Origin of the sequence: Robinsoniella peoriensis (genome assembly GCF_000797495.1) — a bacterium.
Lineage (GTDB): Bacteria > Bacillota > Clostridia > Lachnospirales > Lachnospiraceae > Robinsoniella > Robinsoniella peoriensis.
Genome location: NZ_JTGN01000015.1, coordinates 1 through 57,671 on the forward strand (window position 1 = coordinate 1; position 57,671 = coordinate 57,671).

The 57,671-nt window shown below is 42.9% G+C and carries 37 protein-coding genes (1 of these 37 running past the window's edge); 10 read left to right on the plus strand and 27 right to left on the minus strand.

The features are described 5' to 3' along the window. The 9 genes from QR40_RS24155 to QR40_RS24195 all read right to left on the minus strand — a co-directional run. Positions 1-215: transposase (locus QR40_RS24155; protein WP_044297122.1), on the minus strand; the 215-nt coding region annotated here is incomplete at its 3' end. A 54-nt stretch (positions 216-269) separates the two neighbouring features. Then, positions 270-1,493 carry an ABC transporter substrate-binding protein gene (locus QR40_RS24160; RefSeq protein WP_052431035.1) on the minus strand — a complete coding sequence of 408 codons (1,224 nt, stop codon included), beginning with the start codon at positions 1,491-1,493 and terminating at the stop codon, positions 270-272. A gap of 12 nt (positions 1,494-1,505) precedes the next feature. Further along, a complete protein-coding gene (locus QR40_RS24165; RefSeq protein ID WP_044297123.1) occupies positions 1,506-3,443 on the minus strand; it encodes a glycoside hydrolase family 127 protein in 1,938 nt (645 codons plus the stop codon). A gap of 325 nt (positions 3,444-3,768) precedes the next feature. After that, the gene (locus tag QR40_RS24170) at positions 3,769-4,812 is read right to left on the minus strand and encodes a LacI family DNA-binding transcriptional regulator (RefSeq protein WP_027295326.1); all 1,044 of its coding nucleotides are present in this window, start codon (positions 4,810-4,812) and stop codon (positions 3,769-3,771) included. A 323-nt stretch (positions 4,813-5,135) separates the two neighbouring features. Beyond that, positions 5,136-7,082, minus strand: a complete 1,947-nt coding sequence (glgB, locus tag QR40_RS24175) for a 1,4-alpha-glucan branching protein GlgB (protein ID WP_081820322.1) — start codon at positions 7,080-7,082, stop codon at positions 5,136-5,138. 4 nt (positions 7,083-7,086) lie between these two features. Next, positions 7,087-8,445 carry an alpha-amylase family glycosyl hydrolase gene (locus QR40_RS24180; protein WP_044297124.1) on the minus strand — a complete coding sequence of 453 codons (1,359 nt, stop codon included), beginning with the start codon at positions 8,443-8,445 and terminating at the stop codon, positions 7,087-7,089. A 15-nt stretch (positions 8,446-8,460) separates the two neighbouring features. Continuing rightward, positions 8,461-9,168: a TetR/AcrR family transcriptional regulator gene (locus QR40_RS24185; RefSeq protein ID WP_242849133.1), complete on the minus strand. Its 708-nt coding sequence runs from the start codon at positions 9,166-9,168 to the stop codon at positions 8,461-8,463. Then, entirely contained in the window at positions 9,149-11,854 is a 2,706-nt protein-coding gene (locus QR40_RS30285; RefSeq protein WP_052431036.1) for a P-loop NTPase family protein, read from the minus strand. Before QR40_RS30285 ends, QR40_RS24185 begins: the two co-directional genes overlap by 20 nt. 955 nt (positions 11,855-12,809) lie before the next feature. Further along, positions 12,810-14,039, minus strand: coding sequence for an AraC family transcriptional regulator (locus tag QR40_RS24195; protein WP_044297126.1), 1,230 nt, complete (start codon positions 14,037-14,039; stop codon positions 12,810-12,812). Positions 14,040-14,239: 200 nt separating this feature from the next. On the opposite strand from QR40_RS24195, the gene uidA reads away from it, so the two are divergent. From uidA to QR40_RS24220, 5 genes are all read left to right on the plus strand, one after another. Further along, on the plus strand, positions 14,240-16,066 hold the full coding sequence (uidA, locus tag QR40_RS24200) for a beta-glucuronidase (RefSeq protein ID WP_152614271.1): 1,827 nt from the start codon (positions 14,240-14,242) through the stop codon (positions 16,064-16,066). 34 nt (positions 16,067-16,100) lie between these two features. Next, positions 16,101-17,501, plus strand: coding sequence for an MFS transporter (locus QR40_RS24205; RefSeq protein ID WP_044297129.1), 1,401 nt, complete (start codon positions 16,101-16,103; stop codon positions 17,499-17,501). Positions 17,502-17,526: 25 nt separating this feature from the next. Then, positions 17,527-18,378: an HAD family hydrolase gene (locus QR40_RS24210; RefSeq protein ID WP_044297207.1), complete on the plus strand. Its 852-nt coding sequence runs from the start codon at positions 17,527-17,529 to the stop codon at positions 18,376-18,378. A 12-nt stretch (positions 18,379-18,390) separates the two neighbouring features. Then, the gene (locus QR40_RS24215) at positions 18,391-20,088 is read left to right on the plus strand and encodes a glycoside hydrolase family 3 protein (RefSeq protein WP_044297130.1); all 1,698 of its coding nucleotides are present in this window, start codon (positions 18,391-18,393) and stop codon (positions 20,086-20,088) included. A gap of 127 nt (positions 20,089-20,215) precedes the next feature. Then, entirely contained in the window at positions 20,216-22,006 is a 1,791-nt protein-coding gene (locus QR40_RS24220; protein WP_044297131.1) for a glycoside hydrolase family 2 protein, read from the plus strand. Between the two features lie 129 nt (positions 22,007-22,135). On the opposite strand, the gene QR40_RS24225 is transcribed toward QR40_RS24220, so the two are convergent. Both QR40_RS24225 and QR40_RS31950 read right to left on the minus strand, forming a co-directional pair. Next, complete coding sequence (locus tag QR40_RS24225) at positions 22,136-22,774, minus strand: copper homeostasis protein CutC (RefSeq protein WP_027295342.1); 639 nt, start codon at positions 22,772-22,774, stop codon at positions 22,136-22,138. Between the two features lie 103 nt (positions 22,775-22,877). Then, positions 22,878-23,051, minus strand: coding sequence for a hypothetical protein (locus QR40_RS31950; RefSeq protein WP_156042980.1), 174 nt, complete (start codon positions 23,049-23,051; stop codon positions 22,878-22,880). Between the two features lie 204 nt (positions 23,052-23,255). Here QR40_RS31950 and QR40_RS24230 point away from each other — a divergent pair, with 204 nt between their 5' ends. Continuing rightward, on the plus strand, positions 23,256-23,654 hold the full coding sequence (locus QR40_RS24230) for a GntR family transcriptional regulator (RefSeq protein WP_027295343.1): 399 nt from the start codon (positions 23,256-23,258) through the stop codon (positions 23,652-23,654). Beyond that, a complete protein-coding gene (locus QR40_RS24235; RefSeq protein ID WP_152614272.1) occupies positions 23,651-25,057 on the plus strand; it encodes a PH domain-containing protein in 1,407 nt (468 codons plus the stop codon). Before QR40_RS24230 ends, QR40_RS24235 begins: the two co-directional genes overlap by 4 nt. A gap of 180 nt (positions 25,058-25,237) precedes the next feature. Here QR40_RS24235 and QR40_RS30290 read toward each other — a convergent pair whose 3' ends face one another. The 3 genes from QR40_RS30290 to QR40_RS24250 all read right to left on the minus strand — a co-directional run bounded on the left by QR40_RS30290 (position 25,238) and on the right by QR40_RS24250 (position 34,306). Next, positions 25,238-29,131, minus strand: coding sequence for an alpha-L-rhamnosidase (locus QR40_RS30290; protein WP_052431037.1), 3,894 nt, complete (start codon positions 29,129-29,131; stop codon positions 25,238-25,240). Between the two features lie 177 nt (positions 29,132-29,308). Next, positions 29,309-32,893, minus strand: coding sequence for a hypothetical protein (locus tag QR40_RS24245; RefSeq protein WP_152614273.1), 3,585 nt, complete (start codon positions 32,891-32,893; stop codon positions 29,309-29,311). Positions 32,894-33,076: 183 nt separating this feature from the next. Then, complete coding sequence (locus QR40_RS24250; protein ID WP_044297134.1) at positions 33,077-34,306, minus strand: ABC transporter substrate-binding protein; 1,230 nt, start codon at positions 34,304-34,306, stop codon at positions 33,077-33,079. Positions 34,307-34,514: 208 nt separating this feature from the next. Between QR40_RS24250 and QR40_RS24255 the strand changes: the two genes are divergently transcribed. The 3 genes from QR40_RS24255 (at position 34,515) to QR40_RS24265 (ending at position 39,270) form a co-directional block, all read left to right on the plus strand. Further along, positions 34,515-36,242: a cache domain-containing sensor histidine kinase gene (locus tag QR40_RS24255; protein ID WP_044297135.1), complete on the plus strand. Its 1,728-nt coding sequence runs from the start codon at positions 34,515-34,517 to the stop codon at positions 36,240-36,242. Positions 36,243-36,361: 119 nt separating this feature from the next. Beyond that, positions 36,362-37,915 (plus strand): response regulator transcription factor, encoded by a 1,554-nt coding sequence (locus QR40_RS24260; protein ID WP_044297136.1) that lies wholly within the window; start codon positions 36,362-36,364, stop codon positions 37,913-37,915. A 68-nt stretch (positions 37,916-37,983) separates the two neighbouring features. Next, positions 37,984-39,270, plus strand: coding sequence for an L-cysteine desulfidase family protein (locus QR40_RS24265; RefSeq protein ID WP_027295345.1), 1,287 nt, complete (start codon positions 37,984-37,986; stop codon positions 39,268-39,270). A gap of 138 nt (positions 39,271-39,408) precedes the next feature. On the opposite strand, the gene QR40_RS24270 is transcribed toward QR40_RS24265, so the two are convergent. The 13 genes from QR40_RS24270 to QR40_RS24330 form a co-directional block, all read right to left on the minus strand. After that, positions 39,409-40,596, minus strand: coding sequence for a DUF4340 domain-containing protein (locus QR40_RS24270; protein ID WP_044297139.1), 1,188 nt, complete (start codon positions 40,594-40,596; stop codon positions 39,409-39,411). Then, the gene (locus QR40_RS24275) at positions 40,596-42,026 is read right to left on the minus strand and encodes a GldG family protein (protein WP_044297140.1); all 1,431 of its coding nucleotides are present in this window, start codon (positions 42,024-42,026) and stop codon (positions 40,596-40,598) included. The genes QR40_RS24270 and QR40_RS24275 overlap by 1 nt, the downstream gene beginning before the upstream one ends. Before the next feature lie 12 nt (positions 42,027-42,038). Next, the gene (locus QR40_RS24280) at positions 42,039-42,902 is read right to left on the minus strand and encodes an ABC transporter permease (RefSeq protein WP_027295348.1); all 864 of its coding nucleotides are present in this window, start codon (positions 42,900-42,902) and stop codon (positions 42,039-42,041) included. Continuing rightward, entirely contained in the window at positions 42,886-43,992 is a 1,107-nt protein-coding gene (locus QR40_RS24285) for an ABC transporter ATP-binding protein (RefSeq protein WP_044297142.1), read from the minus strand. Before QR40_RS24285 ends, QR40_RS24280 begins: the two co-directional genes overlap by 17 nt. Before the next feature lie 229 nt (positions 43,993-44,221). Then, on the minus strand, positions 44,222-44,521 hold the full coding sequence (locus QR40_RS24290; RefSeq protein ID WP_027295350.1) for a hypothetical protein: 300 nt from the start codon (positions 44,519-44,521) through the stop codon (positions 44,222-44,224). Between the two features lie 191 nt (positions 44,522-44,712). Next, entirely contained in the window at positions 44,713-47,001 is a 2,289-nt protein-coding gene (locus QR40_RS24295; RefSeq protein ID WP_027295351.1) for a hydratase, read from the minus strand. A 68-nt stretch (positions 47,002-47,069) separates the two neighbouring features. Further along, positions 47,070-48,158, minus strand: a complete 1,089-nt coding sequence (locus tag QR40_RS24300) for a PucR family transcriptional regulator (protein ID WP_027295352.1) — start codon at positions 48,156-48,158, stop codon at positions 47,070-47,072. A gap of 69 nt (positions 48,159-48,227) precedes the next feature. Then, the gene (locus QR40_RS24305) at positions 48,228-48,686 is read right to left on the minus strand and encodes a hypothetical protein (RefSeq protein ID WP_052377902.1); all 459 of its coding nucleotides are present in this window, start codon (positions 48,684-48,686) and stop codon (positions 48,228-48,230) included. Positions 48,687-48,836: 150 nt separating this feature from the next. Next, positions 48,837-49,103 carry a hypothetical protein gene (locus tag QR40_RS24310; RefSeq protein ID WP_027295353.1) on the minus strand — a complete coding sequence of 89 codons (267 nt, stop codon included), beginning with the start codon at positions 49,101-49,103 and terminating at the stop codon, positions 48,837-48,839. A 112-nt stretch (positions 49,104-49,215) separates the two neighbouring features. Next, entirely contained in the window at positions 49,216-50,946 is a 1,731-nt protein-coding gene (locus tag QR40_RS30295) for a cache domain-containing sensor histidine kinase (protein WP_160295870.1), read from the minus strand. A gap of 50 nt (positions 50,947-50,996) precedes the next feature. Next, positions 50,997-52,538, minus strand: coding sequence for a response regulator transcription factor (locus QR40_RS24320; protein ID WP_081820323.1), 1,542 nt, complete (start codon positions 52,536-52,538; stop codon positions 50,997-50,999). Between the two features lie 158 nt (positions 52,539-52,696). Further along, complete coding sequence (locus QR40_RS30300) at positions 52,697-56,776, minus strand: dockerin type I domain-containing protein (RefSeq protein WP_052431038.1); 4,080 nt, start codon at positions 56,774-56,776, stop codon at positions 52,697-52,699. A 144-nt stretch (positions 56,777-56,920) separates the two neighbouring features. Further along, on the minus strand, positions 56,921-57,671 hold the final stretch of the coding sequence (locus QR40_RS24330; protein ID WP_044297144.1) for a family 43 glycosylhydrolase. Its footprint extends 2,888 nt past the window's final position; only the last 751 of its 3,639 coding nucleotides appear in the window; its start codon lies off the right edge, out of view; the stop codon is at positions 56,921-56,923.

Consider the following 57,671-nt stretch of genomic DNA (forward strand, 5'->3'; position numbering starts at 1 on the left):
TCATAAATTGCTTTTAACAGCAGATATTTAAACATGCGGATAGGTGGAACTGCATTACGTCCGTTATCAAGACAATATTTATCAATTAACTCTTCATAAATAAATCCGAAGTTTACGAGTTCTTTTATCTGTCGGAGAAGATTATTCCTGGGAACCACCAATTCATATATTTTCATGTAGGAACTTAATACTAATTTTTGTTGTTGATCTACCATAAAAACACCGCCTTTATTTGATACATACATTATATCAAAAATAGACGGTAATATCTACTTTTTCAGTGGCCTCCATACGTCCATGTTGCAGGGATCAAATCCAAGATTGTTCCATAAACCAATATTTCCATCTACACTGAGTTTTGCATAAGCAAGGAAATCCTTAGCCAGCTGAACATCGCTGCACTGATTGGTTACACAAGTACCTGTTCCGCCGCCGCCCACAGAGGATGGCATTCCTTCTTCCAGTACCGGAGCAGGAGCAATTGCAATTTTACCCTTTAAGTCTGTCATATAGCTTGTATATCTGGACATCTGCCACATTGGCATAATCGCACAAGCAACTTCACCTGCATTATAATAAGCGTATGCTTCTTCCGTATCCGGATTTCCGCCCGGAATAGTTGTAGCAACACCTGCCGTCTGAAGATCTTTTAAAGTTTCCAGACCTTTTTGTGCTTCCGGAATGTTTACATTTACATTGCCTGCGTCATCAACCCAGTCTTTTTTCTGCTGTGCAATCAAATCATTTAACTGCCATAGTGCACTGGTATCTGCTGATATAATGTATTTACCGGTTGCTTCTTTTAACTTAAGCCCTGCTTCTTTTAAATCAGCATAGGTTTTAATAGTTGTATAATCAATATCTGCGGCTTCTAACATCTCTGTGTTATAGAAAGCAACAGTTGCACCAACGTGGCTTGGAATACCATAATTTTTTCCGTCCTTGCTGTAAAGCTCAATTCTGGAAGCTACAATATCCTCTCTGTATGGGTCAATCGCATCATTTAATGCTTCTAACTGGGGTTCTCCCTTTAAGAAGTTTGCAAATTTGCCAAGTTCGATATCCACGATATCCGGTGCACCTTCCCCGGACTGAAGTGCAATCTGAAGTTTATTATGCATGTCTTCATATGGAAGAACATTTACATTTAAGCTGACCTGGCGGTCCGGATTTGCTTCATTCCATTTTTCAGCCATATCCTGAAAATGATTTCCGTGGAGTTCCACGAAAGTCCACATTTCCAGTTCTGTTGCATCTGCGCTTGCAGCTGTCGTTGCTTTTTCGGAATCTGCCGCTTCTGTTTCAGCCGCTGCCTTATCCGCTGCTTCATCCGTTGCTGCTGTCTCTGCTGCTTCTGTGCCCGCTGCCGTTGTCTCTGCTGTGGTATCTTTTGCTGCTTCTGTAGTTCCTGTACTGCCTCCGCATCCTGCAAGACTTGCAGCCGCCATTGCTGTTGCTAATAACACCCCTAATACTCTACTACGTTTTCTCATCTTTTTTCCTCCTTAGATAAACTCTTTCACCCATACTAACATTTCGCCTGTCTGGCGGTTCCCCCAGTATGGATAGGGTACAAACATTAACGGTAGACTTTCCATTGTGAGATCAGATTCCTTATATAGTTCGTTACTATGCCACCCATCTGTCATCACTTTTTTCCCTGCTGTCCGGATTACGGTAGTTCCTCCTAATAAATTTTCTTCATAACTCTCCTGCAGTTCCTGCTCCGGATCCAAAAATATTGCCGGAAGATTTTTACCATTATCCACTTCTTCCAGGCAATACACAACCGGACCCTTCATGATTGCAACTTTGCCCACATCTTCTTTAACCAGGGGATTGGCACGCAATATTCTGGGAACTAGTGCAAATTTATAAACCAGCGAAGGATTTTTTCCTGAAATCATTACTTTTGCATAGCCTTTCTGAACTTCCGGATAAATTGCCTTTCCATCCAGTATAAGACCATACTCTTTCACGTATTCAGGTATCCGAATAGCCAACTCAAATTCCGCTTCATCTTCATTCTCAATCGTAATTTCTATCTTTCCATCATTGGGAAATGCTGTCTTCTGACTCAGGTGAACCGGGTGTCCTTCTATCTCAACCACTGTCTCACTTGAGATAAACAGGTTGATCCAGATAGAAGATTTATCATAAAAATAAATGTATTCTCCAATGGATGCCAAGGTTCTGGCTATATTTGGCGGACAGCATGCAACGCCAAACCATTTTTGACGAACCGGCTTTACATGCTCCATGGAAGTTCTTGGCATACAATTATCCGGCCATACCTCCAGCGGATTAACATAGAAAAAACTCTGTCCATCCATTGCCACACCGGATAAAAGTGTATTATACAGTGCACGTTCCACCACTTCCATATATTTTGCATCCCTTGTGATCTGTGCCATTCTTCTTCCAAAGAGTGCCAGTCCAATGGAGGCGCATGTTTCTGAGTAATTGCGGTTGTTAGGAAGATCATATCCTGTGGTAAAACGTTCCAGTAACCCGGAACTGCCTATACTTCCCGTGATATACATTTTTTTATAAGAAATGTCATTCCATAAATTCTCACAGACCTGAAGCAGCTCTTTATCCTGATATTCATACGCCACATCCGCCATAGCACAGTACATATACACCGCCCGGACTGCATGCCCCTCTGCTGTATCCTGCTCCCGGACCGGCTTGTGTGACTGGGAATAAAGAGGCAGGTAATTTTCAAATTCCGGGAAAATCCTCTTATAATCCGGTCTTTTTTCTTCCTCCAGGAAATAATTGGGCTCCCTGCCCCTGCGCTCCAGAAATTCTTTCGCCTGTGCAAGATAGGTTCGATTTCCGGTCACTTCATATAACTTCACAAGGCCAATTTCCACTTCCTGATGTCCGGGATAACCATCTTTGTTATTTTCATTAGAAAACACTGTGCAGATCAGGTCAGCAAATTTGCAAATACAGTCTAAAAACTTTCGTTTACCGGTAGCATTGTAATAAGCAACCGCTGCTTCCATCAGATGTCCTGCCGTATATAACTCATGACCTTCTTCCAGGTTACTCCAGCGTTTTTCCGGTTCTTTAATTGTAAAATATGTATTGATATAGCCATCCGGCTGTTGCGCCGCTTCAATCAGATCAATTACTTCATCTGCTGTATTTTCCAGTTCTTTATCTGTGTGAGATGCCAGTGAAAGTGCAACTGCTTCCAACCACTTTGCTACATCGGTATCCTGAAACACCACTCCGTAGAATTCACCGGTCTCTCTTTTTGCTGCAATTTTAAAATTCATTAACCCATGGCTTGTCTGGGCACCCGGTATTTTATCATTCAGAATATTCCACTGATATGGGATAATCGTACTTTTTACCAGGTCTATATATCTATCCCAATAGGAATCCCGTATCTTCGTACGGTTTAGTTGAACTAAGGTTAGTTTTTCCATAAATGCCTCCGTCCGTTTCTTATCGATACCAGCGCTTTGTCCTGCGGGTTTGATTAAACGTTTTATCTGATATCGATACTATACTACAGTTTCCAAAATAATGCAACACCTTTTTTCACAAAAATGACAAAAAAAATATGTACATGCTAAATTACATGTACATATTAACGTCTATATGTGAATATTTTATATATTATATATGCTGATGTGTCTATTAAATATCATTCTCCTTACGATTAATCGTTTTATCTGAAGATAGTTTTGTCTAATAATCCTTTTGTCCTCGGATTGTTTTATCCATTGATTGTTTTATCCATAGATCATTTTATCTACAGATCATTTTATCCACAGACTGTCTTCTCTTCAATTTACACCTGATCTTGTAGGGATAACTCTGGTTTGCATCCAACGTTCCCTCCACCTCGTCCACCACAATTTCTGCTGCCTTTTTACCAATTTCGTGAAGCGGCAGAGCCATTGTTGTAAGTGCCGGTTTGAATGCGGTGCTGAACTGCCTGTCATCGAACCCAATTAATGCAATATCCTTCCCAATCTCCAAACCATGATCATTCGCATAATCATAGACCCCCAATGCCATTACATCACTCATGGCAAAAATAGCCGTGACTTTTTCCTTCATCAGTTGCCCGCACGCCTCATATCCCATACTTCTCAGCCAGTTTCCGGTTACATTCAGCCCAGGGTTAAATAAAAGTTTATTTTCATATAATGCTTTCTGGTGTCCAACCATTCTGCCAAAGGTATGAAGACTGTCCTTGTCACCGGATATGACCCCGATCCGTTCATGACCTCCCCTGATCAGTTCCATGGTTGCTTCATACGCTGCCTGCTCATCATCAAATACAACAGATGGAATCCGCTGGTCACCTGCAAATCCGTATGCCACAACCAATGGACATTTAAGCCCTCCCGGAATACTTTTAATTTCACGGCAGTGGGCGCCGATATAGATGATCCCCTCCACTTGTTTACTCTGCATAATCAGGAATTCCTCTTCCACCTGCTTTTTATAATCCTCATGATGGTAAAAAGCATTGTCATATTTCTTATACAGCCTTAAGTTCCCGAGAAGAAACGTATAATCCTTCTCTTCCAGATATTCATTAATGCCATCCACGATCTCCACACAGTTAAATACCGTCAGATCCTCTGTTATGATTCCAATTGTTCTGGAGTTTCGCTGTTTGAGATTCCGCGCCATCATATTTGGCACATAACCCATTTCTTTTGCCGTCTTTAGAATGCGCTCCTTCGTTTCTTCTCCAACCCGTCCCTTCCCATTCAGAATATTAGAAACCGTAGCAATTGAAACCCCGCATTCTTTTGCCACTTCTTTAATGGTTGCCATAACTTTATATTCCTCCCCTGTGATATATTTTAGGAATAAACTTTTAGTAAAACTTTTAACTAAAACTCCTACTTCTTTTAAGTATAACACTAAATACTCTTTAAATTCAAGTGATAAAACGTTACACCTGAACCAAAGGGATTTACTCTATTGGCAGTTCCTATTGCATGCACAGAAATGTCCCTCTGATTTCATCCGCCAGATAATAAACAGCCTCCAAATCCTGGGATATTAAAAAAATCAGGGGTGAAATCCTTTCGTATGGATTTCACCCCTGATTTTTTAATATACAAGCCTTTTCACCAGGAACCGATTACTTCCCTTTAGAATTTAAACACCGCCACCCCATAGGCCGGCAGTTCATATCCAAAGGAATACGGCATACCGTCACATTCTTTCTTAACCGCCTTAAAGGTCTCGGGCTGAATTTTACCGGTTCCGCCAAACTCCTTGGCATTGCTGTCCAGAATCAGCTTATACTGTTTTCTTCTGGGCACTCCCACCCGGTAATCTTTTCTCTCCACCGGTGTGAAATTAATTACAAACAACAGATTGCTTTTTCCATTTTGTGAGTGCCGGATAAAACTAAAGATACTTCTTTCATTATCATTTGCATTCACCCACTCAAAACCATTCGGGTCATAATCATGGTCATACAGCGCAGGCGTCTTTTTATAGAGATGGAGCAGCGTTTTTACAAAATGCTGCATCTGGGCATGTCTCTCTTCACCCAGCAGGTACCAATCCAGTTCTCTTGCCTCACTCCATTCCTGGAACTGTGCAAATTCCTGACCCATAAACAAAAGCTTCTTACCCGGATGCCCGATCATAAACGAATAAGCTGCTTTCAAATTTGCAAACTTATCATCATACTGTCCCGGCATTTTGCTGATCATAGAGCATTTTAAATGTACCACCTCGTCGTGGGACAGCACCAGCACATATTTCTCAGCATAGGCATAGGTCATGGAAAACGTCATCTTATGATGATTATACTGTCTGAAATAAGGATCCAGCTTCATATATTCCAGGAAGTCATTCATCCATCCCATATTCCATTTCATCGAAAAAGCCAGTCCATCTTCTTCCGCTTTTCCGGTTACTTTCGGCCATGCCGTCGACTCCTCCGCAATCATAAGCGTCCCATGATTACGCCCCAGAACAACTGTATTCAAATGTTTAAAAAACTCAATTGCCTCCAGGTTTTTATTCCCACCGAATTTATTTGGCAGCCACTGACCATTTTCTCTTCCATAGTCCAGATACAAAATCGATGCCACTGCATCCACCCGCAGTCCGTCAACATGATACTGCTCCACCCAGAAAAGTGCATTTGCAATCAGGAAATTTTTAACTTCACTTTTACCAAAATCAAAGACTTTCGTTCCCCAATCCGGATGTTCTCCTTTTTTGGGATCTGCATATTCGTATGTACTGGTTCCGTCAAACTCTGCAAGTCCATGGGCATCCTTTGGAAAATGTGCAGGAACCCAGTCCAGAATGACACCAATTTTATTTTTATGCATGTAATTCACAAAATACATAAAATCTGCAGGCGTTCCATACCGGGAAGTGGGTGCATAATAGCCGGTGACCTGATACCCCCAGGAGCCGTCAAACGGATGCTCTGCAATTCCCATGAGCTCTACATGGGTATATCCCATTTCTTTTATATAATCCACCAGAGCATGGGCAAGCTCCTTATAATTATAAAATCCATCTTCATCTCCGTCATGAAGGGGATGCTTTTTCCAGGATCCCGGATGCACTTCATAAATGGAAACCGGCTGCTCGTCCTGATTCGTCTGTGCACGTTTTGTAATCCAACCCGAGTCTCCCCACTTGAAATTGTTGATTTCCGCAATTCTGGACGCCGTTCCCGGTCTCACTTCCGCCTGATTTCCATATGGATCTGCTTTGTATAATCCCCGTCCATCTTTGGCAGTAATATAATATTTATATAAATTGCCCACATTCGCCTCAGGTATGAAAGCCTCATACACTCCTATGGGGTCTATACGCTTCATAGGATGTGCTTTTTCACTCCACCCGTTAAATTCACCGATTACACTCACATCAGCGGCATTTGGTGCCCAGACGGCGAAATAAACGCCGTCTTTTCCCTCTATTTTCTGTGGATGAGCTCCTAATTTTTTATAAATATCATAATGTGTTCCCTGACCAAACAGATACTGGTCTAAATCGCCAAACAAAAGCCCTTTGTTCTCAGCCTTCTTTGCTGTTCCTTTGGCCTGCTTTTTCTCTGCCATCTTCTCACCCCTGGTTTATTTTTATAATTACGCTTCCACACGCTTTTAATTCTACCGTAATCTTACCGCCATCTGCCGCAACTGCTTCTCCGGTAACAGCATCCATGCAGCTTTTTGCTTCCACCGGCAATGATATAGTCATCACAGCTGCATTCTCATCATTATTAACTGCAACAATAACCGCTTCCTTCTCCCAGATCCTGGCAAAAGCATACTGGCGGTTAGTCAATGCCAGCTCCCTGTATTTTCCGCCTGCAAGCGCCTGGTTCCCTTTACGGATTTCACCAAGCTCTTTTAAATGCCTGATAATTTCAGGATGCTGATTATTCTTCTCACATTCTTCCAGTACCAGATGCGGTCTCAGCGGATCATCATTTCCGCCCTCTTTCTTACCTTCAATTCCCCATTCAGATCCATAATAGATGGAGGGAATTCCCGGCAGCGTATAGAGCAGCGTATATACCAGATTAATGTGTTCCTTATTCGTCAGCTTGCTCATAATGCGGTCCACATCATGATTATCTACAAAAGAATACAGTGTTCTTCCCTTATAGATCCCGCCATTTTCATCGAACTCACGCTTGACCGTATGGGCAATTTCAAAATAATTATGATCATTATGCCCGGAATACAAACCCTTGTGAAGTTCATAATTGGTAGTAGCGTGTAAGACTTCATCATTTGCCCATTTACCGTAATCTCCGTGGATGACTTCACCCATCAGCCAGAAATCTTTTTTCTCAGCTGCCGTAACCCTGCGCATCTCTTTCATAAAGTCAAAATCCAGACAGTCTGCACAGTCCAGACGGATACCGTCAATATCAAATTCCTCAATCCAAAAACGAATTACGTCCAGCAGATAATCCCGCACCGCGCCTTCACACAGATTCAGATTCACCAATTCAAAACAGTTTCTCCATGCTTCATATCCGAAACCGTCATTATATGGCGTATTCCATCCAAAATTAATACCCTTATACCAGTTCCGGTAAGGTGAATTCTCCCTGTTCTGCTTAATATCCTGAAATGCAAAGAATTCCCTTCCCGTATGGTTGAACACCCCGTCGACAATCACCTTGATTCCTTCTCCATGGGCCATCTCCACAAATTTCTTAAAATCTTCGTTGTCACCAAGGCGCCTGTCGACTACTTTATAATCCTTTGTATCATAACCATGTGTGGTAGATTCAAATAACGGCCCTATATAAATTGCAGTACACCCAATTTCTTTTATATGCGCCAACCAGGCAAATAATTCCTCAAATCGGTGGATTATTTCATTTTCTTTGTTTTCTTTTGGTGCCCCTGTCATTCCCAGGGGATACATATGATAAAATACTGCCTCTTCATACCATTTACTCATTTCCGTCAATCTCCTTTACGAATATATTCCATACATAAACTGATGCACCAGGCTTCGCTTGGTGTCGTCACTAACAATGATTTCCATTTCTGTCTGATCACATACCACTAAAATATAATGGCTTAATATTCCAATAAATCCAATGGCAAACTGCCGTTGGCGCCCCCTCATATTTCCCAGCTGCCCTTCCGCCTGCTCAAACACATCCACGATGATGTGGTAAAACTCACTCAGCAGCGGCTGAACCGCCCGATAAGCGTCGTTGTCCTTTGCAGAATAAAACAGCGCCATCATCAGCATGTAGGTCTTCTTATGAGATATTGCATAATCAATAAATGCAGAAGCCAGATGATAAAGGGTCATGGGAAGATCACCTTTATATACAGCCGCCTTTACCAGACGTGCCCGGAATTCCTCAAACTGTGTATTCAGCAAGTTTTCCAGGAGCCCGTATTTACTTCCAAAATAATAATATAACGTAGGTTTCGTAATTCCTGCCTTTTCTACAATCTCCTGTATTCCCACCGCATCATAGCCCTTGTGGTAAAACAACTCCAATGCAGCTTCCATAATCAACTGTTTATTATCCATTGCAATTCTCCTTATGTTATTATTATACCGTTCGGTATATAAAATGTCAACAAAAAGGAGCTTCTCTTCAGAAACTCCTTCCCGCAGGTAATTCATCTGTTTACTTTTAAATTTATCTAAAATCTTTCTCACAAAGCAATACTCTGTCTTCCTCGTCAAACCGTTTGCCTGACAGGCTTGAGAATAATTTTCTCATACCAATACGGTCAACTCGTTTAATCGCCTTGTCTACAATATCCTTGACATCCGCTACCGTGACCGCATGATCCGGCGACTGAATTTCCCCGATCCGGTCATAGAGAAGTCCCACAGCAGGTTCTTCAATATGATAATCCTTGTCATTGGCATAAGTCTTTCCAAAATACACCAGCTCGTCGTTGGTAAATATCGGTATCGTGATATTTACATTAAACTTACAAGCCAGATCCGGATAACGTGCAAGCAGGTCTCTCACATAGCTCTTCTCGTCTTCCAGAATAACTAAGAGGCCGTCTGTCTTAAATTCCATAGCCTTAGCAAGCATCTCAACTGCATTTTCATCCAGGTCCCCGGCTTCCTCAATAATCAGCGTGCCGCCTGCAATCTTCGCTATAGTAGCCGGTATATCCTTTTTATTAAAATCTTCCGCATAGATCTTAGCCACCTTCGCTGAGCTCTGGTGTTTCTCCTGGCTGATTACCTTCGCAAGGTTAATGCCAAGAGTCGTTCTCCCGCTTCCTGCATCTCCTGTTATCACCACATTTCCGACCTTTGAATTACCGGATCCGAAATTACCTTCTCTGATTTTGGAGATAGCATGGGCAAGCTGAGCATCCAGCCCTTTTATCCATGCAAAGAATCCTAGCGTCGTCTTTTGTGACTGTGTAAGCGTCATAGGTACATGTGCATTCAGTTCCGGTGCGGGATGATACATCGGATCTGATGCAACTCTATGTACGCTTTCTTCCACATCAGATAACATCTGATCTTTCTTCGTCATATCGGAATGAAGATGAGCCGTATTTGCCGCCGCCTCAATGGCTGCTGACAGATCAATCGTAGCACCGGGATCATCTGTTTCCGGCATTTCTATCTCATCCGGCATTTGAATTTCATCCGGCATCTGTATCTCATCCGGCATCTGTATTTCATCCGGCATTTCTATCTCTTCCGGCATCTCTACTTCCGGCATCTCTACTTCCGGCAAAACAGGCTCTTGCGCTTCTGCTGCTTCTATATCCTGATATTCAATGCCTTCGTCCGCATCTTCATCATATTCATATTCGACTACATCTTCCGGTTCTTCATCATATTCGTATTCAGCGTCTGCTTCCGCTTCCTCTTCATACTCATATTCTTCTGCATCTTCATCCAGCTCCTCAGAACCTTCTTCTTCCGGATCATATTCCAAATCTGCATCATATTCCGGCAGTTCTTCATCTAACGGTTCTTCATCTAACGGTTCTTCGTCTGCATCCATATCCTCTGCATCCAGTTCCCCGTCAAAATCCTCTTCATCTTCCATGCCGTCATCCAGATCTTCTTCGTCATCTAATTCTTCTGCTGAATCATCTTCCGGTTCTTCATCAAAATATTCTTCCGAATCAATATCATCCAGGTCATCCAAATCCTCCGTATCTTCTTCATCATATGCCTCTTCGTCCCCGGCATCTTCCTCATCCGATACTTCGTCGTCTTCCACACCACTCATAGAAGTAAGTACATCATCGATAGAAATTCCTCTGAATTCCTGATCCTCCGAATAAACAGCTTCCTGTGCTTCCGCTTCCATTTCGGAAACTTCTTCATCAGCGGTATCTCCTATAACGGTAGCAGGATTCACTTCGTCTTCCTCTTTAGGCTTCTTAATTCCTGATAAAATTTCACGCATATTTTTAGCCAGCTCCATTTGCAAATCTGCTGTATTATATGCCGGAAGTACCTGAATTGACTCTGGTTTTCCTTTATTTTCTTCCTGAAGTGCCTCTTTCACAGGTGTATACTGACGAATCATCTCTTCTTCATCCGCATAATTATCTTGTCTGCCATAGTTGTCTGACTCTTGCTTATGCATTGCTACAGACGCTGCAATCTCCCGCTCCGTAGCTGCAATTATATTAGCCGCCAACGCTTCCTCTTGTGTCTCCGGCATCCCTTTCAGAATTTCCTTTTCTAACTTAGGAACTGCTTTTGTCACTGTTTCTTCTTTCGTCTTTATATCAACAATTCCACTGGGATTATCATAGATTGTCTGCTGTTCCGGAGTCAGCGGAACATAATTTCTCTTAAGCTCTAATGCCTTTACCACATATTTACCATTGTGGAACCAAAGCGTAATATCATCACACTCTTCAATACATTTTTCAACAAATCCAGCCTTGTGGTACAACTTTGCAAGTTCATATGCCCACTGTTCCGTGTATTCCTTATGCTTATATTCTTCCAGGATCTCAATCTGTTCCTCCAGAGACGATCCTCTGCCCTTATATAATTTATATTTTAGAACATATTTACTGTTATCGTTTGGTGCTGCATTCACGAATTCGGTATAGAATTCAACAGCTTCGTCAAACTCCCGCATTTTAATTGCAACTTCTGTTAAACGGTAAAGTATACTTCTGACCATTGGAGAACGGCGGTATGCACGCAGTAAGATCTGCTTGCTGTCTTCCAATTGTCCATTTGCTTCATATATTTCGCTAATCATGCATAAGGTACGTACATTTCTGACACGTTTCCACTCAATTGAGTCTGCTATTTTAGCTGCTTCATCATATTCTTCCTGTTCAGCCAGTCTGGTTATTTCTTCCAGCTTCGCATTATATTCAAATTTATCCAAATTTTTCACCTCTTAGTTTGGGTCTGCATAGTATTCTACATAATTGCCTTAAGTGTACCATACCTGATTTTCGTTGTCAAAACCAAAACCATGATTTCATTATATTTTCACAAAAAATAGCCGCTATCATGCGGATAACGGCTATTGGTAACTTTTATCATTATTTAATTGTAATTTATATTTTATGTAATCGGAGGTTCATCTTTTTATTTCCTGCATCTCTATTTGAGATATATTTAAAAATTATTTAAATATATGAAATTATTCACTCAAAGCTTTCGACTATATCTTTCGCAAATATTGATCTCCTATATGTTCGCTTATACAAGTTCTCTAAATATATGAATACCCTTATTATGAATCGATTGATTTATCAGAATAGACATTCTTATAAATAATATCTTATTTATAATCTAAAGTATTGATATATCTTCGTTGATTATATAAACTACTGATATTTTTTAATAACTGTTTCTTCACACAGTTGTTAAAAACCTTTGAACTACTATGTGGTAAATCCTTCAATATGGTGACAATTTATATTCTTTATCCATAAATTCCAACTTCTAATCTCTCCGATTATCTGACGTCTACCCGATTCCTTTGGATCCTTTTATATGTGATAAAGGTCTTTCTCGCAGGAAACAACTGTCATACCACAACCATATTGAACTGACACTATAGAAACTGTGTCCACTGGACTCGACCTCCTCTTCCTTAACATTTCAACAAGTTTTAATATTTAAAACAACTACATGCCTTATTCAAATAATCGTTCCAGGATTTCTCGTCTCCTTTGGATTTATCTATAAGTACATGTTTTGTTGATGAGGTTATAATACCACACGAGACTTTATTTGTCAACACTATTTCCATAATTAATTCTAATAAATTTTTAATATGATATTTATACTTGTTGACACTGTTAATTTTGTATATTATATATAATTTTCTGTTAATTTGAAAAGTCAGTTTTTTGTATAGATTTTCGGTATCCGCTGGGGGTGTATCCTACCTGTTTCTTAAAAAGCTTGGAAAAATAATTAACATCTGAGATTCCTACGTAGTATGCGATATCCTGCACCTGCATGTCTCCGGTATTTAACAGCTTTAATGCGGCATCTATGCGCTGTTTGTTTACATAATCTGTAAGGGTTCCTCCCGTTTCTTTTTTGAACAGGGAGGAGAGGTAACTGGGATTGACATTAAACAGCACTGCAATGTCTTTTAATCCAAGAGGGCTGCTCAGATTCAGATTAATATAATCAATTGCCTTTCTGATAATCGGGCTATGGTTTCTCAGGGACTGATTTCTGACCAGAATGCAGTATTTTCTGATCATCTCCAGATTTATATTTTCAATCTGCTTCGTTGAAATAGCTGATTCTATCTTCAGCGCATACCGGTGTGAGATTTCATCCAGATATATGGGATGGACGTAACTCGTCTCTGATGCTTTCCTCAAGAGGGTATTTAAAACGAAGGAGAGATTTTTTCTGTCTCTGAGCGGATCTTTGTTGCGCTGGGATATCCGGTAACTGGAAAAATTATGGTAGGCAATTACCGCCTCCTCCTGATTTCCCTTTTTTACCGCCTTTAAAAATTCATTTTCCTTATCATACCTCTCTTTTATTACATGGATGGAAAAATACATATCCGGTCCTGGAACAAAGGAATCCATGTTTTGACCCTTCTCCTGGTCTTCCAGAAATTCTATGCGGCAATCCTCTTCCTCCTGGTACAGAAAAGATGCCAGAATATGTAAGGCGGAAATTACCTTAGCATGATCTGCAATCTGAAGGACATTATAAAAGTTTTTAAGCGCTGTCATGGTACTTCCGGACAATTGGTTCTGGGCAATAACCTTTGTATAAAACCCTTCATCCGGATTCTCGGTGAGATATGGCCCAATGATTATATAGGGATAGTCTGACCCCTCAGGCAGCTTCATAAATATATAATAAAGCGAAAAGTTATCCGACAGACAATAGAATACTTTTTCTTCCATATAAACGGTATATCTCCCGAAATAGGCTTCGTAGTCAAAATCCGGATCCAGCATTTTACGAAGAGAGAGATCAATGCTTTCCCAGCCCTGCTCTGCGGGATCAAACAGCTGCGCCGGAACCCCTGCCGCTGCGCGTATCATATTTTTTGTAAACTGCAGTACATCTTTTATGTTCATAAGATTCTCCTTTTTTATAGGGTAAATTCCCGGCAGCCTTTAACCGCTTGTCCCAATATAAGTATCAAATTTATATTTAAACTTATTTTACCTAAAAATTTTACGGATTTCAATAAAAATTATCCTTAGGTAATTTCTGAATTTATGGTAATTTATATGCAAGAACCAGAGCACATTTGCACATGAAGGAGGAAATATATATGAATTCTATGTTATATCCAAAAACAAGCAGAACGCGCAGGATCGTCGATATGAACGGCCTTTGGAAGTTTTGTTTTGATCCTGAATCGGAAGGACTGAAAAACAACTGGAAAAATGGGCTTGATCCCAAACGCACCATGGAGATGCCTGTACCCGCAAGTTTTAATGATTTTTTTACAGACAAAGATTCCAGAGAATACACGGGTGACTTCTGGTATGAAACTTCGGTATTTGTTCCCGGAGAGTGGGAGGGGAAAAATATCGGCCTCCGTTTTGACTGTGCAACCCATCGTGCGGTTGTTTTTGTAAACGGTGAAAAAATCGCAACTCATGAAGGTGGCTTTCTTCCCTTTACCGCCAGAATAAATAAAGTTGTTAAGTGGAACGAACCCAACCGGGTTGTTGTCTGCCTCAATAACGAGTTAAGCTATACAACTCTGCCTGCAGGATCGACAAAGGTTTTCTCAGATGGAACAAAAATGTCGAAGCCTTTTTTTGACTTCTATAACTATGCAGGACTTCAGAGACCAGTACGTCTGGTGGTAACACCCAAAGATGAAATCGTTGATTTTTCTGTAAAACACAGCCTGGAAGGTTCTGACTCCATAACGGAATATAAGGTGACCGCAGACTCTGACAAAGAGATACTGATTCAGGTATATGACGAAAACCGGAAACTAGTTGCAACTGCATCCGGGGATAAAGGTGTCATTCGAATATCCAATGTACGGCTCTGGGAAGTCAGAGATGCTTATCTGTATACTTTCCGTATCTTATTAATGGATCAGGAGATGATTGCCGATGAGTATGAAGAAGAAATCGGTATTCGTACGATAGAGGTGAAGGACACTGATATTCTGGTCAACAGCAAACCTGTTTACTTAAAGGGATTTGGGAAACACGAAGACAGTGAAATCAATGGCAGGGGATTCAATCTCGCTGTAGTCAAAAGAGATTTTGAGCTGATGAAGTGGATTGGCGCCAATTCATTCCGCACCTCGCACTACCCCTATGCGGAAGAAATTATTCAGATGGCTGACCGGGAAGGATTCCTGGTTATTGATGAAGTTGCTGCAGTTGGATTCTTTGAAAGCCTGATGAACTTTATGGAAGCATCCACCGGAAAACAGACAGAGTTTTTTAGCCGGGAAATTGTGCAGACCGAGACAAAAGCAAATCACAAGGCAGCTCTTAGCGAACTTATTGCCCGTGATAAGAACCATGCCTGTGTAATTGCCTGGAGTCTGATGAATGAGCCGGAGACAACCAGCGAATCTGCTGTTCCTTATTTTAAAGAAATCTTCGACTTGGCAAGAGAACTGGATCCACAGAAACGTCCCCGGACTTTTGCAATGGTCATGAACTCTACTCCCAACGCCTGTAAATGCTATTCCTTCCCCGATATTCTTTCACTTAACCGCTATTATGGCTGGTACAACCGGGGCGGTTACGAAATGATGGAGGCAAAGGAAGCTTTCATCCGGGAAATGGACCAATGGCAGGAACTTGGTTTAAACAAACCCTTCCTCTTTACAGAATTCGGTGCGGATACAATGGCGGGAATCCACAAGCTTCCAAGCGTAATGTGGAGTGAAGAATATCAGGAAGAATATCTGCGTATGCAGTTTGAAGTCTTTGATTCTTATGATTTTGTAAAGGGCGAGCAGGTCTGGAATTTTGCGGACTTTCAGACTACAGAAGGCATTATGAGGGTAAACGGAAACAAAAAAGGTATTTTTACAAGAAACCGGCAGCCAAAAGCTGTTGCGTATGTTTTCAAAAAAAGGTGGGAGAGTCTTCCCCTGAACTATAAAAGTATCTTATAAATTATATAACAGAAAGGAAACAGGGGGTTTTGATATGACGCAGAAATTTGGATTAAAAGATAAAATCGGATATATGTTCGGAGATTTTGGAAATGACTTCTTTTTCATATTTGCCAGTAGTTTTCTGATGGTGTTCTACACCAAGGTACTTGGCATTGGCGCCGGAGCAGTTGGTACATTGTTCCTGGTAGCCCGCTTTATAGATGCTTTTACTGATATCAGCATGGGACGTCTCGTAGATATCCTGCTGCCTGCTAAAGACGGGAAATTCCGACCCTGGATACGGAGAATGTGTATTCCTGTAGTAATTGCAGGTACACTGCTGTTTGTTCCATGGATTGCTTCACTTCCCTATGGTGCCCGTCTGGTCTATATCTACATCACTTATATTTTATGGGGAAGCATTTGCTATACCGCCATTAACATCCCATATGGCTCCATGGCATCCGCACTTACTTCTAATCCCCTGGAACGCAGCGCTTTATCTACTTTTAGAAGTGTGGGTGCCGCCCTGGCAAACATTATCGTAAGCGTTGGCGTTCCACTTATTGTTTACCAGTACGATGCATCCGGGAACCAGGTTGTAATACCGCAGCGTTTCTTCATTATTGCCTGTGTATTCGCTGTTGCTGCACTCATTTGCTATATTCTCTGTTATAAACTGACCAATGAACGTGTTGTAATCTCATCTGAGAAAAAGGAAAAGGTTGGTTTTGCAAAGACTGTCACTGCACTGGCTCGTAATAAAAGCCTCCTTGCCATTATTGGTGCCGCTATTGTACTTCTGCTTTCGATGCTGCTTGCACAGAGCATGAACACTTATCTGTTTATGGATTACTTTAAAAATAAATCAGCCATGTCCGTTGCAGGTTTCTTTAACGCTGCCGCCACTTTGGTACTTGCGCCCTTTTCCACAAAAATCATTAAACGTTTTGGGAAAAAAGAAGCTTCTTCCATTGCTGTATTGTTTGCCGCTGTAATGTATTTTATTATGTTCTTTGTCCGTTTTACCAACCCCTGGATCTTCTGTGTCTTCATTGCTCTCGGAAACCTGGGAACCGGATTATTCAATCTGATGATCTGGGCATTTATCACCGATATTATTGATTATCAGGAAGTCCGGTCCGGAAGCCGTGATGACGGAACCGTATACGCTGTATATTCCTTTGCCAGAAAAATAGGGCAGGCGCTTGCCGGCGGACTGGGCGGATGGACACTGGCTGCAATCGGATATCAGTCATCTGTTGGAGGGGAAACTGTAGTTCAAACCACCAGTGTAGTTAATAACATCTATTCCGTGGCAACTCTTGCCCCCGCTGTATGCTATCTCATTGTGGGACTGATTCTGCTGTTCTGGTATCCGTTAACAAAAAAGAAAGTGCTGGAAAACAGCCGTATCCTGGAGGAACGCAGATCTCAAAATACAAATGCCTGATATTACAGGCAGACAAGGAGCTACCATGGTTTATACAGAAATGAACAGTGGATTTCAAAAAAGAAAGGACTATCTGGTATGTGTGGATTCTGACGGATGCGCTATGGACACTATGGATATCAAGCATACCGCATGTTTTGGTCCCTGTATGATAGCCGAGTGGAATCTCACCCCTTTTAGAGCAGAACTGCTCAGGCGCTGGAATCAGATTAACCTCTATACCGTGACAAGAGGCATTAACCGTTTTAAGGGGCTTAGCAAAATGCTTCAGGAGGTAAACACCTCTTATTCCCGGGTTGAAAATATAGATGCTCTTGTCCGGTGGGTGGAGGAAGCCAGTGAACTGTCCAACCGTTCACTGGCAAATGCAATAAATGAGAATAACAGCCCGATTCTAAAAAAAGCATATGCCTGGTCACACGCTGTGAATCAGGCAATCGCCAAACTGCCCCGGGAGCAGATAAAACCTTTTGCAGGTGTTAACCGGGCTCTGGCAGCTGCCCATCCGTGGGCAGATATCGCCGTTGTCTCTTCTGCAAACCGAAAAGCCGTTGAGGATGAATGGTCCAGATACAATTTGATTGAACATACTGACCTGGTTCTGGCACAGGATGCCGGCACAAAAACACACTGCATTAAAGAGCTATGCCAAAAAGGCTATTCACCGGAAAACATCATTATGATTGGCGATGCCCCCGGTGACGCTGACGCTGCACTGGATAACGGAGTTCTTTATTTTCCCATTCTGGTGCGGCAGGAGCAAAAATCCTGGGAAACATTCCTTCATACAGCCCTTCCGAAATTTCTGGACGGCACCTATCAGGGAAAATACCAGCAGTCACTTTTAAAAGCTTTCTACGATAATCTATCTGAATAATAGGAGGAGCAAATGGTAAACTTAAAAGAAAAGCCTTATTATCTATCCGAAGAGGACATCCGCTGGGTAGAAGAAACAATACAAAATATGACGGATGAAGAAAAAACCGGACAACTTTTTGTAAATATGGTTACTGACCGTGATCCGTCAGCATTAAAAGAAGTTCTAAACCGCTATCATGTAGGTGCAATCCGGTATCACAATGCTTCAAAAGAAGAAATCTATGAGCAGAATAAAGTCCTCCAGGAAAACACAAAGATTCCACTCCTGATTGCCTCCAACTGCGAGGCCGGCGGTAACGGGGGTGTTGATGGAGGTACCTCCATTGCAAACGGTGCTGCCGTTGCAGCTGCCGATGATGAAGAACTTGCCTATGAGGTGGCAAAGATTGGCGCCCTGGAGAGCACAGCTATTGGCTGCAACTGGAATTTTGCGCCCATTGTGGATCTTCTCTATAACTGGAGGAATACCATTGTACAGCTTCGAGCATTTAACAACAGCCCTGATGACACCATCCGGTATGCCAGAGCGTTCCACAAAGGTACCAGAACACAGAATATCGCTACCTGCTGTAAGCATTTTCCAGGCGATGGTACGGAGGAAAATGACCAGCATCTGTTAATGGGCATTAACAATATGACCTGTGAAGAATGGGATGAGACTTATGGAAAAGTCTATAAAACATTGATAGATGATGGCGTTATGACCATAATGGCAGGACATATTGCCCTCCCTGCCTACAGCAAAAAACTGTGTCCCTCCATGCAAGATAAAGATATTCTCCCGGCAACACTGGCTCCTGAACTAATTAACGGACTGTTAAAAGATAAATTAGGATTTAACGGGCTTGTGGTAACCGATGCCTCACACATGATCGGCATGTATGCAGCAATGCCCCGCCGGGAACAGGTACCGGGAGCAATTGCCGCAGGCTGTGATATGTATCTGTTCTTCAACGATATGGAAGAAGACTTTGGCTACATGCTGGAGGGTTACCGCAAAGGCATTATTACCGAAGACCGGATGAACGACGCACTCCACCGCATTTTAGGTATTAAGGCCGCACTGGGACTGCACAAACGTCAGGCCTGCGGTTCTCTGGTACCTCCACGGGATGAACTTTCTGTTGTAGGAAGCGAAGAACACCACAGGGCCGCGGTACTGGCGGCGGACAAATTTATTACTCTGGTAAAGGATACCGGGCATTATCTCCCCGTAACCCCTGACAAATACAAGCGGATAAAGCTGGTATTTATATCAGGTGAAGGTACGGTAATTGCCGGGAAATTAACTGCTGATAACAGCGATGAGATTAAGAAGAATCTGATCCGGATATTAGAATCCAAAGGTTTTGAGGCAGACGGGGAAACACCTCCCCAAAAGGGTAAAATGGAAGATTTCAAGAGTAAATATGATGCCTGCCTGGTTGTGATGAATGTGGTTGGTTTTGCACAGTATAATACCATGCGCATTAAATGGGCTAATCCCTGCGACCAGCCCTGGTATGTCTCGGAAATACCTACGGTCTTTTTATCCCTTGGCTTTACCAATCACCTGATTGACGTTCCTATGGCAAAAACATATATCAATTCCTATCTCAACTCAGATGAAGCCATAAATGCAGCAATAGAAAAAATGATGGGAATATCAGAATTCAAAGGACGTTACAACGAAAATGTATTTTGTGAAAGATGGGATACACGGATCTGAGTCCGGAGGAGGTCTGAAAAAAAGTGAATATATCTCCTTTCTTTCCAAAATTTTAAAAAGATGTCTGCACATACTTTTTTGTGCTATAATCTAACATATCAATTTACTAAATAAAGGGGATGTTTTCATGAATCTGATAGATGCAGTTTCTTCTCTGCAGCTTTTTAAACGAAAAGAAACACCAAAAAAACTAACTACCGTTTGGGGCGAACAGCTTGACCCGGAGCACGTATTAGAGGAATATCCACGTCCACAGCTTAAGAGGAATGCCTGGATTAATTTGAATGGCTATTGGAATTACCGGATTACGAAAGAAAAGAAATATCCCGGCAACATAAAGGATCAGATTCTGGTGCCTTTTTCCCCGGAAGCAAGCCTTTCCCAGGTAAACCATATGCTTTTGCCTGATGAATATCTGTGGTATGAAAAAAGTTTTGATTTGGAGGACTTTCCCTCCCGGTATCCGGATAAACGGCTTATACTCCATTTTGGTGCAGTGGACCAGACCTGTGCTGTCTGGTGCAATAAAAAATTTGTATGCAGCCATCGGGGTGGCTATCTGCCATTTTCAGCAGAACTCACACCCTATCTGCGCCAGGGTGTAAATACAATTACGGTAAGAGTACAGGATGAAACGGATACTTCCTTTCAAAGCCGAGGAAAGCAGACCTTACGTCCGGGCGGTATGTTCTATACTCCGCAGAGCGGAATCTGGCAGACGGTGTGGATGGAATGGGTGCCCGAAAATTATATAACAGAGTTAAGCATTACGCCGCTGTTTGATGAATCTTCCGCTATCGTGGAAATTACAATGAAGGAGGACTCTTCCTGCGAAAAGAAAATTGAAGTGTACGCAGATGGCAGAGAAGTGTACTCCGGGCAAACAAAGTCAGGCATACTTTCTATTCCCATCCGTGATCTTCGTCCATGGTCACCGGAGTCACCTTTCCTATACGATCTTACAATTACAGCCGGAAATGACAGCATATGCAGTTACTTCGCAATGCGCAAATTTTCTGCCCGTACGGATTCTAAGGGAATTCCCAGACTCTGCCTGAACAATCAGCCTTATTTTCAAAACGGGGTCCTGGATCAGGGCTACTGGCCCGACGGCTTGTACACGCCCCCTTCTGACGATGCCATGATCTTCGACATACAGTCTATGAGGGATCTGGGATTTAATATGATCCGCAAGCATATTAAAATAGAACCCCTGCGCTGGTACTACCACTGTGACCGTCTGGGAATGATTGTCTGGCAGGACATCGTAAATGGAGGCGGACGCTCTTATCTCACTTTTTTGTGCTACCTGCCCACACTTCTTCCTTTTGTAACCGCACATTTTAAAGACAGCCATTATAAACTGTTTTCGCGCTGTGATGCAAAAGGAAAGAAACTCTGGCTGCGGGAATGCAAATCCACAGTCCGGCATCTCTATAACTGCCCCTGTATTGGTCTGTGGACTGCTTTTAACGAAGGATGGGGACAATTTGATGCCGTAAAGGTCACAAATCTTATTCACTCTCTGGACAATACCCGTCCGGTAGATCATGCAAGCGGCTGGTATGACCAGCACTGTGGTGATATCAAAAGCGTTCACAACTACTTCCGCCCCATCAAGGCAGCGCTTGACAGCAGGCCTTTTGTATTATCTGAGTATGGCGGTTATATCTGCCATATACCGGAACATTCCTATTCAAAGCAGGTATTTGGTTATTTAAAATGCAAGGACACCCATGAGTTTACCCGTAAGTTTTATGACGTCATGAAGGAAATCAAAGAAGCCAATAAAGAAGGACTCTGCGCCGCAGTTTATACACAGGTCTCAGATGTAGAAGAAGAGGCCAACGGATTGTTCACCTACGACCGCAAGGTATGTAAAGTGACCGATACCCCCCATGTCCAGAAGCAGCGGTAATGATATATCCTGCACCAATAGTCGTCTATTATAATTACTTATATAAAGAATCCTGTACAGCAAAAAAGCGGTAGTTTCACTGATAACAGTCAAACCACCGCTTTTTCATATATTTTTCATGCCTGTTTCTTATATAATATCTACTATCTTTGTTCCATGAATTTCTTTAAATCCCAGCTTCTGATGCAGTTCTTCTACATTTGCGCTGGTAACTCCGCCGCCCGGCATGATAATAATTCTTTCCCCTGCATAATCCAGCAGTCTTTTTAAGTTATCCACATTGTCCCCGATTTTGGTGCCGCCTTTTCCACCATGGGTCAGAATCCTGTCCACATGATGTGCGCAAAGCCAGTCAATGGCTTTTGGCTGAAGATCATAAGGAATCTGGTCAAATGCCATATGGAAGGTCACCAGAAGGCCTTCTGCTTCAGCCAGCAATACTTCCAGCATTTCCTCATCCAGCCAGCAGTCTTCTGTCAGCGCACCAATAACAATACCTGCTGCCCCGGCTTCTTTTGCAATTTCTATATCCCTTAACATCATCTTTAATTCTATGTCATTATAGTGAAAATTTCCTTTTCTGGGTCTGATGATACACATAACAGGAATATTTTTTTCTTTTCCCAGATTTATCGCCGCCTCCATTACACCCAGGCTTACGGTGGTCCCCCCCTCTGCCAGATTATCACAGAGTTCTATGCGGTTACCTCCATTTTTAATTGCATTTGGTATATCCGTGTAATTTTCCACACATACTTCTTTTATCATTTTATCCAATTGTATTACAGGCTTGTACAGCAATTCATATCGCTTAAATTTACAATAGCGTGTCTGAAAGCGTGTTTAAAAGTCTGCATAACATCCTTTCCATTTAATTTTTATGCGCACGCTCACTGATCATCTCCAGCGCTCCTGCATCCAGCGTAATTTCATCTAAATCATTTATATTATCCAGCACATCATCCAGCATATAGGAGAATGCCTCTGCACCTTCAAGTTCTACGTTTTCATCGTCGTCATCATCTTTTCTTGCAAAAAATCCCATGCTAAATTCCTCCTGATTATTGATATTTTATTACTATTTTAAACTGAATTGTAACACAGGCATTTCCTAAATTCAATGTAAAACCTGTGAACTTTTTATTATCTTACACAAATACTTGATTCTATTTGTATTATATATTATAATACAAATAATACATAATCGTATATAGAAACCGTATGAGTAAAATAACAAAGGAGGGTTCACATGCTTATAACATTAGACTTTTCCAGCTCTGTCCCCATCTATGTCCAGCTGCGCAATCAAATCGTAATGGGTATCGGGAAAGGACACCTTAAAATTGGTGAATCCCTTCCCACTGTCCGCCAGCTTGCACAGGATGCGGGGGTCAACACTATGACGGTAAATAAAACGTATCAGATATTAAAACAGGAAGGCTATATTGAAATTGACCGCAGGCACGGTGCCAAGGTGTCATCCTGCCTGGATATGAATCAGGAATTTGAAGAAAAACTGACTTATGAACTGGAGCTGCTAAGCGCCCAGGCTGCATTAAAAGGCTATGGTAAAGCAGAATTTATGGATATTTGCAGCCGGATGTTTGATGAAATGCATGTGACTGCATGTGAAGGGAGCGCACTATGATGATGACAATTATTATATTATTTTGCAGTATTACAATTCTGGCTGCCTGCCATTTCACCTATAAGTCTGCTGCAAAATATAACGGGAATCTGCTGCTGGGTGTAACACTGCCTGCATACGAAGCGCAGTCCGTTGAAGTTATGGCGATTGTATCCGCTTTTAAAAAAGCACTGAATCTTCATTCCTTGATCGGAGCATTACTTCATATTCCCATTTTTATTATATTATGGTTCTCCTACATGTCAGTATTTTTGATTCTGTATATACTGTGGTGTGTTTATTACATGGGCGGCTGTATGTATCTCTATAAAAAGTACTTTTTACAGCTTTATAATATGAAAAAGGAAAAGAATTGGTTTAGCGGTGAAAAACTTCATATAGCAGTCATTGACTCCCGTGTAAGTGCAGCAAAAGACAAAATGCCAGTAACCGCCTGGTGGTTTGTTCCTGCATTTCTCATCTGTCTGATTCCGATTTTATATCCCGGAGGACTTTCCTATTTCCAATCAGGTCTCGGTGGCTTTTTTCTTTTTCTGCTGCCATTTTTGCTGAAAATTCTTTTTCTTATTTTATACAAAGCCTTTGCCAAAAGAAGAACTGTCACCTATAGCAAAGACTCAGACCTTAACATGGCCTGCAACAAAATGACAAAACGCTGCTGGTCCATATGCTGGATTCTGATTGCCATCATCGATTCTCTGTCTTTCCTGGTGCTGGACTGGATTATCCTGTCAGACCGTTTTCAAAGCACCTTTCTCTTCACAGCTTACATCCTGATACAGTCCCTGTGTATCTTAATCCTGCTGTATAGTGCATCTTACGTACGTAAACAGAGAATTTTACTGCTTTCTTCCGATAAGGAACCTCTGATGGTTGATGAGGATGACTACTGGAAAACGGGGTCATACAACAATCCCAACGACAACAGCCTGATTGCTCCCTGCCGCTACGGATCTAATCTTTCGTTTAACATGGCGCGGCCTGCTGCCAGAGTTATTACAGGCGGCCTTTATGTTTTCACTGCCGCTCTTTGTATCTGGCTGAGTGTAGTATTTCTGCGGTTTGATTTTATTCCCTTCGATCTGCAGATTAAGGGAGAAACTGTATTCATTACGGCTGCGGAATATGATATACAGTTTCCATTATCCGAAGTGCAGGAAATAGAGTTAACCGACCAGGCTCCACAGGGATCTTACTACAAAAATAATGGTGTGAACGCACAGCAATACTTTTTGGGGAATTTTAAATACAAGGAATATGGGCAATGTAAAATGTATTACTACCGTGGCTGCACGCCTGTTATCAAAATTAAGACGGATCAGTATACCGTATTTTTTAATACGAAAGAAAGCAGTAAAACAAAATCAGTCTATCTAAAATTAGAGACGGCTATGGGGAATTAGAATTGAAAAAAGCGGAGGATCTATTTTTCCTCCGCTTCCTTAGATTTTTTAATTTCTTTAGATTTTTTAATTTCTTTAGATTTTTTAATTCCCTTAAATTTTGTGATTCCCTTAGATTTTGTGATTCCCTTACAATATGGAAGCCAATCATTATGGAGAGTATTAATTATATAGAAGGTATTATTTCACTTTCACTTGCTTCTTTGCGCTGTAATTGGTGTAAACCTTCTTTCCGTCAATTGTCTTATAAGCTCTTATACGCACAAAGTACGTCTTTTTGCTCTTAAGCTTTTTAATTGTCTTTACCGAAGCTCTTGTACCCTTCACAGTAAGCGTTTTCTTTCCCTTGAAGTTAGACTTAACAGCATATTGGATTTGATATCCATCTGCGCCCTTTACCCTCTTCCAGGTGATCTTTGCTTGTTTTTTCTTTGAACTACTGGCTGTTTTAATAGTTGCCTTTACATCTTCAAATTTTGTCTTCGCCAGGAGGTTTTCCATTTCTTTTTTCAGTTGACGCGCTTCTCCCAGAGCTTTTTCTGCTTCTGCTGCCTTTGCCTCTGCAATTTTTCGGGCTTCCTCTGCTTTTGCCTGAGCCTTCACAGCATCTTCCTTAGCTGCAATAGCTGCATCTTTCGCCGCTTCAGCCAGCTTCACCTGAGCCTCTGCGGACTCTACTGCCTTGTCTGCTGCATTTTTAGATTCTACTGCCGTATTTTTTGCCTGTAATGCTGCATCACGTGCTTCCTCTGCCTTCTTCTGGGCATCTATGGATCCATTCATGGCATCCTCTGCAGTCCTCTGGGCATCCTCTGCCATGGTTTTTGCATTCTCTGCTGCAGTTTGAGCTGTCTCTGCCAGTCCTTTTGCTGTCTCTGCATCCTTCTTAGCCTGTTCTGCCGCAACTTTTGCCAATCCTGCAGCTGCACTGTTCTCTCCGGATGTCTGCACCGCATTTTCTGCTTTCTTTTGTGCTTCCTCTGCTAATTTCTGTGCTGTCTCCGCTGATGTCTGTGCTTCTTCTGCCGCTGCCCGGGCTTCCTCTGCTGCCATACGGGCTTCTTCTGCCGCCTTCTGCGCTTCCTGTGCAGCGATCACTGCCGCATTTGATTTGGACTGGATCTCAAAGCTGTAGCTTCCTGCTTCCAGCTCAAATTTCGCACAGTCAGCTCCGTTTCTCGTCTCTCTTCCTGCGTAAACTGCGCCCTCCGGCAGTGCGAGGCTTTCCACCTGATTTTTATCCAGATTCAGATATAAGGTAGCGGTTGTATTAGCGGGTACTACTGCTGTATAAGAATTCATTTCTCCCTGATCCGAGGTCCACAGGCTTTCAATGGTACCATACATAGAGTCGTAGGAACCATTTACAAAGTCGATACGTCCCTCAGGATCTGCAGTCGGCTGCAGAATAAAATGTTTATAACCCGGATTTGCTTCGTCACTCTTAATACCAGCCATATAATTATACATCCATTCTACGCTGACACCGTATGAGTAGTGGTTGAAGGAGTTCATGGAGCTGTCACCATATCCGTCTTTTACAGAATAAGAATTCCATCTCTCCCAGGTGGTTGTTGCACCATTTTTCACTGCGTACAGCCAGGATGGGTCTGTATCCTGCAGCATTAATGTGTAAGCTACATCGCCATATCCAAGATCCGTCAGGATCGGGAGGATTACGTTTACTCCCAGAAAACCAACAGACAGTGTATCTTCATCCTGACCCGGACGAATCTTGCCGTCTTTGTTTTCTATGTTAATGAGAAGATTTTTGATAAACGCATCTCTCATTTCATCGTTAGTGTAAAGGTTCAGCTTCAGTGCCCACAGAAGACCTGTCTGGGCATTGTCAGCCGACATTTTTGGCTTTGCAAACGGTAATACGAAGTCGTCCTTATTATCTGTCAGAAGATTGTAATTTTCATCTACATAAGTTGCAATAAATGATTCCTTCAGTTCTTCATATTTTCCTCTGTACTGCTCTGCTTTATCTGCTCTGCCGGTAAGCTGAGACATCTTCTCCATCAGAACACAGTCATAAATCTCATATACCACGTTCATAACAGGCAGCCTGGTGCCACAGTAAGCCAGCCAGTCACCGTAAAGCATCGTATTGTATTCACCAGCTGCCATATAAGCGTCCATCTGATCATAGCTGTTCTCAATAAAGCTGATATCACCTGTCTGCTGATACATTACCCATGGAATAATAATTCCTGCATCGCTCCATCCACAGTATTTACTGTCCACAGCACGATTCTTTGGCATAACATCTGCATAGAAATTGTTGGAGTTTTCTGCATAATCATTCATGATATCAATATAATTTTCCAGGAATGCATTTACATCGAAGTTTAGTGTTGCTGACTGGGCAAACAACTGCGCATCTCCTGTCCATCCTGCACGCTCATTACGCTGGGGGCAGTCTATGGGAATAGACAGATAATTACCCATTTCACTCCAAATGGTATTTTCTACGAAACGGTTTAAGTCGGAATCTGAAGTTGTGATATAACCGGTTCGATCGCTTACAGATGTAATCACACGTCCTCTTAAACTGTGAAGGGTGATATCTTTTGTTGCAGAAACCTCCACATAACGAAATCCCCGGTAAGTAAAGGTCTGCTGGTATTCTTCTTTGTCTTCGCCTGTCATCGTATAGATATCCGTACACTGGGCTGAGCGCAGAGCAATCCGGTATAGTGATCCATCCGGACCGTCACTTCCCATAGGGCCGTTATTGTCATCGGATACGTAGTCACTGTCACGGCCATCATTGAGGGCTTCTGCAAAGCGGAAGGTCACCTCCGTATCTTTGGAACCGCTCATCACGGCGTTCGTAAGTCCAACCATGTTCTGTCCCATATCCAGGATCAGCTTGTCACCGGCTTTGATGGTGATGTCATTGTCCACATTTACATCTTCCCTTACAACCTCACCGTAGGTCAATCCTTCGCTTGTGCCGGTTGCATTAAGGATATTTGCCGGATCATAAGTGTAGCCGGCAATTGGTTTCTGCTCATACTCATCACGAATAACTGCTGCTGCCTTAGAGTTTGGATGCAGTTCACCGCTGTATTCAGTGACATCTGCCGCATTCCATCCACTATCCTGATAGCCAGCTTCATTCCAGCCGCTGATTTTTGCCGCAATATTTGCATCATAGTGTTCACCGTTCCAGAAATCATCGTAGGTATACGGGCTGTCCTGGGAAACTTTCCAGTCTGTATCCGTATTTACTACCGTACTGGTTCCATCGTCGTAGGTAACTACCAATTTCCCCAAAATCCCTCTTTCACTGGCTTTATCATCAGGTCCAAAGACAGCTGCGAAGTTGGACTGATATGCTGTCTGATACCAGCCTCCCCCTACGGCTACTCCGATAGCATTGTTACCGTTCTGCACCAGATCTGTTACGTCATAAGTTTGGTAATTGGCATAGTGTTCATATGCTGTCCACCCAGGATTGAAAATATCATCCACATTAGAATTTACTTCCCGGCCATTTATGTAAGCCTGATATATACCCATTGCAGTCATATACAGCCGTGCAGAAACAATTGTTTTGGAACTGTCCAGTGCCATCTCTTTACGAAACAGCGGAGCCGCCTGATTAGCTCCCCCTGCGTACAGCCACCGGGCTCCGTCTATGCTTCCGGCAGTTTCAAAGTACGCGGGATCCGATACAGCGGTATTGCCGTCCTTATCTGTAATGGTTACCGTCCAGTAGTATCTGGCAGCATCCTGCAGCGCAGTATTTCCGCCGTATGGGATTCCTACAGATTCGGAACCGTCTACTTTACCGCTGTCCCAGACAATTGCTCCATCAGCACTTCCCTCACATACAACAATCTGGTAGGCAGTCTGTGCCGCACCCGTATCAGATGAAGTCATTGCCCAGCTAAACTTTACATCCTCCTTTGCCAGACCAACGGGATTCACCATATAGTCTACTTTTGCATTTACCACCTGCGTGTCTTCTGCTGCAAACGCTATTGCCGGCATAGATCCAAATGCACTGGTTGCAGTCATCGTAGCAGCCAGGAATATAGCTGCAAGTTTCTTTTTCTTCATAAGAATAATTCCCTCCTTTTCTCTACGATGTCAGTATACCGGATCTGCTTTGTACTATTGTTAAAACTTCATTGAACAAATGTTAGGCAGCAAAGGTTATAAAAATACCCGGAATCCATTGTTCTAACCTGGGTTCCGGGTATTTCTTCTACTGGATATAATAATATGTCAGTTTTTTTATTTTACAGTTACTTTCTTCACTGGGCTGTAGTTGGTATAAACTGTTTTCCCGGCAATGGTCTTGTAAGCTCTCATACGTAAATAGTACGTCTTTTTGCTCTTTAATTTTCGTATGGTCTTTACGACAGTCTTCCCACTCTTTAGGGTTATTGTCTTCCTGCTCTTGAAATTAGACTTGGCAGCGTACTGAATCTGGTATCCGTTTGCACCGCTTACTTTCTTCCAGGATACTTTCGCAGACCGTTTGGACGTACTTTTTACTGATTTTATCTTAATCTTCTTTTCCCGGAATGTTATTTTATCTATCTGATCCTGTGCAGCTTTGACGGCCTTTAAAGCATCTTCCGCTGCTTTTTTTGCAGTCTGAAGTTCTGCATCACTCGCCGCCTTATCTGCTTTCAGCGCAGCAAGTTGTACCTTGGCTTCATCGGCTGCTTTTCTGGCTGCATCCAGCTCTGCATTTAATTCCTCCGCTGTCTTTATCCGGTTAGACTCAGAGAGTTTAGCCTCAGCAAACGGGATCAATGTAGCTGAAGATAAACCGTTAGCGTAATATTTCACCTCATAATCATTGAAAAATCCGCCGGAAACCTCCAGTCTTCCCATCTGCAGCAGTCGGTTGCTCAAGGTAGTGGCAATGGTAACCTCTAATGTATTTGTGCCGTCCGCTATCAAATGACTGATATCCAGTACTGCATTATTTACATTAACCGGCTCTGCCTCCTGTCCGTTTACCTTTACAGCTGCTGCTCCCGGAAACTCACCAAGATCCAGATAAGCGCCTGCTGCTTTTGACTTATCCCAGATAAAGGTTGTAGTGTAGCGGCCCACACCGGATACATCCTGACCGATTTCTCCGATTTTGTCCCAGGTAACCAGTTGATCCAGTTTCACGCTGATTGTATCTTTGTTTGTATCATATTTGTATTCCGTTGTTGTAATTCCTGTTTCCCCATTATCCTCCGTGCGGGTCTGCAATTCCCCCTGCGTCCAATTTTCCACGGTCAGATCCCAGCCTGTCAGTTCTTTTGAAGCCGGCACCTTTACGCTGGTCTGGTAGGAGGTTCCGTCGCTCAGTGTGGTAACATTGCTGCATGACCTGGCAGAGCGTACAACAAACGTTCCATTATCATTATAGAGGCTCTGGGCATCGGTAGATACGGCATGCAGTTCCTCTGCCTCTACCGCTTCAAATGCATACAGCCCAACATCGCTGTAGTTCAGATCAACAGTAAATATTGTTTTGCCGTTCTCGTATCGGTAGTTGGCAACCTTCTTTACCTCACCGGTCCAGTCATTAATCTCATAGGGAATGTAAATACCGTCCATGCTGACATCTGTGGTAGCATGTAAGCCATGATCCAGACCACAGTTCTGGCTGTCACAGTAGTTCCATGCGTACATATACAGGTTGTCACCGTCAGCCCGCAGTTGGGTTAGTATCTGCGCATTAGAACCAATTATCTCAGCCCGGGGCTGTACATCCATTTTTTGCAGCGCATTGTATGCATCTGCCTCGTATGCTACACTGGCTACGTTACTAAGATTCCTCATCTCATCCATCACATCTGCCAGTTCAGCTTCACTTTCCTGCTTATAGGGCGTGATCGTAACGCCGTCCTGAACGATGATGACCTTCAGTCCTTGTTTTGCCAGATCAAGCAGTCGCTTGGCAGCATCCAGCGGCATTGCCTCCTGATGCACCAAAATTGCCTTATATCCCACGGTATCACCCAGGCTTCCGGAATTGGAATCATACTCCATCATATTCAGATAGTCCGGCGAGAAATAGTCATAGGTGTACCCTGCATCCTGCAGAGTGGTATCCTTCCAGTATACCCCTTCGTGCTCACTTAAAGGATCGTAGTATTTTGGGCCATAAGCTGTGGGCTCACCATATTTCAGATGCAGAATACCCAGATCCGTACGGGATGTACCCTCACGCAGCAATCCCTGGATACGACCCAGATGATCATTCATCTCAGGATAAGTCATAGCCTCCGGATCACGTACATCCAGACGTCCTGAAATATTGCCGTACATACCCTCAAATCCCGGCCACTGGACTCCCTCCTGGCCCCATTCGGAAGCATGCCCATGCCAGATCACACGGTTAACACCTCCGGCATACAGTGCATATGCCATCTGTGTCCAATCCTGCTCTGTAAGCGCATAATTCATATGATATATATTAAAACCATTTGAATAGTCAAAAGCAAAGATTGCGCCTGTCTCAGAGGAATACAGCTGATTCATGATATGCGCTCCCCCTGCCCACATACGGTACATATCCGGCTGATCCTTCATGTTCAGAGATTCTGTCTCGGAGTAATCCGTAACCATAGCCATCTCCGTGATTTCCAGCTTTGTGCCATAGGAGATCTGGGCGCGAAGCTTCATATTGTAATTTTCTTTTCCCCAGTTCTTTAACGGCTCCATCATCTCTTCCTGGATCAAATCAGTCCAGACATCATACAGATCATTTTTAATCTTCCAGCTCAGAGTCCTTCCATCTTCATTTTCCGTGTCACTCAGAATATAACGTCCCACCGGTCTGGTGTTCAGTTCTCCCAGGGTATTTCCACCATCACCTAGCACTAACGCCAGATACGGACGGATATCATAACCCTTTTTCTCCTGAAACCGGTCCGCCATAATACCGCTCCAGAAGATGCCCTGACTGGTTGTAAATTCCAGAGAATCCATAAACAGCTGTACATTACCCTCCCGCACAGCTTCCACCAGTTCCGGGTCATTGAAAAATGTCTTATCAAAATACTCCTCCAGCGCCTTTGCGCCGTCTCTGTTAAAATAATTGATAGCATAGGCTGTTGTCTGGGAGGGATCACATGTCTGGTATGTACCGCACTGCCACAGGCTATACAGCATGTAATCACCGTCATCCGGAGCGGTCCAGGTCAGCGTACCATCCTTCACCTCACCGGTCAAATCATAGAAGCAGCTCTGATCCAGTACCGTGGAATTACTGTTGGTTCCATCTCCCATAGAGGCAATACGGTAAGCATACACACCGATCAGTGTCTTCTTTGCAGAATCCGGAATTTTGACATCAGGAAGTCTCAAGCTACCCTCTCTTGTTTGTCCTGCCTCTACCGTCTCTTCGGAACAGATCGCCTGCTGTCCTGCCGCCTCACTATCGGGATCCAGTCCCGGAATATTGGCCGCCTTCCAATGAGTTCCGCTTGTAAGACCAACAGACATGCCGTACCTGGTTGCTGTCTCAATAGCCAGCTTCCAGTCGTGAACTGCCTCGGCAGAACCATAGGCATATTTTTCTGTATCAATGGTTGCATCATCCAGCATACATAGCTCTACACCGGTAAACCCCTGATCATGCATCATTCTGATCTCTTCCACAATGGTTTCATCGGTATGAGATCCCTGTGCCAGCCACCATCTAAGCTCCGTATTGTTTGACTGATCCGGCTTTGTATACCTGGCTTCCAGCTCTTGCTGAAAATTTGTCCCTGCTGCACTGACCGTAAGTCCTCCGCCTCCAATAGCCCCGGTCGTTGCCATTAAAGCTGCCATCAGGGATGCAATAACACGTTTTCTTTTCATTCCCTCATCTCCTTCTCTTTTGTCAGCTATCCGCCCGGCTCTGTTTACCAGTCTGAAAGCCGCAATCATTTTCTTACCTATTTATTATTAAAGGAAATGAATTGTATTATTGTTAAAATTTTGTTGTACAAATGTTAGGTTGTTATATTTCATAGCTGCTATGCTATCCTTCCGCAAAGCCTGCTACCGCTCCAGTTCCTCCTGCATAGCCCGGGTGATATCCCGGATTTGTATCCTGCTTCCGGTAATATACTCTGCCAGCTTCTTTTCCATGACGATCTCCACCTCATTGTTCCAGCCCTGGTTGCAGAGATAAAAATAGTCTCCGGCTCCATATGCCCTGTTTACTTCTTCCAAAAAACGATCCTCCCGTGGCTCTGGGTCTAACAGCTCCTTCCAGAACTCATTCTCTAAAACTCTTTTACACTCCTCAGGGTAAGCGGAGCCAGCGTACATTCCCACACCTCCGGTTTCTCCAATACTCCAGTAAGTCTTCTCCCCTGCGTTGTTGGCAGGCAGCGGCATCATCCCATACTGATCTCCGTTGGCTGCCCCGCCGGTCACCAGATTTCTGGCTTCCCCGGAGGACACAAAGAGCATGGCCGCCTCTCTGTTTTCCAGTTTTTGTCGCGCCTCATTCGCTGTGAGCTCCATAGACTCCGGATCCATATATCCCTCTCTGTAAAGCCCTGTATACATAGTAAGTACCTTATCCCAGGTTCCCTTATCGGTAAATTTTCTGGTGCCTTCCCGCAGCTCTTTGTCATAACCCGGATCCCGGGGGTAGATCTGATTTACCGCAATCTGATATAATCCATACTGATAGGTATTTCGTGCCTTTCCTCCAAGCGTCATAGGCTGGATACCCTTTTCCTTCAGCGTCTCACAGCACTCTATAAATTCCTCCCAGCATCCGGGCACGGTCACACCGTTTTCCTCAAATACTGTCTTATTATAAAGTACCCCCAGTGCCATCTTTCCGATGGAGACACTATAAACCTGGTCCTGATGACGTATCAGGGCACACTTTGTCTCATCTGCATTTTTTATGCCTTCCAAATCTGTTACGGGAGCCAGATAACCGGCTTCTGCCAGGCTGCTCACTCCGTTAGGACCCGCATACTCAGGCTGGACAAAGAAGAAATCCGGCCCTTTTCCCGTGGCCAGCCTTGTTTTCAGCACAGTATAATACTGCTCCTCCGAGAAAATCACAGGATGTATCTCAATATCCGGATAAGTCTTATTAATATTCTCTACCGTTTCCTTTCCCACAAAGCTGTGATTCCCATAGCTGGGTGCCATATAGGTCAGAACAATCTTATCTTCAGTCTTTACCTCCCTGATTCGTCCGCACCCAATAAGGGTGCACAGCATAGCCAGACCAATTAACACCACTTCATATTTTCTTCTCATATTCTGCAGACTCTCCCACTCATGTGGCTTCCGTATCCTGTGTAACTCCGCAACAGGAGTCTTATAGGTTGCCGGTTAAACCCCTTTTTCTACATCATAGCAAAAGGTTTTTTTAAATACAAGTATATACAATTGTTTTTTGATATGATATGCTTTTTTTATTACCAGTGAGTACCTATTAAATTTCCGTCCAAAGGAGGATGGCACCATGAAGCTTCAGAAAAAATTTTTTCTGATATTTTTATTGATTTCCATAATACCAATATTTATATTTTCCATCTACACTTACACCAGATATACCAATCTGATTGAAAAGCAGGTCACTCAGTCTGCAGAAAACCTCATGGATGTCGCCTCCTTTCAGGCTAATTATACACTTAGTAATCTGGAGCATATTGTGGAAGCCATGTACCTCCCAAAGGAAGATCACGTGTCCATGGTGGATAACCTGAAAAAATATGCCGGAAGAACTCAGCCCACCGACTACGATATTTATCTAAGCAACGAAAAGCTGAATTCCACCTGCCAGGATTTTATTTATTTTTCCCCTTACATTAACGGAATTTTTCTCTTTACCCCATCGGGAAATATTCTGGGCTATGGTTACGGAAACGGCATCAATATTTCCCACGATTATGATCCCACCCTTGATTCCTGGTATCAGGAATCAAGGGCGCTTGAAGGAAGCACCTATATCTACGGCCCGGATTCAAAAGATTTTTTTGAAAGCAGCAGTCCTTCTATCTCCTTTTGTACCGCACTGTACGATGTACACACCCGAGACTTCTTGGGGATACTGATGATTGACTGTAAACCTGAGGTCTTTGATCTTGCCACAGTAAATACCATGCCAGAGACAGCCTCGCTGACCGTCATGCAAAAGGACAGCCCCCTGTATATTACCCAATCTCCGGGACTGTCTGATTTTGGCACCGATGACTCTCTTCTTCTGGAAAAGGATCTGAATCTGGTTGATCTCACCTTGCATGCTTCCATAAACCGGGACCTTCTGTACAATGAGTTCAGTATTACGCAGATTACCCTTATATTTCTTACCGTCACCTGTATACTGGCCTTCCTCATTATTTCCATTCTCCTGTCTAAGAGCCTGACAAAGCCCATTACCTACCTGAGCAGTCAGATGGCACGGTCTGACGGAAAGTATGATGTATCTGACAGCCCTTACTTTGGCAACCGGAATGAGATTGGCACTCTGTACAATTCCTTTCAGGAAATGCTGGATGAGCGGAACCGCTACATAAAAAACGAATTGGAAAACAAGCTGATCCTGCTGGATTCCCAGATGAAATCCCTGGAATCTCAAATAAATGCCCATTTCCTTTATAATACACTGGAGGCCATTAACAGCATTGCAGCAATCAACAAAGTTCCGAGAATCTGCACCATGACCATGGCTCTGGGCAGCATGTTCCGCTACAGCATCAAGACCAAGAGCGAACTGGTTCCCGTTAGGGAGGAGCTGGAACACGTAAAAAATTACGTTGCTATCCAGCAGATCCGGTTCGACTATGGGTTCACATATGAGGTGCATATTCCGGATGCACTCCGTGAAGTAAAGGTGCTGAAACTGATTCTGCAGCCCCTGGTGGAAAATGCACTGTATCACGGCCTAAACTACTGCCGTGCAGGAAATTTGATCACCGTGGAAGCAAGGCGGGAGAAAAACAGGTTGTTCCTCTGTGTCACTGACAACGGAAGGGGAATGACGGAGGATGCGCTTACAGTCCTCCAAAATCAATTGGCGGAGAAACCGGAATTTAAAGAACTGGGGCGCAGGCATGGTCAAAGTATCGGTGTGAAAAATATTCACACACGTATCTCTCTATACTATGGGGAGTATTACGGACTTCAGATATTCAGTAAAATAGGGCAGGGTACAATGGTACAGATCACCCTCCCTGTGATGGATGGATAACGGCTCTATACCTGCATCTCAAAAAGGATGCGGCTACTTCAAACACCATCATAAAGCAATTTCCAACCAAATGGAACTTTCAACCGTAAAAAGGATAAATTACAAAGGAGTGTTACACTATGAAATACCGCTATCTCATTATTGATGATGAAAAGCTGGCCCGCCTTGGGACGCTGGAAAAGCTCTCTCCCATAAATGACCGGATTACTTGTGCGGGAGAGGCCGCAGATGGAGATGAGGGAATCGCCCTTGTAGAAAAACTCCACCCGGATATTATCATTACTGATATGAAAATGCCCATCATGGACGGAGAGCAGCTTCTCCCCCTGCTGGCGGAAAAATATCCCCAGATACAGATTATCGTCATCAGTGGATACCGCGACTTTGAATACTCCAGACAGGCTATCCGCGCCAGTGCCATTGACTATATCTTAAAGCCTTTTGGCAGCAGTGAGATTATCTCTGCTGTAGAGCAGGCCATCACCCGCATTGAAAATCAGACAGAGGTGGAAACAAAACTTCAGTCCTCGGAGAAATATAAGGAAGCTCTTCACCTAAACCACGATAGAGAGCAGCTTAGGAACCTGATCTGCGGTTACTCCGAGAGTAATCTGCAGCTCTCCTCCGAACGGTTGAAATTTATCAATCAGAGCCACTCCTGCCTTTTCGTGCTGCTGCGCTCTGAACAGCCTTTGCCGGAGGATGAAATCAGCCTGCTCCTTTCCGACAGGGGCTATGACAACATGGCTCTTTATCTTCCCCACCCCCATGCAGAAAACCTGGGCTTTTTTCTGCTGTTCTTTCCCGCCAGGACGTTTTTTTCGGCAGAGTCAGTCTGTCATGAAATGATCGAAAATCTAAAGGCACTGTTTCTTTCCCGGAATGAACAAGTGATCTATGGAGTCAGCCGGGAACACCGACACCTGCTGTCCCTGCACAATGCCTTTCAGGAAAGCATTCAGGCCTTGAATCAGATGAAGGTACAGGATGATACTTATATCTTTACCATTACGGATACCCCTGCTCCCAAATCCATCCTTTGGGAGCGCACAGACCAGCTGCTCTTCCGAATTGAAGCCGGCATGAATCAGGAGGTGGATATCTTGGTAAAAGACCTGTTTTCTTATTATCAAAGCCTGACAGATGCCACTTTTTATGAAATCAAATGCTCCTGCTTCCAAATCACCAATCAGGTGAAGCTGATGCTAAACCAGTATATTCAGCAGATTCAGGCTGACTCCGTGGATACCAGCATCCAGAATATTCTGGATACTATGTTCAGTCTGGAGGAGCTATGCCGCTATTACCGGCAGTTTTTCGGAACTATATCCCAGGCTTTGGCACCTGACAATGTGTACTCTGACAGCGACATTGTAAATAATGTGAAAACCTATATTGACAGAAACTTCTACCGCGATATCTCTGTGGAGTTTGTAGCTTCTCTGTTCCACATGAACAGAAGTTACCTAAGCCATATATTCAAGAAAAAGCAGGGAAAGACTTTTATTGACTACCTGAATCTGGTAAGAGTTTCGGAATCCAAAATACTGTTGAAAAATTCCGACAAAAAACTATACCAAATTGCCAAAGCTGTAGGTTACGACAATGTCAGCTATTTCTGTCGGGTATTTAAAAAGCTGGAGCAGATGACACCAGAGCAATATCGGGGATAATATACCATACAACTATTAATAATACTATTAACAGGTATTCTAAATACCTTTATAAAAGGGAGTAACCTATGAAAAAAACAAATATCAAGTACCAGACCTATGTTCAGATCCTGAAAGAAGAATTAGTTCCCGCCATGGGATGTACCGAGCCAATCTCGATTGCCTACGGAGCTGCAAAAGCCAGGGAGATACTGGGGTGTATTCCCCAGAGGATTGAGATACAGGTAAGCGGTAATATTATAAAAAATGTAAAGAGCGTGATTGTTCCAAATACCGGAGGATTAAAGGGCATCTCTGCCGCAGTCATCGCAGGGGTAATTGCCGGAAATGCTGATAAAAAACTGGAAGTCATCTCCCAGGTGACGCCGGAAGAAAAAGCGCTGATGAAACAGGCACTCACTGATATTCCCGTTGTGGTAAAAGAAGCCGTTACTGACAGGATTTTTGATATTATACTCTTTTTCTCTGCTGAGGAATCCTGTGTAAACCTGCGCATCAGTGATTACCATACAAATATTGTGTACATTGAAAAAGATCAGAAAATACTCTATGAAGCTGGCGTAACTGCACTGGCTGAGACACATCTCACGGACCGCAGCCTGTTGGATGTGGAGAGTATTGTAGAGTTCGCAGATTCAGTGGACATCGATGATGTCAGAGAGGTTCTGGATCGACAGATTGCTTATAATTCTGCTATTGCCGAAGAAGGTTTGAAGGGAACTTACGGAGCTAATATTGGAAATGTGATTCTCTCTACCTACGGCAATGATATTAAAGTTCGTGCCAAGGCTGCTGCGGCTGCCGGCTCTGATGCCAGAATGAGCGGATGTGAGCTTCCTGTTATCATCAATTCCGGAAGCGGGAATCAGGGCATGTGTGCCTCTCTTCCGGTAATTGAATACGGCAAAGAACTGGGGGTAAGTCATGACAGGCTGCTTCGTGCTTTGGTGGTATCGAACCTGATTACCATACATCAGAAGACCGGGATTGGCAGACTGTCAGCATACTGCGGCGCTGTCAGTGCCGGCTGTGGAAGCGGTACCGGAATCGCCTATCTTATGGGCGGGGACTTCAAGGTTATTGCCCATACCCTGGTAAATTCCGTGGCAATTGTCTCCGGCATAATCTGCGACGGGGCAAAGGCTTCCTGTGCCGCCAAAATTGCCGCCTCTGTGGATGCCGGCATTCTGGGTTATTATATGTATAAAAACGGAAAGCAGTTTTACAGCGGCGATGGTATCGTTACAAAGGGTGTGGAAGCTACTATCCGCAATATCGGGATACTGGGTAAAGAGGGGATGAAAGAAACCGATAAGGAAATCATTAAATTGATGATTCAGGAACCACAGGATTAAGATCATGGGGACTTCAGAATAATAGAAAGATTTTCAGCTGTTACGTTTGGATTCATATAATTTGTATGATCTGGGTAAAAAGGCAGGTTCGGTATTTTCCATACGGGAAATACCGAACCTGCCCATTTTATTTTACAGCTATTCTGCCTTCCGCAGATCACTGTACTGTGCTTCCAGCCATGGCTTTAATGCATCGGCTGACATTGTGTGTACTTCATTATTGTCAGATGTCTTGACGTAGTAATCACCGTCTTCCGTTTGATTTCCAATCTGAAGTATTACCTGTTTTACTTCTGTTACCAGTTTTGTACTCTGGGTTTCGCTCTCAGACTCTTCTGTCTGAACGTCATCCGCTTCCGTGGTTTTAGTTCCAGGCTCAGATGCAGACTCAGATCCAGGCGCAGATGCAGTCTCAGATGCAGGCTCAGATCCAGGTTCAGATCCAGGTTCAGATGCAGGCTCAGATCCAGGTTCAGATCCAGGCTCAGATGACTCAGCCTCATGGGTCACCGTGTAATCCAGCGTAATGACTGCTGAAGGGTCTTTTAGACCGTACTGATCCAGGTTCTTACAGTCATAGTCAATATAATCCTTAAAGTTCAGGCTGGTCACATTGGAAAGTAATTGGTTAGACTTGGTTCCATCTGCTTCTTTTTTCTTGTTTTTACTGTCTTTTACACTCCACGTTGCCGAATCATCTCGGGATGATTCTAGTGTAAGCTGATTGTCTGTCTGGTCAACTACTGCTTTAATGATGGTATTACTGGTGATGCTTGGGAAGGAACTGTCTACAACCAGATCATACAGTTTTCCGTTAAAGGCATTTGCAAAGGCACTGCTTACGGTATAGATATGCTCGGGATTATTCATATACATATAATAATCACCCGTTGTTTCATTTTCATTTCCTATATAAAATACTGTCTCTACACCATTATTACTGATCACCGTAACGGTATTACTGGGCTCCTTAAGACCATAATCATCCAGATTCTCAAGCTGTCCCAGATCTCTTACGGCTTTAATATCTTTAAAATTATCCAGAAGTGTTTTCACTTTATCCTGATCTACCGGAAAGTTTTTATCTTCTGTATAATACCAGCTGTTATTTTCTTTTTTAAACTCCAGCTTTTCCTTATCAAGGATATATGTGAGTCCTGTTATATCAGATTCCTCAATGGAAGTTACTGCAACGCTGGTATCTTCTGTTTCTGATTCTGCCTCCTGCTCTTTATTATAATTTTTCAGGCAGAAATACGCTGCAGTCAGAAGAATTAATACAACAAGAGCAGTAAGTAACCCTATTAATTTCTTCTTTTTCTTCATTATCGTTTTCTCCTTCTAAACCAGATTACTCCGCCTGTCAGCAGGCAAATCAGCGGCAGGATTACAATCGCAAGAGAACTTAAGAATGCAGAGGCTGCTGAAGTAATTGTCAGATAGCTTACCTGGGTACTCTTACTTGGAATGGATACACTTGCCTCCTGATCACACATCCAGCTGAGTGCATTTGTCAGAAGCTCCGTATTGGCACCGGATACCGCACTGTCAATCTGTTCATTTAACATATTACCACTTGACAGGTATACCAGTTTTGTTTCTTTGTCATCGACCGTTTCCGTAATTGCAACACCCAGATCATATGCGCCCGATTCATCCCCATCTTCTTTGGACAGGCTAGTCATGTTTTCTGCATCCTTTTTTATATACGCGGAATCTGACGTGGTAAGGAGGCTGCTGACGTTAACCGTATCTCTTTTATCATCCAGTGTTTTAATTCCCTGGGCTACCGGCATTAAAACAAAACGGCCGCTCAGGCTGCTTACTACTTCCTGGCTTCCGATATTTGGAAGGAGGTATAACGGATTTCCGGAAGCATAATGATTCGCATCTCCTTCAATCACCACACCGTCCATTGTCTCTACACCGTATTCCTTTAATATGGATTCGAAATTAGGCATTTCCGTACCGGTATAGTCTGATACGATCATTGCTTTTCCGCCTGCTTTTAAGTAATTAATGATCTTTGATGCCTCATCTGCCGAAATATCCTTGGTTGGGGAAAACAGGAACAGACAGTCCGCATCTTCCGGTACCGACTCCTGGGATACCAGATTCAAATCCTTAATCTCTATATTTTCCTTTTCAATTGCAGACTTCATCGTAGTGCTGACAGATGCCTCATCATGGCCTCCCAGTACATACATTACCGGAAGTTCTTCCGATGTGACATAAGAGATGGCACTGGTTATCTGGCCCTCTCCGTCAAATCCGGTAACCTGGGAAGAATATGTGCTGTAATCTACACTTGTTTCATAAATGTCACTGTAATTAATAACCTTGTTTCTCTTTTCTCCAACCACAATAATACTGTTGCTGCTGACCTTCTCATCTGTATACTGAGAAGCAAAGTTTGGATACAGTGCCGGATCCTTGGTTTCAACTTTTATATGGGAAGAGAGGTCTTTATAACGGTCCAGAACCTCTTTTAAGGTACTATCCTCCTGCCCGTTCTGTGCAATCAGGTAAAGGGTTACATCACTTTTTAACCCCTTGATAATTTCCTCCGTCTTGTCTCCAATCGTATAGAGTTTATTATCGCTGAAATCCAGTTTTGTATATTTACCGGGAAGCTGTCCGATCACCAGGTTAATTACAATTACAATGGCTATTACAATCACCGTAATGACTATGCTGTACGAACCATTTTTTACTTTTTTGTTACTCCATTTCGGAAAAATGTTTTTTATTTTCATGATCTGCCTCCTCTAGCTCCAGCGTCTCTTCTGTATCGACTGTACCGTCAAAAACAGAAAAACAGCAATGATTGATAAAAAGTATATGATTCCTCCGATATCCAGAATTCCACTGACAAAATTGTCAAAATGACTGGAGATATCAAATATACCCAATACCTTCTGTATTGCTCCTTCAAAGAGGCTTTGTTTTACAGTATATAGAACCAGCAGTGCCGCCTCTCCTATAACTGCCACCAGGCACACCGTAAATAAATTCTTCATCACCATGTAGATAATTCCGCAGCAAACAAGAAGTACCGCGGTAAATGCAATGAGGGAAGTAATTGCCGTTTCCGAAAAAAAACTTTTAATGCCGCTCATCATATAACAGATAAACAGCACCACAAAGGTTACTACTGCTGCTATAATCTGGCTCTCAGTTATAGATGATAAGAAAATTCCTATTGCGATATTGGCACATCCCAAAAGGAAAAATCCGATCACTGCAACGTAAGCCATTTTAAGGGATACGGAACCAAAATTTTTTAATATAATCGGATAAATGCAAAGAATGATCATAGGAATCAGGAAGATCACGATTAATGCCGTAAATTTCCCCAGTACAATATCTTTCACAGAAAGAGGGGATGTCAAAAGCAGCTGGTCTGTCTTCTGTTTCTTTTCTTCCGCCAGTACCCGCATGGTCAATATTGGCGTTATAATAAGGAATACAAAGGTTATTGCAGATAATGTATATCCAAAGACCGGATATCCCATCTGTAGATTATAAGCAGTAAAATACACTCCTGCCAGTAGTAAAATAAATGCGATAAATACATATCCAGTCATAGAAGTAAGATAAGATTTCACCTCTTTTTTACAAATCGCTGTCATGAGTCTGCTCCTCCTCTTCCATATTCTTTTCCTCTTGCAAATCATGTTCCCGCCCGGTCAGGGCCCCTTCTTTTGGTTCATCATCCGCTGATGCCGGTTCACCCTGTGATTCATTCTGATCTTCCTCTTCACCGCCAGCTTCATCTGTCAGCTTTTTATCATCTGCTGTCAGCTCCAGGAATACATCTTCCAGGGATACCCTGGTGGACTTCATCATAAGAATCGGACATTGCGCATGAGCCATTCCATAGAAAATTTCTTCTCTTACATCTGCCTGATCCTTTGCTCTTACTTCAATATCCACCGTATTTTCTTCATCAGACTCCCGGAAACTCCACTCGTCGATATTCTCAATTTCATTTAGAATCTGCTCCGTCTCTACTTTTGTTCCTTTCACTCTCAGGTTCAGGGTCTCACTTCCCTGCATCAGCTTACTCAGGTTCCCGGGTGTATCACTTGCAACCAGTTTGCCATGTGCGATAATCATAACATAATCACAGACTGCACTTACCTCTGACAGGATATGGGAGCTCAAAATGACTGTATGCTTTTTACTCAGACTCTTAATTAATTCACGAATCTCAATAATCTGCTTTGGATCAAGTCCTACGGTAGGCTCATCCAGTATTATGACTTCCGGATATCCCATTATTGCCTGTGCCAGCCCCACTCTCTGGCGGTAGCCCTTTGATAAATTCTTAATTAAGCGGTTCTTCATATCCGTAATCTTTGTCATTTCCATGACTTCGCTTATCATATCCAGACGTTGATCCTTAGGGATTTTCTTTAATTGTGCAACAAATTTTAAATATTCCCAAACGGTCATATCAAAATAAAGAGGTGGCTGTTCAGGAAGATATCCGATACATTTTTTAGCCTCTTCCGGCTCCTCTAAGATATCATGCCCATTGATGCTTACGCTGCCCTCCGTTGATGCAATATATCCGGTAATGATATTCATTGTAGTCGATTTTCCAGCTCCATTCGGGCCTAAAAAACCGTAGATCTGACCTTTTTCAACGGAAAAGCTAAGGCCGTCTACAGCAAGATGATCTCCATATCTTTTGACTAAATTCTTTACTTCTATCAAACTTCTTCCTCCTTTTTCATTCACATGGCAACTTCCCGGCAACCCGTAATTACCGTTAATTACTTATCTAAATTACGAGATAAATGTGTTTTTTATTAGATTAAAATGTGTTTTTTCTCTGAAAATTCTGTGAACACCAAAAAAGAGCTGCCACTTTTCCCTATTAAGTGACAACTCCCATTATTTCTATTAGCGCCAGAATACGTTTAACCGCTGGCTAATCAACTAATCAACCGCATTTTCTTCTGCTGTTAACATACTTATCCTTTTTTCTTTTATTGGAAACCAGCTCCATAACTTTTGCCTTGTACTCTTCATCAATACTGATTCTGGCAAGGCTGACTAACCGATAGGTATCCAGATGATATGGCAGACTTTTATGAAGCGCCAGATCCACCAGATACTTTGCCGACTTAAAACTGCTGAGATGCGTATGTCCCTCTTCAAATCTCTTATCTGTATTATGTACCACAAAACCACCATCTGCACGGTATACCTTGAAAGATTGTTTCGAATAAATTTGATTCATAGAACATTCCTCCTGTTAAATTTTGTCGTAAGCAGAACACAGTCCGCTTTTCCTGATTGTAGCAGTTAATCATAAAACTCAAGTCTGTTTTTTGTAAAATCTGTGTCAGATCTACGTTGTGGAATTTCCTCTAAAAGCAAAAGACAAAAGCATTGTCCTTTGTATAAGACTATGCCTTTGTCTTTCTATTATTAACCTTTATAGTAATTTATTAAACAACCTTTCAGGATGATGGTTCTTTCATCATCTGTCAGTTCGCCCATCTTAAGGGTGAACTCTTTCATTGTGTCACCCACTACATAAGCTTTAATCTCAGTTGCTTTGTCTTCTATTGCCTTACGCACATCCGGTACATAGATATAATCTCCGTTTTTAAACGGAAGATCACCTTTATCAACCAGGAATGGAAGCATTCCCCAGTTAATCAGATTGGAACGGTAACGCTTTGTCGCATATTCATTTGCGATATTTGCCCATCCTCCAAGTACTTTCTGACAGGAAGCTGCCTGTTCACGTGCAGAACCATCACCCGGTTTTACGGCGAAAATGGTACTTCCGATTCCGGTATTCTGCTCATTTGCATCCGGGTATAAGGTATGGATGGTATTTACAACCGGTTCCAACTCTGCCAGGGCATCGTATGGTGCACCGCCGGTAAGTCTTGCTTTTTCAGCTGCATATACCTCTTTCGCACGTCCAACATAAGCCGGGTCTTTTCTGGAAAGGGTAAATTCAGCCAGTCCCAGTGGGTTGGAACGGTAAGATGAAGTCTCTCCGGAAGGAATCAGCTCATCCGTTGTGGTAACCGGATCATGAATCTCACATACTACCTTGAGGATCATATTGTCCGTAAGTGCAGACATTGCAGGCCAGTCTTTAATGTTCGGTCCGAATTTAATTTCAACAGAAGGATCTGCAATCCCCTTGCTGTCGAATACACGGTTTTCATATATACTCTTATCAAAGAAATATTTTGGTTTGCTGTAATTTACATCCACATCCGTTGCCGCTGTCAGATATCCTTTGTTTGCAGCTGTTGCCGCAATGGAACGGGCATCCATAAGTGCTACAGAAGAAATCTGTCCGTTCTGAAGCTTACTTCCTTCTCTGTTAGGGAAGTTTCTGGTGGAATGACGGATACTGAATGCATTATTCGCCGGTGTATCACCTGCACCAAAGCAAGGACCGCAAAATGCCGTCTTCACAATGGCTCCTGTTGCCATCAACTCTGCTAGTCTTCCATTTTTAGCTAACTCCATATAAATCGGCGTACTTGCCGGGTAAATGCTAAGGGTAAATTCATCAGATCCAATACTTGCACCTTTTAAGATGTCTGCTGCATCGCAGATATTTTCGAATCCGCCGCCGGCACATCCTGCAATAATACCCTGATCTACATAGAGTCTGCCGCCGCGTACTTTATCTTTTAAAGTAAAGTCTACAGCTCCGTCCAGGCTTACCAGCGCCTTCTTTTCCACATCAGCAAGGATATCCATTAAGTTTGCATTTAACTCCTCAATGGTATATGTATTGCTTGGATGGAAAGGCATTGCGATCATTGGTCTTACCTGGCTTAAATCTACATAGACCATACCGTCATAGTAAGTTACGGCTCCCGGTGCAAGTTCCTTATACTCTTCACTTCTTCCATGAATGTCATAGAAATCCTTAATCTCACTGTCGGTCTTCCAGATTGAGGACAGACAGGTGGTCTCCGTAGTCATAACATCAATGCCGATTCTGAAATCAGCAGTTAACTTATCAACTCCCGGTCCCACAAATTCCATTACTTTATTGTTTACATACCCATTGGCAAATACGGCTCCGATAATTGCCAGTGCAACGTCCTGAGGTCCAACACCCTTAACCGGTTCTCCCTCCAGATAAACACCTACTACTCCGGGCATATTAATATCATAAGTTTTTGACAATAACTGTTTTACAAGCTCCGGACCGCCTTCACCCATTGCCATTGTACCTAAAGCACCATAGCGGGTATGAGAATCAGATCCCAGAATCATTTTTCCTCCGCCTGCCAGCATTTCTCTGGCAAACTGGTGAATAACTGCCTGATGAGGAGGAACATAAACCCCGCCATATTTTTTCGCACAGGTAAGTCCGAACATGTGATCGTCTTCATTGATCGTTCCGCCAACGGCACATAAGCTGTTATGGCAGTTTGTCAAAACGTATGGTACCGGAAATTTTTCAAGTCCGGATGCACGTGCTGTCTGGATAATACCAACAAACGTAATATCATGGGATGTGAGCTTGTCAAATTTAACCTTCAGCTTTTCCATATTTCCGGAAGTATTATGGCTTTCTAAAATACCATAAGCAATTGTATTTTTGGCAGCCTCGGCTTTTGCAGGAACGTTATCGCCTAATTTGCTTTTTAAAACGGCAGCAGCATCGGCATTATCTTCCACGATTTCTGTCCCGTTCAACAGGTATACGCCATTATCGTATAATTTTACCATTGATAGTTACTCCTTTTCTATTTTGTTTCCCAGAACCTGTCTGAGACAGATTCTGATTTATCTTAATTTTAAAAATCCTGTATTTCCATATATTTCATATAATTTACAACCATGAGGGCAATCTTGAACGTTAATGCATCATCAAACACGCGGATATCAAGACCGGTGCTCTTCTGGAGTTTTTCCAGACGGTAAACTAACGTATTACGATGAACGAAAAGCTGTCTGGAAGTCTCGGAGACATTCAGATTGTTTTCAAAGAATTTATTGATGGTCATCAGGGTTTCATCATCAAAGCTATCCGGCATTTTTTCTCCGAATACTTCCTTCATGAACATCTGACACAGCGGAATCGGAAGCTGATAGATGAGTCGTCCAATACCCAGTGTATTGTATGCAATAATATTTTTCTCAACGTAGAAGATTTTCCCCACGTCCAGCGCCATCTTCGCTTCTTTATAAGACTTCGATACCAATTTAATTTCATCCACAATCGTTCCGTAAGCTATACGGACACTGGACATAGCCTCAGCATTTAACATGTCTCTAAGCATCTTGGCAATCTCATCAATATCCTCATAAGTATCCTCCGGCTTTAATTCTTTCACCAAAATAATACTTTTTTCATCTACAGCAGTAATATAATCCTTCGGTTTTGATGCAAACAGGCTTTTTACTGTCTCCAGTGCATTGTTATCCTTCTCATATTTTGTTTCTACCATAAATACCACACGTCTTGCTTCCGTTTCAATATGAAGCTTCTTTGCGCGGTTATAAATATCTACTAATAACAGGTTGTCCAGCAATAAGTTCTGGATAAAGTTATTCTTATCAAAACGTTCTTTATAAGCTACAATCAGATTCTGGATTTCACAGACTGCAACTTTTCCTATCATATATGCATCTTCGCTGGAACCCTTGGCAATCAGCACGTATTCTACGGTTCTCTCATCAAATATCTTAAAGAAATGATATCCCTGTATAACCTGACTGTCAGCTGCAGAATCAGCAAACAGCTGCACAGTATCACCTGCGATGTCATTGTCTGCAAATGTCGTAACGACCAAACGGCCCTCCAGATCCATGATACACAAATCAATCCTGGTGATTGCACGTAATTCGTCAATAGCATTTTGTAAAACCTGGCTTGAAATCATTCTTTCACTTCCTCACTTTGTAAATTTATACAGATACTATAAAACATTTTCGGGAAAATAGCAAATGTTTTACGCATGTTTCCCCATCACCCCATAAATAATTCCATGGAGCGGTTCCAGATTATCCCACACCACACGGTTCGAATCCACAGACTTTTCTCCGCAGTCAATGATACCGGTATGGGATTTAATGTCTTCCATTTTTGCCTCCATTGCCTTCAATTCCGTGGGTGCAAGTCCCTTTTTCACATCCAGCATGGATCCTGCAAACTTGTCGGCGTAAACATGGGCGAGAATTTCTATCGCCAATGAATGCCTCTTAATTTCCAATTCACACCCAAACTTTTCCTTGTATCGTCCGAGGGCATAGTCCGCAAGTGCCAGCGAGCCATTGCCTTCCTCATCCAGATAATCTTTCAAAATCTGGTCGCATACAATACGCACCCAGCTCTTCTCATATTTAACCGAAATGCCCCGGTATTCTTTTTCCCATTCCACATCTGTTTGTGCATTGTTTAATTCATCCATAAAGGCTCCTTATATCATCTTCGGTATTTCTATCTGATTTCCTTACATATGTCTGCATATTTATTCATTTATCTGCATATGGTAATTATTTTTATTAAATCTTATTGTTATACTTATTATGTTCTATTATGAAGGAGATATTTACTGCCGTCAATTATTTTCTTGAATAATCAGGTATTTTGCCCTTTCATAATCCTTTTTTTCCACAAAGATCTTATACTGTCGTTCGTAAGCAGGGTCCACGCCGGCACTTCCAAAATTTGCTCTTGCCGTACCTCTTCCAGGAATCCATTGTCCGCCGTGATTGATGACTTTATAATCGTATTTAATCTTTTCCCGGTCCAGAATGTCACGGACACGGTTCATTTCAACCAGAGAGTAACCTATATAAACATCACTTTTATTAAAACTGAACATTTTATCGCCCTCCTGTCATTTTGGATTTCTTCCTATTATAATATTACAATATTTCAGACCTGATTGCAATCTTTGTTCGGGTACCTGCCGGATAAAGTTTAAATTGCAATACCTAACAAGGGGGAATTCCCTCCGGTACTGTGGCTGCCCCTTCTGATGCAAGCCAGAGGGTACGCTGGTTTTTCACCGGAATCAGGATAGTAACTGTTGTTCCCCGGTTCTCCTTGCTTTCAATTTTGATTCCGTACTCACTTCCATACAGCAGTTTCAGCCTGTCAGACACGTTGTTGATTCCTATTCCGCTGAAATGATCTGTTTTGGCATTTTCTCCTGTTAATTTTCGCAGGTTCTCGTCTGCTATCCCCACACCATTATCGATAATCTGAAGTTGAAGCTTTCCACTGAGCATACGAACCAAAATCTTGATATTTCCCTTTGCCTCATAAGGAAACGCATGAAAAAATGCATTTTCCACAAATGGCTGCAGTATCATCTTCGGTATTTTGCATTCCTCACACCCGAAGGTTACAAAATATTCCACCTGTATTTTATCACCGTATCTGGTATTATTTATCAGCACATAATTTTTCAGGTTTTCTATTTCCCTTTCTATGGTAATATACTCGTCCATATTGCTGATTGTACTTCTCAGCAGAGCAATAAAGGCATCTATAGTCTTGGTTGATTTTTCAACATCTCCCTGAAAAATAAGCCATTTTATGCTTGCCAGGGTATTATAAATATAATGCGGGTTTATCTGCATCTGCAAAGCCGCAATCTCCGCCCTGCGTTTCTCCTTCTGGATTGTCAGAAGCTCACCGATATATCTGTTTAGCTCGTCCAGCATCTCATTGTATGTACAGGATAATTCCTCAATTTCTCTAGATCCCGTAAGTTCTATGTGTTCATCATACCGGGTCTTTCTGGCATTTGACATTTTATATACCAGTTTGGACAGGGGGCGTGCTGTCTGTCTGGTTATGAAGAATATTATGATGCTTGCCGCCGCCATAATGCCTCCACAGATAACCCAGAGCAACGGTTCATTATACAGGTTACCCAGCGCTTTCTGGGTGTTGATAATGCCATATGCCGTACAGTGATAATAGGCAAGTTTTTTTTCCAGTACCATACCCGGATTCTTTTGTGGCATTTGCTTCCAGACCATCTGCTTATCAGAGGAAGAAACAACCTTACCTGTCTGATCCACCATATAAAACTCCGCATATTGTGAAGTAAAATATTCATAATACCTCTTAAAATCTCTTTCTTTAAGTGTTATGTATGCCACCCCGTATGGGACTTCACTTCCGGTTGCCCTGAGCGCTTTTACCGCCATCATGACCGGCGTATTTCTGGTCGTTGAAGTATAGCCGTTTTGTTTAAATATATACTGCACCGTCTCAGGATTTTCCAGTGCATATTTTGCTTCTTCCGAACCAATAATTTCTGAGACAGGCGTTATTATTGTTTCTTCCCGGTTGAGATAACTCTTTCCGCTCTTGCTGACTACCATGGCACTGATATTGTCCATACTTGAGGGGATTGCTTTCTTCATGTCCTGATCAGCCTTATACGTTATCTTAAATGTAAACTGAGGGCTCTGCGCTCCGTCATGCAGGTACAATTTTAAATTCCAGCTGGAATTTAACGCACTGAACAGCTTCATCAGATCTTCATGATAATTATTCAGTTCATGCTCGATCCTTAAAAACACTTTTTCCTGGGACCTTATATAGGTATCTACAAATATTTTTTTTGACATACCGATAATGACTGCAGTAACTGCAAGAATGGCACACAGAATTCCGGCAGTCACAACTGCAAGAATTTTAGTAACCATGCTGTTGGAGTGCACTTTTTTTCCTGTCCATATGCTTCTCTTCATCCGGATCACCGACTATCCCTTCTGTATGCACTGGGTGTTTTACCTGCGATTTTCTTAAATACCCTGCAAAAATAGCTGTGATCGGAATAACCTACCACAGAGCTGACCTGTGCAATAGAATATCTGGAATCTTTCAGAAACTCACAGGCTTTCTGTATGCGGATTTTATTGAGATACTCACTAAATCCCTCGCAGGCATGCTGATTGAAATAGGCGGAAAGATAGGAGTAACTGAAATTAAATTCTTCTGCAAGATTTTGCAGATTCAGTTCTTCTGTATAATGTTTCTGGATATAATCCAGTATTTTTCCAAGATATACATTCTGGTCCTCCTCCGTGGTCTCAAGGACCGTCTCTATCCTATCAAGCATCTCTTCATAAACCTCCAGGAATTCTTCACAGCATGATGATTTCTCAATTTTATCAAAAGCTTCCCGGCTGATTTCCTCCAATTCCTGCACCCGTTCTTCTGAATCTCCTATGAGGTTATACAGAAGATTTTTTGTCTGGTTTTTCAGCTTAAATTCCGGCAACTGGCTATTCACTGCTTTTTCGATATAGACCCGGAAAATTCCTATTGCCTCATTGTATTTATGCGATACTACCGCAGATGCAAATTTACGAAAATCAAACTTCTCCAGTGATTCCTCCTCTGAAATTTCCCGGATGCTGCACAAATGCACTCCTTTGTAATAGAAACTTTCCCGTTCCAGAAAACCAGGTGTCTGGAAATCTTTTTTTAAGTCTTCCAGTTTCTTATACTGGAATCCCAGAGTTCCCAGAATTCTCTCTGAAATTAGTCCTATCTGCTCCATAAATGCATGCAGATCCTCAATCAGCCTGTCCTCGTCCCTCACCCCATAATTCAGAATTACACATAAAGTTTCTCTGCGCAGGAGAAACCTTAAATATTTGCAGTAGGGAATGCTATTCAGAAATTCCTCTGTTTTCTCATATAACACAGGAGACATATCAACGCCGCTGCTGTCCCTGCACCGCAGCGGCAGCACAAACAGCCGATAGCAGCTGTGGGGCAGCACTCTCAGAAACTCATCCGCTCCCTTTAGTTCATGTTCATAGCCTGCCAGATATCTTTCCAGCATCTTATCCAGGCCGGAAACCGTTTTTTTCTTAAGTTGAAGATCCGGTATCTTCTGAGATACTTTTCTTACCAGCTTCAGCAGTTCCTCCGAATTAAGCGTAGGCTTCAGAACATAGTCTACCGCTCCATTTAACAGTGCTTCCCTGACATATTCAAAATTATCATAGCTGCTCAATACAACGGTTTTAATTTCCGGATACTCTCTGCTTACTACCTTAATGAAATCCAGTCCGCTCATGACCGGCATAGCAATATCACACAGAATAATGTGAGGTTCCAGTGAAGGAATCAAATCCAGTGCTTCTTTTCCATTGGATGCCTCCCCTACTATTTCATACCCTTCCTCTTCCCATCTCATCATAAATCGTATTCCCTGCCGCATGATAAATTCGTCATCTACTATCATTATCTTACAACTGCTCTCCATTTTCTTTTCCTTCTCCATTTTCTCCTTTGTTTGACATACACTTTCCCCGGGTAAAACATAAGCAAAAAAATCCGGACATATCCTAAATTAGTAAGATACATCCGGATCTATTGCTTCACCTATCAGAGCCTGGTTTAAATACGCTTCAGCGCATGTAAAACAGGTTCTAGGATCTGCTAAAATGATACAATTTTTTCCGCCGCATACTGCAGAATAACCGCTGCGTCACCACTGTCTGCTGTTCCATCCCCGTTTACATCAGCTACCAGTTCCTGTTCCTCAGTAAATGGTCTGAGCTCTGCATTATACTCTAACAGTTCCGCGGAGTCATTTGTATCTACCACTCCATTCAGGTCCGTATCTCCCATAAGGCGGGCTTTAAGAATCTCATTGATCAGCCCCTTCAATACTTCGCCGATACGCTCTGCATCTGCCTCTACATCATCATAAACCTTCCGGGCTTCGTCTGTCAATCCCTGAAGTCCAGCTATACTGCTGCCCAGATATTTTCCGGGTTCCTGTAGCATGTTATCCGCCATATCCAGTGCATTTTTAAGCTCTGTTTTGTTCCCCTTTCTCACGAGGGATGTCATGGCAGCTGCCAGTTCATTGTATGCCTTATTGATTTCCGCCTCACTGGCCTGACTGTTTTTGACTACTGCCTTGGCCGCTTCCAGTGCTGTTTTTAATTTTTCGATAGTGGATGGTGTATACTGCGCCTCATTTTTCAGCGTTGCCTCTGCTTTTTGAATCAGTATGCCAAGCCTTGAGTCCTCTCTCTTTAACAGTAAACCTGTTACTGCATCCATCAGCTTACTGGCAGCCGCATTTACTTCCTCCTGATTCATACCCTCGTTTGTATATACTCTTTTTGCCTCCGCCAGGGCATTCCTGACTGCCTGGACGCTTTCTTCCGTATACTGTGCCAGACTTTCCTCGTCTGCCAGAACCGCCTCAGCTCCTTCAATTGTTGCCAGAAGACCTGTTTTCTGGGTATCATTCTCCAAAAGGTTGCATACTGTAATCAATTTCAAAAATGCCAAGTCCACTTCTTCCTGGGAAACGTCTGGCTTCTCCAGCACTGCTTTTGCCATGTTAAGGGCCTCTTCTGCGGCTGCCCAGCTGCTTTCTGTAAAGCAATTGTTTTGGTTTTGCTGTATTTCCAGTTTTTCAGCCATTGCAACTGCCAGTCTCAGGCTTGTCAGATCCGTTTCTTCTGTTTCACCGCTGCCATTCAGATCTGCAAGTGCTGTACGGATATGCAAAGCTGCCTGTTCAACATCCTTCTGACTTGTTCCCGCCTGGTAAAGAAGGGGGTGTCCGGCTTTTACTAAATCATCAAGCACTGCCAGTTTTTCCATGGGATACAAGCTTCTGTCAATTGCTGCTGCCCCGGCAAGTGCTTCTTTTAGTTCCTGTACTTCCAGTATATTTTGAATCCGAAGATAGGAAAGTACCGGATCTGGCCCGCCGTCTGCTGCCACGGAAAATGTAACATTTTCTTCCGTCTCGCAGGTGAACTCATAGACTTCCTCACTCCATGGATTTCCTCCCTTCCAGGTATTTGCCGTACCAAGCTCCGTAGTCTTATCTCCTGCTGTCACCGATACCTTCATTGGTCGGTCCTGGTTCCACCATTCTTTGAATCCCAGGTTTACACGGTAGTTACCGGCTTTAAGCGGAACCACATAGCTGATTGACTGCCCCTGGGCTGCGTACCATCCGGTGTCATAATTATCGTTTTTATCCCCGGTGTATGCGCCGTATTCCTCCAGGTATCCCCAGGTTCCATTCGTTAATTTCTGATCCGGGGTCTCATTTAAAAGTTTTGCATAGCTGTTAACCCGTGTATATTCCGGTGAACCCGGATTGTTGCAGTCAATAAAATACTGCACATTTCCTGTTACAACCTTAACCTCTACCGATGCTTTGGCAGATGTTTCCGGGACAGTCCCCTCCAGTGTTACATTTCCTGTAAAATCAACACCTTCCAGCTTCCAAACAACATTTTTTTCAACTTTGTTGCCCATATTTGTCCAGGCAGATACGGCAGCCGGCAACAGAGGCTGCACCCCGCTTACGGTATACACTGTTTTACTTTTTTCAACTTTTTCAACCTTCTCTTCCAGCGTTCCCCTTACCACTTTTGCACAGCTGATCTCCAGCAGCTTTTCATTCTGATCCGCTGCTTTGGATATGGATATGGTATGTGTACCTTCTCCAAGGCTTCCTGTATTAAAGAGAATTGTACTGCCCTCTTTATCTGAGGAAACCAGGGATACTTCCTGTGGCTCCCCGCCGTCCACGGTTATATTTACAAGTGCCCCTTCCGGTGCCTTTGTTCCATAAATTAAAGCCTGACTGCCCTCAAAGGTAAAGTCAGCCGAACCATCCTGTGCTGTGGTATACTTTCCACCTCCGAAATCATCTGCGGAATCTCCCCAGGAACCTGCATAGCTAAACTTATTAATATCTGAGGTCCACTCTTCTTCCGGCTTTTCTACATCTGCATCCACGATTTTTGCATAATTGGAGGGACTGCAGATTGCACTTTTGTCATTTGCTCTTATTACATAAGTAGATACGGAGTTTGACGGCAGTGTCATATCCAGCACACCATCTGTAACATCCTGCGTTTCTGTAAGCTGGCAGCTCTCTGAATCAGAAGTACGATAAAGCTCTGCAGCTGCAGCACCGGGAAATGCACTTAGATCCACCGTTGTGTTCCGTTCACCATCAAAGTTCTGGGCAACGATAACCAGCTCGTCACCTTCCGGTGAAATAGCTGCACACATGTTGCCTTCCTGAATATCAATCATAGTGTATCCGGCTTTCAGGTATTTGCTGTACTGCATCATGGTATAGAATTGTTTTGTCACTGCCCAGTATCCTTCACCCGGCACGCCTTCTTTCCGGTTACCGTTTTCATCCACCAGATTTGTATGGTAATCCGGCACCGGCTGTCCATCTTTTTCAAATACTGCATGAATCAGCCCCCAGTTAGAATTGGTCTGAAGACATTCATACTCACTGTCTGCCACCAGCCATGCAATCCATGCGCTAGGCTGCATATATTTAAGATCTGCCATAATTCCTTCGCTCTGGGAACGGGTATTAGCGGCATCCATAGATTCGTGGCATCCTTCATAGTGACTTCCGCCGCCTTTGGTAACCTCAGACATCCACAATCCCTTGTCATACTTTTCTGCAATCTGGCGCAGTTCCTTTCTTTCACTGTCACTTCCGCTGTATGTATGGGCACTGATAGTATCCATGTTGGCTTTTATATCATCATCCAATCTGTTAAAGGAATTAATTGACGTCCACAGATTTGTTTCATCTGTTCCGGTAATCTTCATTTCATTGAGATTCCCCTGGAACTCCTCAGCTTCTAAAGCTTTCTGCATTTCACGGTATGCACGTGACTGAAGTTCTCCGGTATTGAAAATGCAGCCTTCCTGCTTTGTGCTTCCATCATGCCAGTAATTGGTGTCCGGCTCATTCAGCGGCTCAATATAAGATACACCGACTCCATATTTTGATTTAAGATTCCGGTCTACCCAATTTGCAGATCTTGCCATATACATGGCAAAATCATCATAATAATCATCTTTCAGGTTGTTGGAATCCTCCCAGTAGCCTCCTGTGGAAGAACCTGATTTTGTCATGTAATAAGGCGGTGAATTGGAAAATACTTTGTTGATAATTGTATTTTCTTCCCCTGTTTCCCTGGCATAATCATAACGGTATTGATTTGCCTGTTCCAGCATCCACAACTGCCCTGCATCGCTCATTTCTTCTGTAGACTTTGCGTAAAAAGCTTCTCCATTGAATTCTCCGCTTCCATCTTCCGTGCCGGTCATATCCTTTGTCCAGCCGGGTACCAGACCTTCGCACCGTTTAATGGAAGAATCTGCTTTGTCTCCGCCGCCTACATTGTAGCGTACAATATTCAGATTCAAATATTCCGGCGAAAATGCCAGTTCCGCGATTTCCTCACGGTCAGCTCTTCCATTTCCATTCCAGTCTGCATCTCCCCAGGAGCCGATGATATTTCCCCACCAGCATAGTGATGTGCCCCATCCATCCAGTGTCTGGTAATGAATGTCCGGATTTACAGCGATCTCTCCTGCCACTTTTGATTCTCCTGCAGCCATTACAGGTATTGGCGCCATAGCTGACAGGATAGCTGATGCCCCCATAACCAGTGCAGACATTCCAGCTGCTGTCTGTTTTAATCTTTTTTTATTTCTCATATCTTTCTCCTTTTTCCGATCTTGAGTCCACTTCTTTTCAATAAAAACAGAGAGCAGACCACCTGTGTCAGGATTCTGCTCTCCGTTTTTATCTAATCTATTTCCGGACTATCTCCGAAACCTCCAGATGTTCAGTGAGAATCCTTAAAACTCTTCAATTTTACCGGCAGCATATTTCAGTATTGACACTGCATCATTGGTATTTGCTGCTCCATCTTCATTGACATCTGCTGCCTTAATCTGCTCTTTTGTCAATGTCTTCAGCTCAGCATCATATTTTAACACTTCAGCTGAATCCCTGGTATCTACCACGCCGTTCAGATCTGCATCACCTTTCAGCCGTGCCTTCAGTATTTCATTTACCAGCTTCTTTAATACTTCGCCGACTTTTTCTGTGTCTGCATCGCCACTGTCATAGACAGTCTGGGCTTCTGTAATTACTGCCTGAAGTCCTGAGATTGTGTCCTCCAGATATTTTCCTGAATTTGCTATAATCTCATTTGCCTTATCCAAAGCATTTTTCAGTTCTGCCTTGTCACCTTTTCTTACCAGATCTGTCATTGCCTTAGCCAGATTTGCATAACTCTCGTTGATTTGTGCCTCGCTGGCCTGGCTGTTTCCTGCTACTTCTTTTGCCTCTGCAAGGACTTTCTCCAGATTGGCAGCACTTGCAGAAGTATACTGGTCTTTGTTTTTCAGAAGTTCTTCTGCTTTTCGGATGAGAATGTCAAGTCTGGTTTCTTCTGTTTTCACCAGCATTCCCGTCACTGCATCCATTAGCTTTCTGGCAGCTGCATTCACTGTCTCCTGATCTGCGCCAGATTCTGCATATACCTTTTCTGCATCTGCTAATGCTTTTCTAACTGCCTCAACGCTTTCTTCCGTATATTCAGCC

Coding starts and splice junctions, on each gene's coding strand:
- QR40_RS24160 (WP_052431035.1), bottom strand. CDS start 1,493: ATGAGAAAACGTAGTAGAGTATTAGGGGTGTTATTAGCAACAGCAATG.
- QR40_RS24165 (WP_044297123.1), bottom strand. CDS start 3,443: ATGGAAAAACTAACCTTAGTTCAACTAAACCGTACGAAGATACGGGAT.
- QR40_RS24170 (WP_027295326.1), bottom strand. CDS start 4,812: ATGGCAACCATTAAAGAAGTGGCAAAAGAATGCGGGGTTTCAATTGCT.
- glgB (WP_081820322.1), bottom strand. CDS start 7,082: ATGGCAGAGAAAAAGCAGGCCAAAGGAACAGCAAAGAAGGCTGAGAAC.
- QR40_RS24180 (WP_044297124.1), bottom strand. CDS start 8,445: ATGAGTAAATGGTATGAAGAGGCAGTATTTTATCATATGTATCCCCTG.
- QR40_RS24195 (WP_044297126.1), bottom strand. CDS start 14,039: ATGAACATAAAAGATGTACTGCAGTTTACAAAAAATATGATACGCGCA.
- uidA (WP_152614271.1), top strand. CDS start 14,240: ATGAATTCTATGTTATATCCAAAAACAAGCAGAACGCGCAGGATCGTC.
- QR40_RS24205 (WP_044297129.1), top strand. CDS start 16,101: ATGACGCAGAAATTTGGATTAAAAGATAAAATCGGATATATGTTCGGA.
- QR40_RS24210 (WP_044297207.1), top strand. CDS start 17,527: ATGGTTTATACAGAAATGAACAGTGGATTTCAAAAAAGAAAGGACTAT.
- QR40_RS24215 (WP_044297130.1), top strand. CDS start 18,391: ATGGTAAACTTAAAAGAAAAGCCTTATTATCTATCCGAAGAGGACATC.
- QR40_RS24220 (WP_044297131.1), top strand. CDS start 20,216: ATGAATCTGATAGATGCAGTTTCTTCTCTGCAGCTTTTTAAACGAAAA.
- QR40_RS24225 (WP_027295342.1), bottom strand. CDS start 22,774: ATGATAAAAGAAGTATGTGTGGAAAATTACACGGATATACCAAATGCA.
- QR40_RS31950 (WP_156042980.1), bottom strand. CDS start 23,051: ATGGGATTTTTTGCAAGAAAAGATGATGACGACGATGAAAACGTAGAA.
- QR40_RS24230 (WP_027295343.1), top strand. CDS start 23,256: ATGCTTATAACATTAGACTTTTCCAGCTCTGTCCCCATCTATGTCCAG.
- QR40_RS24235 (WP_152614272.1), top strand. CDS start 23,651: ATGATGATGACAATTATTATATTATTTTGCAGTATTACAATTCTGGCT.
- QR40_RS30290 (WP_052431037.1), bottom strand. CDS start 29,131: ATGAAGAAAAAGAAACTTGCAGCTATATTCCTGGCTGCTACGATGACT.
- QR40_RS24245 (WP_152614273.1), bottom strand. CDS start 32,893: ATGAAAAGAAAACGTGTTATTGCATCCCTGATGGCAGCTTTAATGGCA.
- QR40_RS24250 (WP_044297134.1), bottom strand. CDS start 34,306: ATGAGAAGAAAATATGAAGTGGTGTTAATTGGTCTGGCTATGCTGTGC.
- QR40_RS24255 (WP_044297135.1), top strand. CDS start 34,515: ATGAAGCTTCAGAAAAAATTTTTTCTGATATTTTTATTGATTTCCATA.
- QR40_RS24260 (WP_044297136.1), top strand. CDS start 36,362: ATGAAATACCGCTATCTCATTATTGATGATGAAAAGCTGGCCCGCCTT.
- QR40_RS24265 (WP_027295345.1), top strand. CDS start 37,984: ATGAAAAAAACAAATATCAAGTACCAGACCTATGTTCAGATCCTGAAA.
- QR40_RS24270 (WP_044297139.1), bottom strand. CDS start 40,596: ATGAAGAAAAAGAAGAAATTAATAGGGTTACTTACTGCTCTTGTTGTA.
- QR40_RS24275 (WP_044297140.1), bottom strand. CDS start 42,026: ATGAAAATAAAAAACATTTTTCCGAAATGGAGTAACAAAAAAGTAAAA.
- QR40_RS24280 (WP_027295348.1), bottom strand. CDS start 42,902: ATGACAGCGATTTGTAAAAAAGAGGTGAAATCTTATCTTACTTCTATG.
- QR40_RS24290 (WP_027295350.1), bottom strand. CDS start 44,521: ATGAATCAAATTTATTCGAAACAATCTTTCAAGGTATACCGTGCAGAT.
- QR40_RS24295 (WP_027295351.1), bottom strand. CDS start 47,001: ATGGTAAAATTATACGATAATGGCGTATACCTGTTGAACGGGACAGAA.
- QR40_RS24300 (WP_027295352.1), bottom strand. CDS start 48,158: ATGATTTCAAGCCAGGTTTTACAAAATGCTATTGACGAATTACGTGCA.
- QR40_RS24305 (WP_052377902.1), bottom strand. CDS start 48,686: ATGGATGAATTAAACAATGCACAAACAGATGTGGAATGGGAAAAAGAA.
- QR40_RS24310 (WP_027295353.1), bottom strand. CDS start 49,103: ATGTTCAGTTTTAATAAAAGTGATGTTTATATAGGTTACTCTCTGGTT.
- QR40_RS30295 (WP_160295870.1), bottom strand. CDS start 50,946: ATGGTTACTAAAATTCTTGCAGTTGTGACTGCCGGAATTCTGTGTGCC.
- QR40_RS24320 (WP_081820323.1), bottom strand. CDS start 52,538: ATGGAGAAGGAAAAGAAAATGGAGAGCAGTTGTAAGATAATGATAGTA.
- QR40_RS30300 (WP_052431038.1), bottom strand. CDS start 56,776: ATGAGAAATAAAAAAAGATTAAAACAGACAGCAGCTGGAATGTCTGCA.